General features: G+C 57.5%; 59 protein-coding genes (2 of these 59 running past the window's edge). 23 read left to right on the top strand and 36 right to left on the bottom strand.

Annotation, left to right across the window (positions count from 1 at the left end; translation table 11 throughout):
* Both ACFWW4_RS11470 and ACFWW4_RS11465 read right to left on the bottom strand, forming a co-directional pair.
* Positions 1-313, bottom strand: the 5' portion of a protein-coding gene (locus ACFWW4_RS11470; protein ID WP_411890965.1) for a glycosyltransferase family 2 protein. 668 nt of this gene lie to the left of the window's left edge; 313 of the gene's 981 nt are visible here — the first part of the coding sequence; the start codon lies at positions 311-313; its stop codon lies beyond the left edge, outside the window.
* Entirely contained in the window at positions 313-1,326 is a 1,014-nt protein-coding gene (locus tag ACFWW4_RS11465; protein WP_411890964.1) for a glycosyltransferase family 2 protein, read from the bottom strand. The genes ACFWW4_RS11470 and ACFWW4_RS11465 overlap by 1 nt, the downstream gene beginning before the upstream one ends.
* 183 nt (positions 1,327-1,509) lie before the next feature.
* On the opposite strand from ACFWW4_RS11465, the gene ACFWW4_RS11460 reads away from it, so the two are divergent.
* A complete protein-coding gene (locus ACFWW4_RS11460) occupies positions 1,510-2,316 on the top strand; it encodes a family 16 glycosylhydrolase (protein WP_411890963.1) in 807 nt (268 codons plus the stop codon).
* Positions 2,309-3,529 carry an O-antigen ligase family protein gene (locus ACFWW4_RS11455; protein WP_411890962.1) on the top strand — a complete coding sequence of 407 codons (1,221 nt, stop codon included), beginning with the start codon at positions 2,309-2,311 and terminating at the stop codon, positions 3,527-3,529. The genes ACFWW4_RS11460 and ACFWW4_RS11455 overlap by 8 nt, the downstream gene beginning before the upstream one ends.
* A 2-nt stretch (positions 3,530-3,531) precedes the next feature.
* On the opposite strand, the gene ACFWW4_RS11450 is transcribed toward ACFWW4_RS11455, so the two are convergent.
* Genes ACFWW4_RS11450 through ACFWW4_RS11435 form a run of 4 tightly spaced genes read right to left on the bottom strand, consistent with a single transcriptional unit; the run spans position 3,532 to position 7,906 of the window.
* Positions 3,532-4,434, bottom strand: a complete 903-nt coding sequence (locus ACFWW4_RS11450) for a polysaccharide pyruvyl transferase family protein (RefSeq protein ID WP_411890961.1) — start codon at positions 4,432-4,434, stop codon at positions 3,532-3,534.
* A complete protein-coding gene (locus ACFWW4_RS11445) occupies positions 4,434-5,933 on the bottom strand; it encodes an oligosaccharide flippase family protein (protein ID WP_411890960.1) in 1,500 nt (499 codons plus the stop codon). The genes ACFWW4_RS11450 and ACFWW4_RS11445 overlap by 1 nt, the downstream gene beginning before the upstream one ends.
* A gap of 10 nt (positions 5,934-5,943) precedes the next feature.
* The gene (locus ACFWW4_RS11440; protein ID WP_411890959.1) at positions 5,944-7,170 is read right to left on the bottom strand and encodes a polysaccharide biosynthesis/export family protein; all 1,227 of its coding nucleotides are present in this window, start codon (positions 7,168-7,170) and stop codon (positions 5,944-5,946) included.
* Between the two features lie 19 nt (positions 7,171-7,189).
* Entirely contained in the window at positions 7,190-7,906 is a 717-nt protein-coding gene (locus ACFWW4_RS11435) for a sugar transferase (RefSeq protein ID WP_411890958.1), read from the bottom strand.
* Positions 7,907-8,321: 415 nt separating this feature from the next.
* On the opposite strand from ACFWW4_RS11435, the gene ACFWW4_RS11430 reads away from it, so the two are divergent.
* On the top strand, positions 8,322-9,173 hold the full coding sequence (locus tag ACFWW4_RS11430) for a Stf0 family sulfotransferase (protein ID WP_411890957.1): 852 nt from the start codon (positions 8,322-8,324) through the stop codon (positions 9,171-9,173).
* On the opposite strand, the gene ACFWW4_RS11425 is transcribed toward ACFWW4_RS11430, so the two are convergent.
* From ACFWW4_RS11425 to ACFWW4_RS11395, 7 genes are all read right to left on the bottom strand, one after another.
* A complete protein-coding gene (locus ACFWW4_RS11425; RefSeq protein ID WP_411890956.1) occupies positions 9,170-10,303 on the bottom strand; it encodes a glycosyltransferase in 1,134 nt (377 codons plus the stop codon). The two genes, ACFWW4_RS11430 and ACFWW4_RS11425, sit on opposite strands and share 4 nt — an antisense overlap.
* A gap of 195 nt (positions 10,304-10,498) precedes the next feature.
* Positions 10,499-11,110, bottom strand: coding sequence for an ABC-type transport auxiliary lipoprotein family protein (locus tag ACFWW4_RS11420; protein WP_411890955.1), 612 nt, complete (start codon positions 11,108-11,110; stop codon positions 10,499-10,501).
* Between the two features lie 3 nt (positions 11,111-11,113).
* Positions 11,114-12,292, bottom strand: a complete 1,179-nt coding sequence (locus ACFWW4_RS11415; RefSeq protein ID WP_411890954.1) for an MlaD family protein — start codon at positions 12,290-12,292, stop codon at positions 11,114-11,116.
* Positions 12,292-13,068, bottom strand: coding sequence for an ABC transporter ATP-binding protein (locus tag ACFWW4_RS11410; RefSeq protein WP_411890953.1), 777 nt, complete (start codon positions 13,066-13,068; stop codon positions 12,292-12,294). The genes ACFWW4_RS11415 and ACFWW4_RS11410 overlap by 1 nt, the downstream gene beginning before the upstream one ends.
* Entirely contained in the window at positions 13,068-14,165 is a 1,098-nt protein-coding gene (locus ACFWW4_RS11405; RefSeq protein ID WP_411890952.1) for an MlaE family lipid ABC transporter permease subunit, read from the bottom strand. The genes ACFWW4_RS11410 and ACFWW4_RS11405 overlap by 1 nt, the downstream gene beginning before the upstream one ends.
* Positions 14,166-14,342: 177 nt before the next feature.
* A complete protein-coding gene (locus ACFWW4_RS11400) occupies positions 14,343-14,675 on the bottom strand; it encodes a TIGR01244 family sulfur transferase (RefSeq protein WP_411890951.1) in 333 nt (110 codons plus the stop codon).
* A 6-nt stretch (positions 14,676-14,681) separates the two neighbouring features.
* Positions 14,682-14,894, bottom strand: coding sequence for a DUF2892 domain-containing protein (locus ACFWW4_RS11395; RefSeq protein ID WP_393931277.1), 213 nt, complete (start codon positions 14,892-14,894; stop codon positions 14,682-14,684).
* Positions 14,895-15,024: 130 nt separating this feature from the next.
* Here ACFWW4_RS11395 and ACFWW4_RS11390 point away from each other — a divergent pair, with 130 nt between their 5' ends.
* Positions 15,025-15,552 carry a hypothetical protein gene (locus tag ACFWW4_RS11390; RefSeq protein ID WP_411890950.1) on the top strand — a complete coding sequence of 176 codons (528 nt, stop codon included), beginning with the start codon at positions 15,025-15,027 and terminating at the stop codon, positions 15,550-15,552.
* An 89-nt stretch (positions 15,553-15,641) separates the two neighbouring features.
* On the opposite strand, the gene ACFWW4_RS11385 is transcribed toward ACFWW4_RS11390, so the two are convergent.
* Positions 15,642-15,992 carry a phasin family protein gene (locus ACFWW4_RS11385; RefSeq protein WP_411890949.1) on the bottom strand — a complete coding sequence of 117 codons (351 nt, stop codon included), beginning with the start codon at positions 15,990-15,992 and terminating at the stop codon, positions 15,642-15,644.
* Between the two features lie 107 nt (positions 15,993-16,099).
* On the opposite strand from ACFWW4_RS11385, the gene ACFWW4_RS11380 reads away from it, so the two are divergent.
* Together ACFWW4_RS11380 and ACFWW4_RS11375 are read left to right on the top strand one after the other, a co-directional pair.
* Complete coding sequence (locus tag ACFWW4_RS11380) at positions 16,100-18,649, top strand: cation-translocating P-type ATPase (protein WP_411890948.1); 2,550 nt, start codon at positions 16,100-16,102, stop codon at positions 18,647-18,649.
* A gap of 67 nt (positions 18,650-18,716) precedes the next feature.
* The gene (locus ACFWW4_RS11375) at positions 18,717-20,240 is read left to right on the top strand and encodes a PAS domain S-box protein (RefSeq protein WP_411890947.1); all 1,524 of its coding nucleotides are present in this window, start codon (positions 18,717-18,719) and stop codon (positions 20,238-20,240) included.
* Here ACFWW4_RS11375 and ACFWW4_RS11370 read toward each other — a convergent pair.
* Positions 20,216-20,995, bottom strand: coding sequence for a response regulator (locus ACFWW4_RS11370; protein WP_411890946.1), 780 nt, complete (start codon positions 20,993-20,995; stop codon positions 20,216-20,218). The genes ACFWW4_RS11375 and ACFWW4_RS11370 overlap by 25 nt on opposite strands.
* Before the next feature lie 168 nt (positions 20,996-21,163).
* On the opposite strand from ACFWW4_RS11370, the gene ACFWW4_RS11365 reads away from it, so the two are divergent.
* Entirely contained in the window at positions 21,164-21,844 is a 681-nt protein-coding gene (locus ACFWW4_RS11365) for a helix-turn-helix domain-containing protein (RefSeq protein WP_411890945.1), read from the top strand.
* Here the strand turns inward: ACFWW4_RS11365 and ACFWW4_RS11360 are convergent.
* Together ACFWW4_RS11360 and ACFWW4_RS11355 are read right to left on the bottom strand one after the other, a co-directional pair.
* Positions 21,841-22,272, bottom strand: coding sequence for a DUF2267 domain-containing protein (locus ACFWW4_RS11360; RefSeq protein WP_411890944.1), 432 nt, complete (start codon positions 22,270-22,272; stop codon positions 21,841-21,843). The two genes, ACFWW4_RS11365 and ACFWW4_RS11360, sit on opposite strands and share 4 nt — an antisense overlap.
* A 9-nt stretch (positions 22,273-22,281) precedes the next feature.
* The gene (locus ACFWW4_RS11355) at positions 22,282-23,466 is read right to left on the bottom strand and encodes a hypothetical protein (RefSeq protein ID WP_411890943.1); all 1,185 of its coding nucleotides are present in this window, start codon (positions 23,464-23,466) and stop codon (positions 22,282-22,284) included.
* A gap of 72 nt (positions 23,467-23,538) precedes the next feature.
* On the opposite strand from ACFWW4_RS11355, the gene ACFWW4_RS11350 reads away from it, so the two are divergent.
* Positions 23,539-24,075 (top strand): Hsp20/alpha crystallin family protein, encoded by a 537-nt coding sequence (locus ACFWW4_RS11350; RefSeq protein ID WP_411890942.1) that lies wholly within the window; start codon positions 23,539-23,541, stop codon positions 24,073-24,075.
* A gap of 112 nt (positions 24,076-24,187) precedes the next feature.
* Here ACFWW4_RS11350 and ACFWW4_RS11345 read toward each other — a convergent pair whose 3' ends face one another.
* Positions 24,188-24,520 (bottom strand): chaperone modulator CbpM, encoded by a 333-nt coding sequence (locus tag ACFWW4_RS11345; RefSeq protein WP_411890941.1) that lies wholly within the window; start codon positions 24,518-24,520, stop codon positions 24,188-24,190.
* Complete coding sequence (locus ACFWW4_RS11340) at positions 24,495-25,367, bottom strand: DnaJ C-terminal domain-containing protein (protein WP_411890940.1); 873 nt, start codon at positions 25,365-25,367, stop codon at positions 24,495-24,497. The genes ACFWW4_RS11345 and ACFWW4_RS11340 overlap by 26 nt, the downstream gene beginning before the upstream one ends.
* 128 nt (positions 25,368-25,495) lie before the next feature.
* On the opposite strand from ACFWW4_RS11340, the gene ACFWW4_RS11335 reads away from it, so the two are divergent.
* Positions 25,496-26,350 (top strand): universal stress protein, encoded by an 855-nt coding sequence (locus ACFWW4_RS11335; RefSeq protein WP_393931254.1) that lies wholly within the window; start codon positions 25,496-25,498, stop codon positions 26,348-26,350.
* Positions 26,351-26,441: 91 nt separating this feature from the next.
* Here ACFWW4_RS11335 and ACFWW4_RS11330 read toward each other — a convergent pair whose 3' ends face one another.
* On the bottom strand, positions 26,442-27,530 hold the full coding sequence (locus ACFWW4_RS11330) for a Gfo/Idh/MocA family protein (protein ID WP_411890939.1): 1,089 nt from the start codon (positions 27,528-27,530) through the stop codon (positions 26,442-26,444).
* 6 nt (positions 27,531-27,536) lie between these two features.
* Positions 27,537-28,244 (bottom strand): GntR family transcriptional regulator, encoded by a 708-nt coding sequence (locus ACFWW4_RS11325; protein ID WP_411890938.1) that lies wholly within the window; start codon positions 28,242-28,244, stop codon positions 27,537-27,539.
* 103 nt (positions 28,245-28,347) lie between these two features.
* On the opposite strand from ACFWW4_RS11325, the gene ACFWW4_RS11320 reads away from it, so the two are divergent.
* The 4 genes from ACFWW4_RS11320 to ACFWW4_RS11305 all read left to right on the top strand — a co-directional run bounded on the left by ACFWW4_RS11320 (position 28,348) and on the right by ACFWW4_RS11305 (position 32,031).
* Positions 28,348-29,505, top strand: coding sequence for an LLM class flavin-dependent oxidoreductase (locus tag ACFWW4_RS11320; protein WP_411890937.1), 1,158 nt, complete (start codon positions 28,348-28,350; stop codon positions 29,503-29,505).
* Complete coding sequence (locus ACFWW4_RS11315) at positions 29,502-30,398, top strand: aldo/keto reductase family oxidoreductase (RefSeq protein ID WP_411890936.1); 897 nt, start codon at positions 29,502-29,504, stop codon at positions 30,396-30,398. Before ACFWW4_RS11320 ends, ACFWW4_RS11315 begins: the two co-directional genes overlap by 4 nt.
* On the top strand, positions 30,398-30,901 hold the full coding sequence (locus ACFWW4_RS11310; protein WP_411890977.1) for a flavin reductase family protein: 504 nt from the start codon (positions 30,398-30,400) through the stop codon (positions 30,899-30,901). Before ACFWW4_RS11315 ends, ACFWW4_RS11310 begins: the two co-directional genes overlap by 1 nt.
* 311 nt (positions 30,902-31,212) lie before the next feature.
* The gene (locus ACFWW4_RS11305; RefSeq protein WP_411890935.1) at positions 31,213-32,031 is read left to right on the top strand and encodes a class I SAM-dependent methyltransferase; all 819 of its coding nucleotides are present in this window, start codon (positions 31,213-31,215) and stop codon (positions 32,029-32,031) included.
* Positions 32,032-32,043: 12 nt separating this feature from the next.
* Here the strand turns inward: ACFWW4_RS11305 and ACFWW4_RS11300 are convergent, their stop codons facing one another.
* The 8 genes from ACFWW4_RS11300 to xylF all read right to left on the bottom strand — a co-directional run bounded on the left by ACFWW4_RS11300 (position 32,044) and on the right by xylF (position 41,441).
* The gene (locus ACFWW4_RS11300; RefSeq protein WP_411890934.1) at positions 32,044-33,243 is read right to left on the bottom strand and encodes a glycerate kinase; all 1,200 of its coding nucleotides are present in this window, start codon (positions 33,241-33,243) and stop codon (positions 32,044-32,046) included.
* Positions 33,206-34,465, bottom strand: a complete 1,260-nt coding sequence (locus ACFWW4_RS11295; protein WP_411890933.1) for a hypothetical protein — start codon at positions 34,463-34,465, stop codon at positions 33,206-33,208. The genes ACFWW4_RS11300 and ACFWW4_RS11295 overlap by 38 nt, the downstream gene beginning before the upstream one ends.
* Positions 34,462-35,415, bottom strand: coding sequence for a hypothetical protein (locus tag ACFWW4_RS11290; protein ID WP_411890932.1), 954 nt, complete (start codon positions 35,413-35,415; stop codon positions 34,462-34,464). The genes ACFWW4_RS11295 and ACFWW4_RS11290 overlap by 4 nt, the downstream gene beginning before the upstream one ends.
* A 75-nt stretch (positions 35,416-35,490) precedes the next feature.
* Positions 35,491-36,795, bottom strand: a complete 1,305-nt coding sequence (gene xylA / locus ACFWW4_RS11285; protein WP_411890931.1) for a xylose isomerase — start codon at positions 36,793-36,795, stop codon at positions 35,491-35,493.
* Entirely contained in the window at positions 36,792-38,231 is a 1,440-nt protein-coding gene (xylB, locus tag ACFWW4_RS11280; protein ID WP_411890930.1) for a xylulokinase, read from the bottom strand. Before xylB ends, xylA begins: the two co-directional genes overlap by 4 nt.
* On the bottom strand, positions 38,231-38,983 hold the full coding sequence (locus ACFWW4_RS11275; RefSeq protein ID WP_411890929.1) for an ATP-binding cassette domain-containing protein: 753 nt from the start codon (positions 38,981-38,983) through the stop codon (positions 38,231-38,233). Before ACFWW4_RS11275 ends, xylB begins: the two co-directional genes overlap by 1 nt.
* Positions 38,983-40,278 (bottom strand): sugar ABC transporter permease, encoded by a 1,296-nt coding sequence (locus ACFWW4_RS11270; protein WP_411890928.1) that lies wholly within the window; start codon positions 40,276-40,278, stop codon positions 38,983-38,985. The genes ACFWW4_RS11275 and ACFWW4_RS11270 overlap by 1 nt, the downstream gene beginning before the upstream one ends.
* A 131-nt stretch (positions 40,279-40,409) precedes the next feature.
* Entirely contained in the window at positions 40,410-41,441 is a 1,032-nt protein-coding gene (gene xylF, locus ACFWW4_RS11265) for a D-xylose ABC transporter substrate-binding protein (protein WP_411890927.1), read from the bottom strand.
* 210 nt (positions 41,442-41,651) lie between these two features.
* On the opposite strand from xylF, the gene ACFWW4_RS11260 reads away from it, so the two are divergent.
* Both ACFWW4_RS11260 and ACFWW4_RS11255 read left to right on the top strand, forming a co-directional pair.
* The gene (locus ACFWW4_RS11260; protein ID WP_411890926.1) at positions 41,652-42,917 is read left to right on the top strand and encodes an ROK family protein; all 1,266 of its coding nucleotides are present in this window, start codon (positions 41,652-41,654) and stop codon (positions 42,915-42,917) included.
* Entirely contained in the window at positions 42,914-44,377 is a 1,464-nt protein-coding gene (locus ACFWW4_RS11255) for a CRTAC1 family protein (RefSeq protein ID WP_411890925.1), read from the top strand. Before ACFWW4_RS11260 ends, ACFWW4_RS11255 begins: the two co-directional genes overlap by 4 nt.
* Here the strand turns inward: ACFWW4_RS11255 and ACFWW4_RS11250 are convergent.
* Together ACFWW4_RS11250 and ACFWW4_RS11245 are read right to left on the bottom strand one after the other, a co-directional pair.
* The gene (locus ACFWW4_RS11250; protein ID WP_411890924.1) at positions 44,374-45,693 is read right to left on the bottom strand and encodes a cytochrome-c peroxidase; all 1,320 of its coding nucleotides are present in this window, start codon (positions 45,691-45,693) and stop codon (positions 44,374-44,376) included. The two genes, ACFWW4_RS11255 and ACFWW4_RS11250, sit on opposite strands and share 4 nt — an antisense overlap.
* A 74-nt stretch (positions 45,694-45,767) precedes the next feature.
* Positions 45,768-47,423, bottom strand: coding sequence for an ABC transporter permease (locus tag ACFWW4_RS11245; protein WP_411890923.1), 1,656 nt, complete (start codon positions 47,421-47,423; stop codon positions 45,768-45,770).
* A 90-nt stretch (positions 47,424-47,513) separates the two neighbouring features.
* Between ACFWW4_RS11245 and ACFWW4_RS11240 the strand changes: the two genes are divergently transcribed.
* Complete coding sequence (locus tag ACFWW4_RS11240) at positions 47,514-48,395, top strand: hypothetical protein (RefSeq protein ID WP_411890922.1); 882 nt, start codon at positions 47,514-47,516, stop codon at positions 48,393-48,395.
* 3 nt (positions 48,396-48,398) lie between these two features.
* Here the strand turns inward: ACFWW4_RS11240 and ACFWW4_RS11235 are convergent, their stop codons facing one another.
* Positions 48,399-48,656 (bottom strand): DUF2312 domain-containing protein, encoded by a 258-nt coding sequence (locus ACFWW4_RS11235; RefSeq protein WP_393931214.1) that lies wholly within the window; start codon positions 48,654-48,656, stop codon positions 48,399-48,401.
* A gap of 110 nt (positions 48,657-48,766) precedes the next feature.
* On the opposite strand from ACFWW4_RS11235, the gene ACFWW4_RS11230 reads away from it, so the two are divergent.
* Positions 48,767-48,982: a hypothetical protein gene (locus ACFWW4_RS11230; protein WP_393931212.1), complete on the top strand. Its 216-nt coding sequence runs from the start codon at positions 48,767-48,769 to the stop codon at positions 48,980-48,982.
* On the opposite strand, the gene ACFWW4_RS11225 is transcribed toward ACFWW4_RS11230, so the two are convergent.
* On the bottom strand, positions 48,979-50,022 hold the full coding sequence (locus ACFWW4_RS11225) for a phosphotransferase (protein ID WP_411890921.1): 1,044 nt from the start codon (positions 50,020-50,022) through the stop codon (positions 48,979-48,981). The genes ACFWW4_RS11230 and ACFWW4_RS11225 overlap by 4 nt on opposite strands.
* Before the next feature lie 97 nt (positions 50,023-50,119).
* Here ACFWW4_RS11225 and ACFWW4_RS11220 point away from each other — a divergent pair, with 97 nt between their 5' ends.
* Positions 50,120-51,349 (top strand): acyl-CoA dehydrogenase family protein, encoded by a 1,230-nt coding sequence (locus tag ACFWW4_RS11220; RefSeq protein ID WP_411890920.1) that lies wholly within the window; start codon positions 50,120-50,122, stop codon positions 51,347-51,349.
* Here ACFWW4_RS11220 and ACFWW4_RS11215 read toward each other — a convergent pair.
* Positions 51,322-51,639 (bottom strand): ArsR/SmtB family transcription factor, encoded by a 318-nt coding sequence (locus ACFWW4_RS11215; protein WP_393931206.1) that lies wholly within the window; start codon positions 51,637-51,639, stop codon positions 51,322-51,324. The two genes, ACFWW4_RS11220 and ACFWW4_RS11215, sit on opposite strands and share 28 nt — an antisense overlap.
* Before the next feature lie 81 nt (positions 51,640-51,720).
* Between ACFWW4_RS11215 and ACFWW4_RS11210 the strand changes: the two genes are divergently transcribed.
* Genes ACFWW4_RS11210 through ACFWW4_RS11195 form a run of 4 tightly spaced genes read left to right on the top strand, consistent with a single transcriptional unit; the run spans position 51,721 to position 53,908 of the window.
* Positions 51,721-52,584: an MBL fold metallo-hydrolase gene (locus ACFWW4_RS11210; RefSeq protein WP_411890919.1), complete on the top strand. Its 864-nt coding sequence runs from the start codon at positions 51,721-51,723 to the stop codon at positions 52,582-52,584.
* On the top strand, positions 52,494-53,033 hold the full coding sequence (locus ACFWW4_RS11205; protein WP_411890976.1) for a YeeE/YedE family protein: 540 nt from the start codon (positions 52,494-52,496) through the stop codon (positions 53,031-53,033). The genes ACFWW4_RS11210 and ACFWW4_RS11205 overlap by 91 nt, the downstream gene beginning before the upstream one ends.
* On the top strand, positions 53,033-53,464 hold the full coding sequence (locus ACFWW4_RS11200; RefSeq protein ID WP_411890918.1) for a DUF6691 family protein: 432 nt from the start codon (positions 53,033-53,035) through the stop codon (positions 53,462-53,464). Before ACFWW4_RS11205 ends, ACFWW4_RS11200 begins: the two co-directional genes overlap by 1 nt.
* 9 nt (positions 53,465-53,473) lie before the next feature.
* Entirely contained in the window at positions 53,474-53,908 is a 435-nt protein-coding gene (locus ACFWW4_RS11195; RefSeq protein WP_411890917.1) for a TIGR01244 family sulfur transferase, read from the top strand.
* A gap of 28 nt (positions 53,909-53,936) precedes the next feature.
* Here the strand turns inward: ACFWW4_RS11195 and ACFWW4_RS11190 are convergent, their stop codons facing one another.
* Together ACFWW4_RS11190 and ACFWW4_RS11185 are read right to left on the bottom strand one after the other, a co-directional pair.
* On the bottom strand, positions 53,937-54,224 hold the full coding sequence (locus ACFWW4_RS11190) for a DUF1330 domain-containing protein (RefSeq protein ID WP_411890916.1): 288 nt from the start codon (positions 54,222-54,224) through the stop codon (positions 53,937-53,939).
* 35 nt (positions 54,225-54,259) lie between these two features.
* Positions 54,260-55,261, bottom strand: a complete 1,002-nt coding sequence (locus ACFWW4_RS11185; protein WP_411890915.1) for an HWE histidine kinase domain-containing protein — start codon at positions 55,259-55,261, stop codon at positions 54,260-54,262.
* 121 nt (positions 55,262-55,382) lie between these two features.
* Between ACFWW4_RS11185 and ACFWW4_RS11180 the strand changes: the two genes are divergently transcribed.
* On the top strand, positions 55,383-55,860 hold the 5' end (the start) of the coding sequence (locus ACFWW4_RS11180; protein WP_411890914.1) for a hypothetical protein. It continues 506 nt past the right edge of the window; 478 of the gene's 984 nt are visible here — the first part of the coding sequence; it begins with the start codon at positions 55,383-55,385; its stop codon lies off the right edge, out of view.

The following is a 55,860-nucleotide window of genomic DNA, read 5'->3' as shown; positions in this document are numbered from 1 at the left end:
TGAAATCAGGCAGAACGTAATTGTCATCCTCCAGCACGAAAAAGTAATCCGCATCGTGTGGATTGTCCCGACGAAAGCATTGGTCGATATTTTTTGATGCAAACCGCTGCGGTTGATTGTGATGATAGCGGATGCGCGAGTCATCCATCGCGGCGATAACGGCCCGACCGGATGCTGCGGGACAATCATCATATACATCGCAGACCCATCGGGCGGCGGTCTGCGCCTGCAGGCTTTCCAGACAACGCCGCAGCGCCGTGGGCCGTTGATAGGTCGGCGTCCTGACATGAACGAGAGGTTGGGCTTCGGCCATCATGACACCTTCTGCCCCGATAATCTGGCCCAGTCCTGCGGTGACCACTGGCTCGGATCACCGAAAATGGCACCGGGCTGGTCAGAAGCATCGCTTTTGCGCCACGCACGCGAAAGGGCAACTCGGCCCAGCTTTTTCAGTAACCCGGGCCTGCGGATGACGTCGTGCATAGCATGGGCAAACCGTCGATTCTTGATATGCTGCACAAGGGTTTCGAACGCGAGTGGCGCGTGAAGTGCCGCCCGCCGCGCTGCAAACGACGTCCTCAGATCATTCGGCAAATCAGGATAATGGGCCAGCAGGTCATCCTGCACCGCAATCATCGCGCGCACATCGTCCGGATGCAGCCGGTGGGACAGCGAATGCGCATGCCTGCGATAAAGGTAGTAGGACTGCGGCAACAAATACATGCGGCCTCCGTTCAACAAAAAGCGCATATAGAAATCGTGATCTTCACCAATACGAATATCTTCGCGGTAACGTAGGCCTTTCAGCGCGTCCCGCCGGATCATTGGTTTGAGATATCCCAGTTGCGGTGCGTCTGGTGCCGCTGAAACAAAGCTTGTCGCCGTCAGCCGTTGCGGCGTTTCGGGGCGGTCTGTCCCAAGCAATGTGCTCTTCGGACAAACGCTGCCCTCGGTCAGATAAGTCAGATCATCGCAGACGGCATCGGTTTGTAGGTTTTCGGCTTCGTCCAGCATCAGCGCGAACCGCTCCGGGTGGATAATGTCGTCGCTGTCCACAATCGCGACCCATTCACCGGTTGCCATTTCCAACGCGCGATTGCGGGCAGCGGCGGGACCGGCATTGGTGAAAGCTTCGATAATTCTCAACCGCGGATCGCCTGATGCGGCCTGGCGGGCCACCGACAGGCTCGCATCGCGCGAGGCATCGTCGGCCAGCAGGATTTCGATCTCCGAAACGCTCTGCGTCCTCACGGAATTCAGCGCCGCGCCGAGGTAATCGGCGGCATTGTAGTTTGCCATAATGACCGAAACGCGCGGACGTGCCAAAGTAGCCCCTTTTTCGAGTGTTTATGCAACTGCAGCATAGCATTTTCAGGACAAAATCTCATGCCATTGATGGCAGTCAGGTATGTTTCGGCGGCGATGCGCCGACATGGGCGCGGGTACTTTGTGTTTAGGGCTAAATATATGATAAGAAATATATAAAACAGGCCAGAGGGTGATGACCCAATGACGTTTTCGAGCCCGAATATCCACCAACTGAAAAAGACGCTGCGCGACATCATCATTGGCGTCGCTTGTCTGACGCCAATGCCTCTTGTCGCGCAGGATCTGCCCGCCGGATCCAGCTTTTTCGACGATTTTGATACACTGAATGAGGAGATCTGGGGTGTCTCAAGTGGCTGGGTCAATGGGGATTGGCAGAACTGTATGTGGTCTGCCGGTAATGTCGCGATCCGCCGCGGCGTTCTGACCCTGGGTTTCACGAAACAAGCTAATGCAAAGCGTGATTATACCTGTGGGGAAATCCAATCGCGGCATGTCTACGGGCATGGCACCTATGAGGCACGATTTCGCACCAGCACCGGCTCTGGTCTGAATGCAGCCTTCTTTACCTATATTGGTCCGCATCACGGCCAACCACATGATGAGATTGATTTTGAGGTCCTGACCCGCGACACCACAGCGGTCAGCCTGAACACCTATGTGAATGGCGAACCCAAAAACGGCAAACGGGTGCCGCTGCCGCAACCCGCTGATGACGGTTTTATCACCTACTCCTTTGTCTGGGATGCGACCGGCATTCGTTGGTATGTGAACGGAAAGATGCTGCATCAGACCCCGGCAGGTGCAGAACAGCCGATAAACGATCAGAAAATATATGCGAGTTTCTGGGGCAGTGATAGCTTTCCCAACTGGATGGGCCGGTTTGTTGAGCCGGACGAAGATTTGCTGATGGAAGTAGACTGGATTGCCTATACCGCCTTGGGTGAGCCATGCCAGTTCCCGGCATCGGTCGTCTGCAAGAATGAGTAGTGTCAGCCTCCATCCGCCGCGCCCCCAGCTTGATGTGATCACCATCAAACCCGACATGATCCTCGCGGTTGTAGCGCTCGGTGGGTTGCTGTTCGTCCCGGTCCTACGCTCCGCCGGGGCGCTGATCTTTCTGGCCTGCGGATCTGCGCTGGTGGCGCGGCGTCTGCAATTTCATATCCAGCTGAGCCTGAAATACTGGTACATCCTCGCCCTGCCGATCTTTTGCCTGTTATCGTCGGTCTGGTCGGAATATCCCGCATTGACGTTCCGGTTCAGCCTTCAATTGATGGCAACGGTTGGAATAGCGATATCAATCGCATCGGCGGTCTCGGCACGGGTGTTTTGCCAGACACTATTTGCCCTCTTCTCACTGGCGATGCTGGCCAGCATTTTATTCGGGGATGTCCGCAATGATACCGGCGCGTGGCTGGGTATTTACGGCAGCAAAAATGCACTTGCGGGGGCTGCAGCAACCTATGTCATCATCTGTGCCGCGCAGGTTCTGGATGGGTCGGCATCCTCGCGCTATCGGCTGCTGGCAGGCGCGGGGTTGATGGTTGGTATAGTCCTGTTGCTTTTGGCCCAGTCGTTAAGCGCGCTGCTGATCGTGCCGCCATCCTTGCTGATCCTGTTCCTTCTTCTTGCGCTCTATCGTTTATCACCGCTCCAGCAGGTCACGGTGATGATCTTTGCGGCTTTGGCATCCATCTTCATGATGTTGCTTATCGTGATTTTTTCCGACGCCCTGTTTGCGATGATGCTGGAAACAACCGGCAAGGATGTCACCTTGACGGGTCGGACCGAACTCTGGCGGATTGCCGTTGATCTGATCGCCGAACGACCGTTTTTCGGCATGGGCTATCAAGCCTTTTGGGTCAAGGGGCACGGCGCTGCCGAGGTGTTGTGGTACACGTTCGGCATTGAAAGCCGCAGCGGGTTCAACTTTCACAACACATATCTGTCGAATGCCGTGGAAATCGGCCTGGCCGGCGTGGCACTGCAGATTATCATCCTTTACGGCGCCGCGATTGCCGCTCTCATATGGGCGTTGCGGACAAGATCGGCAGAGGCATCATTGCTCTTCATTCTGGTCATGATGGTCGTGATGGTCAGCTTCGTCGAAGTGCCAATTTTCTTTCAGTTTTCACTCCGCAGCGTGATCGTCATCTGCGCCTTTGTCTTTGCTCTGCGCGGGCTCTCTAACGCACGCTAGGCTTAGGCAAACGCCTGTCTGCGTCCGTATTTTGCAATCAACCCATCGATAGCCGTCATCGCCCGATCCGTCGCCCTTTCCATAGCGGCGTCAGATGACAGGTTGGGCGCGGCGCGGGCGAGTTTCTGCAGGCTGCGGGCGGCCATATGCTGGCAGGCTGTGTTGAACGGTTGCGCCGGCCGACTTGCGCATACGGCCATGGCACGGGGGCCCGAACCGGCGCGCCCGGTGCCCAAGGCCCAGGCTTCGCGCAGGTTCGATGGAAACAGGAATGCCGGGTTATAGTCGATCTCCAGCGCCTTTGCCCAATCATGCCATTTGAAACGATGCACATGATGCATGGTCCGCACCCCAATCCATGGGGTGCGCAACGCGTCGGACACGATGGCGCCATGCATGGCTTCGGCAATGACAAGGTCCGCACCAAGGATCTGCGCGATAACTTCAGCAGGCGGGCGTGACGGATCAATGAACGTGATCCCGGCCAGATCGCACACGACTTTCCAATTGCCCCGCTCGATGCTTTCGTAATGCGGGATGAACCCAATTTTGATGTTCGGCGCCGCGTCCGGCAGCGGTGTTTCACGCAGCAAGATGGCAGCATCAGCCACCGCAAAATCGGGGTGCAACCCCAGCGCTTCGGTCGTTTGCGGACCGCGGACAAAATGAAACTCCCAGGTGCCATCATGCACGTCCGGTTTACGCGTGTAGCCGCCGTAACCTGACCCTACCACAATCTTTCTGGCGTCCTTGGGGTAGTTGTGCTGAATCACCGACCCGATCCCGACAAAGAGTTCTGAGGGGTCGTCGTCAAAGAAATCAACAGGCAGTAGGTCGGACCACATGGTCGCGTTCAGTTCATCGCCAAAATTGGGCGGATCGCCCTGAAAATATGTCAGTTTCATCAGATGGGCTTCTCTTTTCGGGGGAAATACTGGTGGATCTCAGCGATACGCTGACGTGACAAAAGCAGGATCGTTGGAACATAGATCAGGGCGGCCACCAGAAGTTGCAGCACCACCAGTGCCGTCTGGCTGGCTTCGGCTAACAGATATGGAACCGACAATACGCTGCCTGCCATAATCAGCGTCGCCGCAACCGGACGCAGAAAGCCCGCCAGATAATCCAAAGGGCCGCATCCCAGCAGTCTGGTGGTCATGATGACAGATATGGGCCAAAGCAACACACTCTTGCCGACCAACACCATCATCAGGGTCGGCAAGCCGTAGCGATAGGTCAGCATGATGACAAGCACAGACGTACCTTGCTGGGCCAGTTGATAATAGAACCACCATTGCGCCTTGCCCTGGCTCTTGATCAGTGACGCCTGCACGACGCCAACCCCGGCCAGAACCCCGGCAATACAGAATAGCTGAACCGGAAATGCGGCGTGCCCCCATCTGTCATCCAGCAGAACATCCAGCAGATCTGGCACTGTGATCGCGACAATGCAAAACATCGGCATACTGACAGCGGCGGCGACAAAGCTCGCCATGCCAAAGGCTCTGACCGCCTTGTCCTGATCATCCTGCAGGGTCGACAACAGCGATAGCGTGACCGATGACAGCGCCCCGCCGACAAGTTGGGTCAGCATGGCGTAGAACCGCTGCGCGAACATGAAAACGCCGAGCATCGCCGTGCCGCCCAAGATACCGAGCACAAGGTGATCCAGCTTAATCATCGACAACATGCGATCACCGGATGCAAACAGGCCATAGCCTGAGATATCCTTCAGCGCCGACAAGCCAAAGGAACGACCAGGGCGCCAACGTGACACCCAGAATGCCATGGCGCAGGACACCAGGCTTGCCGCGACCTGGCTTACGACAAGGGCCCAGTAACCATAGCCCGACAACAGCATCGCAACACAGATGATCACGCTGACAAGTGTCGCGACCGCAGTGCGCACGGCGATCAGCTTGAACTTCATCGACCTGATGATCATCGCGTTGGGAACGGCCGCCGCCATCTCAAGCGGGATCTTGAACGCAAGAACAGGCAGGATCGCCGCGATATCCGCATGGCCCAGCGCCCCGGCAATCACCGGGGCGGCCACAACCAAGGGGGCAAAACAAAGCAGGCCGAATCCGATAGTCAGCCAAAACACCGTATCTGCATGGTTCTGTGTCAACACCTTGCGCTGTACCAGCGCCTCACCAAATGCCACAGGCGAAAAGGCGATGATGGAAATCACCAGACCGCTCGCCAATCCGACCAGGCCGAAATCGGCGGGTGACAGAAACAATGCGCTGACAAAGAACACGGCAGCAGCGCTGATTGTCGGGATCAGTGTCTGCAGCGACGACCACATCACGCCAAACACGGCAAGGGCGGACCGCCCTGATGTCAGATGAGGGTGATAGCCATTGAAATCTGACTTTGCGATGGCGCTGGAGGAACGCATCGGCGATGCGTCAGTTTGACGGCGCGTCGGTGGCGACGTCCGCAAACATCACCTCGACCACGTCGCCGGGCATTAGGATAGTCGCAACGTCACCTGCGAATGTGCTGCCACCATCGCGGGCGCGGGTCACGGTATAACTGACCTCTGCCGTTGCGGGATCCATTTCTGGCATCAGGCTGGCATGCCGCCCCGCCGCAGCGGCAAGCAGGTCATACTGACCGGCAAGCTGCGCTTCGGTTTCGGCAATATTGGTGTTGACCTCTTGCAGTGTGGCGGCATTTTCCTCGTTGCGCAGGGCAAGCAATAAGCCCTCGCTGCGTTCCAGCGCCTGCATTTCCTGCCGCGCAAGCAGGATGGATCGCTCGATATCCAGCAGACGGCTTTCCAGATCGTTGACATAGCTCAGCCGCTCAAACACCCGGATCGGTGTGGTCAGGCCACGTTCGACCAGGTCCTCGCTGCGCCCCAGTTCCGCCTTCCCGGCCTCAAGCTGGGCACGGTTTGTCGCCAGCTTATCTTCCAGCACACCCATCGCTTCATTGAGCGAGGCGCGGGCTCGCGCGAGCGAGGTCAGTTCATGATCGTAACGGGCATTGCGCGCAGTCAGAATAGCCTCCTCTGCCGCCCACGCGGCTGGATCGAGGGTGCCATCGGGGTTTTCAACCGTCTCGGCGCCACCAAGTTCAGCCGTCAGGCGGGCGCGTTTCGCTGTCAGATACATCAACTCATTTTGCAGAACGCTGATCGTGCCGCGGGCGCTGAGAAAGTTACGCTCCTCCCCGGCAACTGGTTTGATCCCCACAAGGCCACCGGCCAATGCCGTGGCCTGCAAGACGGTCAGGGCCGGTTTGTAGTCATAAGCGCCAGGGCTTTGCACCTGACCGGAGACATAGATCGGCGCATAGCTTTCCACGCTGACCGCGACCCGGGCGCTCTGACCGATCCCAACATAAGGCGTCATGGCGGCCTCGACCGCGCTTGCAATTTCTGCCGTGGTCAGTTCCGCGGCGGCCAAGGCACCTGCCAAAGGCAATGCGATGTTGCCATCGGCGTCAACCGGGTAACTGCCTGACATGTTCGGAACATCCGCGACAACCGTATTGATCTCATCCCAGATCGCCACCTGCACATTCAGGTGGTCATTGACGCCCACGCGGTATCCATCGGCCACAGCAATCGTGGCCACGACCAAAGCGTAAACACCCAAAAGGCATCCAATGAAGCGTCTTAACGGCATCATGCATCCAGAACTGGGATTAATACGATCCCTTAGAGAGCAAAACGGCGGGAACCGTACGGGCGATAATCAGCAGGTCCTGCGAAAACGACCAACGCTGCACATAGCTGGTGTCGAACGCGATCCGTTCGTCGTAGGTGGTATCGCTGCGGCCACTGATCTGCCAAAGGCCGGTTAGTCCGGGGCGACTGCGCAGATAGTGGGGCGCCGCGCTGCCATAGATATCAAGTTCGTCCTGCACGACCGGACGCGGCCCCACAAGGCTCATATCGCCGCGTATCACGTTGATCAGTTGTGGCAGTTCATCAACGCTATAGGAGCGCAGTACGGCACCAATGCGGGTCACCCGGGGATCGTTGCGCAGTTTTCGGTTCTGCTCCCACTCCGCCTTCTCATCGGGATGGTTAGCAAGGTAGCTTTCAAGGACCGCGTCGCCGTTGGTCACCATGGTCCGGAACTTCCAGCAACGAAAGCTTCTGCCACCATTACCGACCCGGATGTGACCATACAGGACGGGGCCCGTGGACGACACTTTGACCGCCAGCGCCACCAAAGCAAACAGCGGCAACAGCCCGACCAGTCCACAGGTTGCCAGACACAAATCAAATATACGTTTTGTCCAGCCACCTGTGACAGAGGCCTTTGAAATCGCAATTGTTGCAGTCCGCTTACCCCCAAATCCCTGCAAGCGTTTTTCGTCGAGAGCGGTAAAACCCACACTTTCCAAAGTCGGCATCGGCACACTCCTGAGTTTCGCGATTACGATGATCTTACTCAGTGTTATCGTCAAATGTGCAATTGCAGCATTTCATCCACACGTTGAAAGAAAACGGCGAGAAACCGCCATTGCATCTGCCGGCGCCATGCAGTGAATGCCTATTGTTTCTACATTGAGATCAATATGATGCATCTGTTTCCATTTTTTTATTACATAATATCAGTATGTTATGTGGTATTGCCGGATTTCCGCGCGTTTGGTGTCAAAAATACGCCGATGGCAAAGGTGAGGACCAGACAATCCACGCCAATTCGCGCTCGAAACTGCACTGCAGCATAAACGCCCTCATGACGTGCAGTTTGATCCGCTAGACTCGTCCGCGAATCCTGCGCGAATCCCGCCAGAGACGAGACCCAGACAAGGGGCCAGACCAATGTCAGATTTCACTCAAAAACCGGACATTCCGGATGGCTTGTGGCAGCGCCAGTTTGATCCGGCCCATGACTTTCCCAAAACCGACCCTGCGATAAAAGTGGCCCTTTGCACGACACCGCGATGTGGCAGCCATTTTCTGGGTCATCAGTTACACGCCACTCGCGCGTTCGGCTATCCGCTGGAATATCTCAACCCCGGTAACTGGGATGTCTGGACACAGCGGGCAGGCAACATGAACACGCTTGATTTCATCAAGTCGGTGCGGACAGGTCCCAATGGCGTATTTGCCATCAAACTCCATCACGAACACCTGTCCGATTTTCTCAGAGAAGAGCCGGAGCCGCTGACATACAAGTTCATTCACTTGTGTCGACGCGACCTGATCAAACAGGCGATTTCCTTTGCCCGCGCCCAACAGACCGGTGCCTGGATTTCAGATATGCCCGAAACTGCACCGGCCCGGTATGACCGGGCGCTGATCGTAGCCAAAGTAGATGCAATTTCGCGCGGCAATGCCGATTGGCAAAGCTTCCTACGCAGCGTGGGGATCAACCCGCTGCAACTCTATTACGAGGATATCGTCGCAGACGCGCCAGCAGCCATTGCCCAAATCGCGGATTATCTGGATGTGGATATCAGCCAAGTAGACGCCGCCCCACCATCATTCTCTCCCCAAAAGCAAAAGAAGACCTATCAGGAAGACTGGGGTGCAAAGTTCGCCGCAGATAACAGGGCGGCACTGGCATCCGGGCGTGCAGTTCCTGGTGTTGTACAGGGCGGTAGGCCAGCGGCGGTGTCACCGCGTCTCAAAAAGATGGCAAAACGCCTGATGGGAAAGGCTACGACCTAATCCCCTGCCTGCATCACCGGGGTCAACGCATCCTGAATATCTGCGGGGCGCAGCATAAAACGGGCGTCATCCATCGCCAAAAGGCGTTGGGATATCTCCTCAATCCGATCGCGATCCAGATCTTCCAGCAGATCAATCAAAGCGGCCGCTGTCGGCTGATCGATGGTAAAGCCAAGGCCATCCGCCGCGACCTTGCGCCCTGTTTCGGTGTCAGCGACCGCAATGGACGGGCAGCCAAAACAGCTTGCTTCATAGATCCGATTGGGCAGCAACCAGTCCGAATTTGCCCCCCGTTGCCAAAGATCTTGCGCCCAGACCAGATCACAACTGGCGTATACATCGGCCAGCCCGGTGGGATAGTCATAGGTGCCGAAATAGGTGACATTGTCACGCTTGGCGATTTCATCGTCGAAATCCGGCACGGCATGCCGATGCACATTCCCATGAATACGCAAGGTGATCCTGTCGCCAAAATGATCGGCCGCTTGCATCAACACACTCAGGCTCGGCGCGCAGCGGATCGAACCGACCCAGCCAAGCGCAAGCACCGCGCCGGGCGTGCGTCTCTTCGGTCGGGGGACCGGGGGTCCGTCAAACCACAGCTTGTTTTCGATGATACTGTGTGGTCCGCGATAGTTCTGGATGGCCGCGAAGTAGTGCGTGACAAACCCGGGCGAGGATACGATCAGCAACTGGGTACGCGCCAATAACCGCCTTTCGCACCAGCGCATGACCGTGCCGACCGGACCAGATTTCGTGAACAACCCGTGGATATCAAGACACTCATAAACCAACGGGACATCGCGCATGCCGCACAGGCTTTTAGCCGCCCACGCGACCACCAGCAGATCAAAGTTGCGCGCGATAAGCAGGTCAACACTCTTCAGCGCATCGCGCTTCCGCACGACAATTCGGATTGCGCGCAAAATGCCGATGATCCGTTTGCCATAGCTTTCATTTGCCACAAAGCCGAGATCGATATTGGCCCAGTCAGGGGTGAATTGCGCATTCATGTTGCCGCGCCGAAACGCAGCAGAGATCACATCATGCCCCAGCATTTTCAGGCTCCGGATACGCCGGATTTGCGATGCTTCGGTCAGATCAAATGCAAAAACAAGGATACGGGCCACGCGTGATATTCCTTGCTGGCCCGCTTCCGGGCGGTCTACGCCGTGTTCGTCAGACAGCAGCGTTGACCGACCCCCAACCTGATGTCAAACGCCCGCGGATGGGTGGCAATGAACCTCGGCGCAAGGCCGCCGACAACGGCATCACAGATCGGCTACATGCGGTAAGATCGAAAACCGAACGATCGTCAAGAATGTTCAGGCCCGCGCCCCGATCCACCGCACGGCGTCTGGTAGCAGTGCGTCCAGGATCTGCTGAAATGCCTGGACGACCGGGACTGCCAGATCGTTGCTGGGCAATGCAGAGCCTTCGAAACGGCGTGTTCCAATCACACGCTGATCCCTATCGCGTAAAACGGTGATGTTCATTTGGACCACTGCTTTGAAGCTGCCATCTGGAAGCGCGTCCACGCCAAACTGGTCGATCCGGGTCAGAACAACGAAATCAGGAACGGGGCCTGCCGCTTGTGGCCCGACGAAGCCGAACTGTCCACTGAAGGACAGTGACCTTATCAGCAACGACTGGACCAGCAGCGGAACTTCATCCGCCCAGCGGACATCGGGCAGGTAGGCCACTGAGATTGGCGTTGGTTTGATCAGTATCCGGTCTGTTACGATTGTCGCCGGGGCGGTGGGTACGAGAACCAGCAAGCTTCGGGTGCCACGCTGTCCGCCCTCAAGTTCGACGGGGTTCAAATCGTAGGTATCCCGTGGTTGGGCGGCCTGATTGAGTGTGTTAAGCGCCGTGCAACCGGGCAATGAAATAGCACCTAATACAAAGAATCGGCGCGTCAGGAGCTGTCTGTTCATTATCTATCTCCGATAGTCGGGAACGCGGTCATCCAGCAGAAAGCGGGCCGGATCACGATTTATGCGGCGTACCAGATCGCTGATATTCTGGACCAGCGCGCGCGCTTCACCACCAAGCCGGCCAAAATCGCGCAGCCCCGGGCTTGCCGCAGCGATCCCTGCCCTTGCTTCACTCACGACGGCACGCAGATCTGCGACAATGGCAGGTATCTCGGGTGTAATCGTAGCGAGTGAATCGTTAAACGCCGTCATCGCCTCTCGCGCATCAGACAAAGCGGGACCAAGATCGGTCTCCATCAGACCATCGGCCCGCAGAAACGCCTGATCCGCGCTGGTAAGGGTCTGATCAAGCGTGTCCGATAACGGCGACAGGTCATCCTTGATCAACACGTCCATGGCTGAAAACGCCGCCTCTGCATTTGCGATTGCTGGTGCCAAGGCATCAAGTTGCTCACTTGCAAGATCAAAGGTTTCCGTAATTGTGGCCAATGTGTCGTCGGCCTGTTCGAGCGTGGATTGCGCCGTGTCCCCAATTTCATCGAGCTTATCGGTAAAGACTCTGATCTGCGACGTTGCTTCTTCTATCGTCCGCGAGACTTCCGAGAAGTCTTGGAGGGCGGCGTCCAGGTTGGCTGTGGCTGCATCGACGTTTTGCAAAATGTTTTGCACATATTCTTGATTTTCCGGCCCTGTGATGGACTGCAACTGTTCCATCAACAAAGCCGCATCCTCGAGAATATCGGGTGCGCTGCTTACCAGTGACTGGAAAGACGACCGGCGTGACGGAATGATTGGCGGCCCATCGGCCGATGCAGTCAAAAGTGCGGCACCGGGTGCGCCGCCTGATAAGGCGATGTAGGCGACGCCGGTTACACCAGACGATTCAAGCTGTGCCATCGTATCGACGGCCACGGGCGTATCGGCGTCGATTTCGATGCCGACATAAACGAGACTGGGGTCGTTTTCCCAGATACGAATGCCCACGACCCGTCCAACGCCAACGCCGTTGAACAGGACGTCGGCAGATTGATCGAGCCCGGCAACATTTTCGAAAAGGACCCCATATTGTGTAAGTTGACGATCAATCTGGACACTGGCCAGCCAGATGAAAAAGCCCAGGCCGCCAAGTATCCCCAGCAGCGTGAAAAGCCCGATCAGGACAAAATGTGCCCGCGTTTCCATCAAGCAGTATCCTTTTGCACAAGGGCGGCGCGTGCGCGCGGACCTTTGAAATAGGCCTGCACCCAAGGGTGATCTATCTCCTGCATATCCTTCATCGTGCCGGTTGCAAGAACCCTACGCTCGGCAAGCACCGCAACACGGTCACAGATGGCATGCAAACTGTCGAGGTCATGGGTCACCAGAAAGACGGTCAACCCAAGCGCGGATTGGAGCTGCGCGATCAGCGCGTCGAATGCGGCAGCCCCGATCGGGTCCAATCCCGCCGTCGGTTCGTCGAGGAATACAATTTCTGGATCAAGAGCGATCGCACGGGCAAAGCCCGCCCGTTTGCGCATGCCGCCTGACAACTCCGAAGGCATCTGGGACAGCGCGTTCTCGGGCAACCCCACCATCTTAACCTTGATCGCAGCCAGTGCGGCGCGGGTTTCGGGCGACAGGTCAAGTTGCTCACGCATCGGCGCCTCGACATTTTGCTGGACATTGAGGGACGAAAATAAGGCACCTCCTTGGAACATCACGCCCCAACGGCGACGCAAACGACGGTAGTCCGCGACTGACGTATTCCTGACATCCTCACCAAATACAGTGATCTTGCCCGCTGCAGGTTTCAACAGGCCGACAATGGCGCGCAGCAATACCGATTTCCCGGTGCCTGATCCGCCCACGACCCCGATGATTTCACCCCGCCGGACATCAAGGTCCAGCCCATCGTGCACCGTGTTCTTCCCAAATCGGGTCACCAGCCCTCGGACACTGATAATCGGCGCTGCTGTCATCAGACCCCCACGATCGAAAAGAAGATCGAAAACAAGGCGTCCGCCGCGATGACCAGAAAGATCGACAGCACTACCGAGGCCGATGTCAGGCTTCCCAAAGACTCCACATTGCCCTTGACCTGCATCCCTTGAAAACACCCGACGATGCCGATGATCAGGGCAAAGAAAGGGGCTTTGATCATACCAACGCCAAAGTGCCAGACGCCGGTATTGCTGGCCAAGCGAGACTGGAATACGCCGGGCGACACGCCAAGTTCGATCCAGGACATCAGCGCGCCGCCGATCAGCCCAGCCATATTCGCGATGACACCAAGAACCGGCAACATGAGGATCAGCGCCAAAACCCTTGGTACAACAAGAATTTCTACAGGATCGAGGCCAAGCGCGCGCAGCGCGTCGATCTCTTCACGCATTTTCATAGAACCGATAGCGGCCGTGAAGGCCGAGCCGGACCTGCCAGCGACAATGATAGCAGTCAACAAAATCCCGAGTTCACGCAAGATCGAGATCGCAATGAGGTCTACGACAAAGACTTCTGCCCCGAACTGTCGCAACTGCGTCGCGCCCTGGAAAGCCAGCACCACACCAATAAGAAACGACATCAGAAAGACGATAGGAACCGCGTTCAATCCGACCTGCTGCATGTGATGGACCAGCGATGTCCATCTTATGCGCGCCGGATGTAGAATCAGGCTCGCCAGTGTGGCGACCACCTGTCCCATGAAACCAATAATGCTAATTGTGGCGCCAAAAGCCGATGTTGCGCGGCGGCCTACCGCCTCAAGCTCATCTATGATGCCGGTTTGACCAGCGCCCGGATGTGCCGGGCCTGGCATATGGTCGCGAACAGTACGAAGAAGCCCATCCTGGGGTTCAGACGCACCTATGGTTTGCCCGGTCAGTCCGAGTTTTCTTTCCAGCGAAACCACCGCCCAGGCGCCCGCCGTATCCAGTCGACCCACGGCGCCTAGATCAATCACCTTCGCGTCATGGCTTTTGGGCGTGGACCAGTTGACTGCTTCGATGGTGCTGATCAACAGATCACCCTGCAACCGGAGGATTCCGTCGGTAAGGGTGATCTTGGGAGCCGTCGTCATCAATGCTCCACCATGATGCAGGTGCCGGACACTTCGGCTGGAACTCTCGAAGTATCCTCTATCATCCCAACAGTGACAAGCGCACGCCACACGAATTTAGTGTCGTCTTTCGCCCGGAGCGCGCAAGGCAGGTGATACATTACGAACAGAGGTGATCGGGTGGAGAAGCACAAAAAACTACTCAGCAAAGGCTTGTTCAAACACCGCCTTGCTTCGGCCACCTTTATAGCAATAGGCCAGAACCGGTTTCGGCAATTCATCATATGCCTTCATAAAGGCCTGCACATCATCCTGCGACGGACCGACTGGCGCAATAGGGACATAACGCGCGCTTAGCCCTGTGGCATCCGCCGCCGCAGCAATCGCCTCGAACAGCGGTTGGCTGATGTCTTCACCGTCTGGCCGATTGCAGATGATGCTTCTAAAGCCAAGACTGTGAGCCTGGGTTACCTTCGCCGCGTTCAATTGCCCGGTCACAGCATAGGCGTCAGTGATGCGCGTGATCTCCACCCTGGATTACGCCTTTTTCGTCCTGATGTTCAGCACCCGGTAGAGTGGGCAGAACGAAAAAAGGCCGGTGAGGATCAGGATGGCCCCGATTGCCATCAGGATGTATGCGACGACAGCGCTCGCCCCAAGTCCCAAGAAGTTCAGCAACGGTGCGACAATCAGCGCGATACCGAGGATCACCCGCAGGCCACGGTCAACCGTTCCCACATTCGCGGTCATGGTCGTCTCCTTTCAAGAATTGAGCATGTACTGTACCCCTAACACCAGCGTCCCGCAGCGCATTGACATATCTCAATCACGGCCACGACCACATCGCCAAAATTCAGGTATTCAGTCGTGGCAGGTACAGATGCGCAAACCCGACACCAAAATCGCCATTGTTTGCTATTCAAAGAGCGGCCATTCGCGACGTGCTGCAGAATTGCTGGCGGGTTTGCTGGATGCTGATCTGCATCAGTTGAAAACGAGCCGGTATCGCACGCCCTTTCTGGGCTATCTACGGGCCGGGCTGGATAGTCTGCGACTGGCAAAGCCAAGTCTGGCGCACCCCCTGCCCGATCTGAAATGCTATGATGCGCTGGTGATTTGCGGCCCGATATGGACATCGTACCCGGCGGCACCATTGCGAAGCTACTTTCAGCAGGTTCAGCACTTGCCAGCAACTCTTGGTCTTTTGCTGACATGCGGTGACCATTCACCACCGGAAAAGGCGTATGCCTTGGCGGAACAGGAGCTGGGCCGCCCGCTGACCGCCAAAGCCGCCATCGCGAATGACCGCGAAATGACAACAGAAGAACGACGGATTTTGGGCGATTTCGCTGACAAACTACGCAAAGTCACAGAGCAAAAAATGATGTCACCTTTGATCAGTCAGTAAAACTCGGCAAAAGCAATAACAGCTTTCCCAGGGGAGGCAGGCAACCCTCGCCAAACATGGCGCATCACAACGCGACGGGCTTAGGTCGATTAGACCGGTGTGTGCTTGGTCTGCTGTGACAAATTTGGAAACAGCGATGTGCTTTTCTCAATCAGCTTGCCGGTTTCAACCGTGTATTGCACATACGCACGCTCCATAAACGCAGCTTGGATGGCCTGCATTTCTGCCACTGATTTGCAATGTAGAATTTCATGCTGCGTCTTCACATCCTCCCGGATACGTTCGGCAACAAAACTCGCCAGTTCACTGCCCAGATCAGACATCGCCTCAATCCATGCGGTGCCCATCCATGACAATGGGTCAAGTCCAGTATTCTGACCAGATGGGGCAGACATTTCTTTCGGCTGTTCGTTTTTGGCACTTTCCGCTTTCTTGGGCATAGCTCTCTCCTCTCGCGTCATGCGACCCACCAACTCTAGTGGTCTTCAACCGGCACCGTATTGATCTTGATCAACGCACTATCCTGCCCAAACGCCCAAATGGCGACATGCAGATAACGCGCAGCCAACAACAGGGTCTTACGTCAGAACAGGCAGCGGCAGCGCGCCAACAACACGGTTGGAACGAACTGCCCAAACCGGACCAGATATCACCGCTACGCATTCTGTTACGGCAGTTTAGCAGCTTTCTGGTTCTGATCCTAATGGCCGCCGGTGGCATCGCGTTCTTCCTGGGCGAGGTTGTGGACACCATCGCGATCGGCCTTGTCGTGATTCTGAACGCCGCCCTGGGGTTTGTGCAGGAATGGCGTGCGGAAACCGCGCTTGAGACTTTGCGAAGTATGCTATCACCGCAGGCTCTTGTGATCCGCGACGGACGCGAAATGCGTATACCCGCCCGCGATCTGGTGCCGGACGATCTGATCGTACTGAATCCGGGCGATCGTGTGCCCGCAGATGCCAAAACCATCGATGCGGTCGCGTTGCGCATGGATGAAAGCATTCTGACCGGTGAGTCTGCGCCAGTTGATAAAGCCAAGAGCGATGATCTGATGACTGGGACATCAGTGGTGGCGGGCCGCGCACGGGCGCGGGTTTTTGCAACCGGCACCCATACGGCTTTCGGCGAAATCGCCGAACTGACCGGATCATTGGGGCAAAAGCAAACCCATCTGCAGAAGCAATTGGGAACACTGGCAACACAACTTGGTATAGCGGCAATCGGGGTCGCAGCGGCGATCCTTTCAATTGGTCTGGTCGTTGGGCGCGACACGGTAGAGATGTTGATGACCGCCTTGTCGCTTTCGGTTGCAATGGTGCCCGAAGGCTTGCCAGCTGTCGTCACTATCACGCTGGCCCTTGGTGCTGCAGCAATGGTGCGTCAACAGGCATTGACCCGTCGCCTGCAGGCCATTGAAACCCTTGGCGCTGCATCAGTGATTTGCACGGACAAAACCGGCACTCTGACCGAAAACAAGATGACCGCGACAGAAATCTGGACACCAGTGGCGCAGTACACGGTCACGGGAACGGGCTACGATCCCTCAGGCCATATCACCCGAAATGGCGTGAAAGCGCGCGCGGCTGACGATACCGTTCTCATGACGCTCTTGCGCACTGGAATGGTGTGCTCTCATGCCCAGCTCAGGCGCGATGGCCATGAGTGGGTGATGACAGGCGACCCCACAGAAGGCGCGCTTCTCACGCTTGGCTACAAGGGCTGGTGTGATCCAGGCGCTGAGATAACAGACGAAATCCCGTTCAGTAGTGACCGCAAGCGCATGAGCGTCATGGCAGATGGTGTTATCTACACCAAAGGCGCGCCAGAGCAGGTGCTGGCGATCTGTTCCGAGATTATCAGCGAAAACGGTGTTGTGGCTTTGGACGAAACGCGGAGCGGCGAAGTCATTCGCGCATATGAAGCGATGGCAGCCAAAGGGTTTCGCGTTATCGCACTGGCCAACCGCAAAAACCAAAGTAGCAGCCTCGTCGAAAAAAACCTTACATTTCTAGGGCTCGTTGGCATCATTGATCCCCCTCGACCTGAAGTGGTGGCTGCCGTCGCTGCCGCAAAATCGGCTGGCATCAGGATCATCATGATCACGGGCGACAGCCCGGTCACGGCGAAAGCGATCGCGTCGCAGCTGAACCTGAACGTGGAGCAGGCCATAACCGGCGACGCACTTGCGGCATTATCGGATGAGGAGTTGCGCACGACGCTTTCCCAACCCATCCTTTTTGCGCGGACCCGCCCGGCTGACAAGATGCGGATCGTGGCAGCCTTGCAGGCCGATGGGCAGGTCATCGCCATGACCGGCGATGGCGTGAATGATGCCCCGGCGCTGAAACAAGCCGATATTGGCGTCGCCATGGGTATACGCGGCACCGATGTCGCCCGGGACGCGGCGGATCTTGTCCTATTGGATGATAATTTTGCTACTATTGTGGCCGCTGTCCGCGAAGGGCGTCGCCAATTTGATAATATTCGGAAATTCGTACGCTACCTTCTGTCATCCAATGCTGGCGAAGTTGTCGCCATCTTTGCAAACATTGTCATTGGCGGTCCTTTGATCTTTTTGGCGACACAAATCCTGTGGATGAACCTCGTCACCGATGGTGTCACTGCGGTGGCACTCGGGCTGGAAAAATCGGAACCGGGCCAGATGAAAGAACCACCGCGTCCCATGAACAGCCCCATCCTGGGCTGGGGCGGCATCGCACTTATCATAACCTTTGGATGCTATACCGGTGGGGCCGCGTTGTGGGTGTTCTGGCAATTGGTGGCCGTGGATGTCGATCTGGCGCGCACGGCCGCTTTCACCGCAATGGTCATTTTTGAGAAGGCCAGCGTCTTTGCCTTTCGGTCGCTGCGATCACCTTGCTGGCAGATAGGCTGGCTGTCCAACCGGACCTTGATCGCGGCGCTGTTCGTCACCATCGGCGCGCAGGTTGTGGCGGTTTACTGGGCACCATTGCAGGTTCTCCTTCATACGGTTCCGTTGGACGCCGCACACTGGATAATGATCGCTCTGCTTGCCTTGCCGCTGATCATCGTGCCCGAGTTGGTCAAGACGCTTTGGCGCCAAAGATTGGAGTGACAAAGATCAATACTATCGCGGCTACGGGATGCCATACTATGGTTAGGGAATGACCCATGGTGAGTACATGAGTGGAAGCGCCCTAGAAGACGCCGCAGTACTTGGCGCGATCTTTGAGGCGACGGTAGACGCGATAATCGTGTCTGACAAAGCCGGTCGCATATTGCGCGCGAACAAAGCGGCCTACGACTTGTTCGGGCACGAACCCGACAGTCTGGTTGACCGGAGTGTCTCAATTCTGATGCCTGACATCGTTGCAGACGCGCATGATGGTTTCATGGCCCGCCACCTGAAGACCGGGATGAAACGTATCATCGATATTGGTCGGGAGGTGGAAGGGCAACGAAGAGACGGTACGGTCTTTCCGCTGCATTTGTCGGTCGGGCGCACGAATGCAAAGGGGCAGCCAATCTTCGTCGCGATCCTGCACGATCTGACCCAGCGGGTTGCAACAGAAAGGGCATTATCGCGGTCGCAGAGGCTGGATGCCTTGGGCCAGATGACTGGCGGTATTTCTCATGACTTCAACAATCTGCTGACCATCATCATCGGCAACCTGGAACTGTTGCAGCCGAAAATCGCGGATGCAACTGCCGCAGCCATGCTGACAGATGCGCTGGAAGCGGCCGAGCTGGGCGCTGATCTGACCGAGAGACTGACCATGTTTGCCAGACGTGGCGATCTGAAGGCAGAACCGTTCGATCTGAACCACGGCTGCGAGATGGCGCTCGGTATCCTGAGGCATACCTTAGGCGATGAATATCGCATTGAGGCCGATTTTGACCGTGATCTACCACCCGTCATGGTCGATCCGACCCAACTGCAGACGGCCATCGTCAATCTTGCTCTAAATGCCAAAGACGCGATGCCCGATGGTGGAAAGATCACAATCAATACCGAATTGGCACGGATCGACGACACCTATGTGGCACAGGAAATCGACGTGGTTGAGGGCACGTATATACGCCTTTCGGTGACAGACACCGGCACGGGGATGTCACCCAATGCCACACGGCGCGCCTTTGAACCGTTTTTCACGACCAAGCCATTGGGCCGCGGCACCGGGCTTGGGCTGGCGATGGTTCACGGCTTCATGCGACAGACGGGTGGACATGTCACGGTGTATAGCGAACTGGATCATGGAAGCACATTTGCGCTCTATTTTCCGGTCGAGGATGGCGAGGCCGCGATCCATAACCACAATTCGGCGAAGCAGGCCGGCCTGCGCGGCAACGGACAGCTTGTATTGGTTGTCGATGACAACCCACAGATACTGGACCTGTCTGTCGAGCGTATTGCCGCACTTGGCTATCGCACCGCGCAGGCCAGCGATGGCGATACCGCTTACAAGATGCTGACATCCGGTTTGACCCCAGATCTGTTATTCAGCGATGTGGTGATGCCCGGCACATTGGACGGATGCAGGCTTGCCCAAAAGGTGCGCAAAGAGTTCCCAGATATCAGAATTCTGCTGACCTCCGGCTATGCGGAGGATGCGCAAAAGCTGCGACAAAGCTTTGAAATCCTGCAAAAACCGTATCGGCAGGTTGTGCTGGCTGAAAAACTTCAGACCATGCTGGGCAATGAGTGATCTGTCACGCGACCAACCTGTCCGGTGAATGAATAGCCAACACCCCGGATCGTCGTAATCAGTTTGGGATGCGCAGGGTCGCGTTCAATCTTTCTGCGCAATCTGGACACCTGATTATCGATGGTCCGATCCAGCGGTGCCCAAGCACAGCCACCCAATAGATCCATCAATCGTTCACGGGACAATGCCCGCTGTGGGTGCTGAAGAAAGATCCGCAGCAGCCTGAAATCGCCGCTCGTCAGGCCGATGGGTCTGCCATCGCGTCCGATGATCTCGAACTGGTCCAGATTCACCTGCAGACCATCAAACGACAGCGTATCAGTTTGCTGGGTATCAGAGGCAGCAGTCCGCCGGCCTTCATCGCTGGTTTCAGCCGGCGCGGCTGCGATCTGGGACCGACGTAAGACAGATTTGACCCGCGCAATGACCTCGCGCACATGAAACGGCTTAGTGATATAGTCGTCGGCGCCCACCTCCAACCCGACAACACGGTCAATTACGTCATCCTTACCAGTCACCATGATGATCGGAACCGATGAAATCGCCCTGATTTTTCGGGCCACCTCAATCCCGTCATCTTCGCCCAGCTGCAGATCCAGCGTTATCAGCGCTGGCCTGGCAGAGTTCAAAATCTTCAGGGTCGATGCACGGTCGTGGGCTTCACGTACCTGATAGCCCTCACCCTCAAGGCAACGCCTGAGAAGGGTGCGAATCTTGGGTTCATCATCAACGATCAGGATGCGCGGTTGGGTCATTTGGTCACCGATGGCAGAACTTGCCGTAAGCGTAAGATAGCGGACGCATCGCCGTTTTGTAAGCTTTGCGATTCTTGGGATACAAATTGATACAATCCGTTACTTGCCCATCAGAACACTTGCGACAGTGACCGATCATACCATCCTTGAAACTGAACGGGGGTTCTCATGTACGTAACGCGACTGAATGAACATGTTTCGCCGCAACTTATCCCACAGCCTGTCAAAACCTCAACGGTTACCCGGCTGCACCGCGTGGCCGAAGGCAAACATCTGTTTTTCGAAGGCGAAGAGGCTGGCAATATCTACCGGGTTGTCTCAGGCGTACTACGCCTGACCCGGCTGATGGAGGATGGACGCAGACAAGTCATCGCCTTTGGGTATCCGGGAGATGTCGTCGGTTTTCCAAGTGACGGCCAATACCACACCGATTGCGAGGCGCTTCGGCCAACCACAGTCGTGGTACATAACCGGGCCGCTTTGGAAAGTAGCACTGGGGATGCTGCGCTCCATGCCAGTTTGCTTCAGGCGGCCTTGCGCGAAATCAGCGCGATGCAGGATCACTTTCTGATGCTGGGACGGAAATCAGCCTGTGAAAGAGTAGCGTCATTTCTTTGCGTCTTGGCGGATCGGGTCGGAACACCGCTTGGCGAATTCACACAGTTCGACTTGCCGATGAGCAGGTCTGACATTGCCGATTTCCTTGGTTTGACGACCGAAACGGTCTGTCGAACCTTTACACAATTGCGCAAACGCAACGTGATCGCCCTGGATCGCATTTACACGGTCATCGTGTTGAAACCCAAGGATCTTTTTGCCTTGGCCGAAGGCGAAGCTTCTTGCAGCTAGGGCGCGGGCCACATGTCTCTCAGCTCAGTGGGGAGGTTGGCACGAACATCGTCAACCTCACCGCGTGAGATGCGCGCGTTCAGCAGCTCGAACACCACCCTAATGTCTTCTGGACCACGATAATCCAGAACTTCACCGACCTGTTTTTCGATCGCGGCAACGAACTCATCTTGGTGCCGCTCTCTTACTGGCGTCAATTTCGGTTGCCAGCCTTCATAATACATCCCACGGAGCATGATCGGAAGCTGGGCGGACAATTGTGCCATCTCATTGATCTGCAAATGGTCACGGACCCTACAAATAACAGCGCGGAGCAGGCGCAACACATCGCGTTCGCTTGACCAACCCAAACGACCTGACAGGTCATTCACCCATTCATGGGCTTCGTGGGTCGTTCTCTCAAAGACATGGATTTGACCAGTCGTCATCAGCGCCTCCTAATTTTCAATTGGTTTCATATCTACATCATAGGCGTAGCCGGGATTACCGATCAGCCAGTTGAACAAGGCACTCGCCATCGCCCCAATGCCCAAAAGAACCAACGTATAATTGACGACCCAACCTACAAACGGAATGAAGTTCAGCAATGTGACAAGACATACTGCGACGGCGAGTACCGATAACCGGACCAGAATTGACGGGTCCGAGGGACCACCCAAGGCCAGCGTTGCACGCATCGCAATAGCATAAGCCGCCAGAACGTAACCCAAGGTCCATGCGACGATAATCAGCAGTAGGGCGAAGGGCACAAATGGGATTCCAATAATTGTAAGCGCGGTAATCGGCACCAGACCAAACAGCATGGACAAACCGAGAATGCCAAGCAGAAAGATGTGACCCGGACGCTCAGCGATTTCGCGACGCATGCTGGCGACATGTTTGGGTGTGAAGGTCAGGAAAATGCCGCCGATCAATATGAAGAATGCCAGCGTCACAATGAACGCCGAGAGAAGCGTTACAAAGGTGGGGAGGATGGGCATCTCCACATCATCCCAAGTCTCGCGCATTTCTTGCCACATGGGGCGGTTGATCAGTACCTCGAATTGGACACGATCTGCCGAGATCACCCGTTCGGGAATGCTGATCGGCCGTTCGGCAGAGTATGTCAGCACGCCATCAATCCGGGCATCCGGGCCAAAACTGATGTTTTCGGCGGCAAGCCGTACATCACCGCCAATTGGCGCATTTAGCGTCACTTCCGCACTTGCAACCGACAAGGCACCCGCGACCGTCCCATCGATGATGACGGATCGCCCCAGAAAACGGGCATTTCGGTTAACCACCGCCGCGGATGTTAAACGAACGCTATATCCCATAGCGGTCACATCTTCCGCGACATTGGAACCGATCGTAACTGTCGCACCCATCGCGTAAAGGTCAGATTCTGTATCTGTGTCGACATTCACATCCATGCCAGCGACATGCACGTCGCCGTCGGCAACGCCCGCGATCGACACAATCTCACCAGCTGCGAACACATCGCCTGCGGCACCGTAGGTTTCGGTAATTGTTGTTCCAGCGGCAAAGCTATCACCGCCGTTCGAGGCCGACATGGTCTGGGCCTCACTGGCAGTGGCCAACGCGAAAGCGGCGACAACGGTGATGATCTTGAGGCTCCACATGACACATCCTCAGCTATTGCGGTGTGCCATCGTTTTAGCGCTGTCGGGAATACGACCCATTGACGAAAATCAATGCCGGGCGCAGCGCTTCATCTTATGAAAGAACCCTCGATTGAGATGAAAGGAAGTGCAATGGATAACCAAATCACACCGCGCCCCACTGATCCGCAGCCTTTTTTTGAGACGCTGCAGGAAGAGATGGAGCGAATGATTGATCGTATGCGTTTCAGTCCGACGATCCGCGGAACAGCATCTCGTCTCGGACTATCCGGCCAGATGATGCCCGCAATTGATATGAGCGAAAGCGACGACATGGTGGAAACTACCGTTGAGGTGCCTGGCGTGGACAAGGACAACATCGATGTGATCATCAATGGCGATGTTCTGACAGTCAAAGGTGAAAAGTCCAACGATCGCGAAGAAAGCAACAAGAGCTATCATCTGATCGAACGCAGCTATGGCCATTTCGAACGACGGGTTCCTTTGGGTTTTGTGCCAGACGATGATGCCGTAACTGCAGCATTCGATGCCGGGGTGCTGAAACTGCAAATCCGTAAACCGGCAGAGGTGAAAGCCGCGGTGCGTAGGGTCAAAATCTCTGGCACCTGAACTTTTGTTGGCCGACCGCGCGTCGGCCAATGAGACAGACGAGGGTTTGCAAAAATCCAACACACTCGCTCTCTATTGGCAAAACTCAGACAAGTGTGACAGCTTTTCCCGATCAACGACCGATCTGCGCCAATTTACGTGACAGCGCATCGCGCTCTTCGATCAGGTCGAGAACCAGAGCAACCCCGGCAAGATTGAGACCCAGATCATGAGTCAAACGACGCGCCTTGCGCGCTCGAAGTACATTCGGCGGTGAAAAACGCCAGTCAGAGGCATCGCGCCCTAATGGATCAAGCACACCATAGTCGACTAAGGCGACAACCCAATCGACCTTTACATGACAGAATTGACTGAGTTCGGTAAGCGTCAGCGCCTCGATAACCTCAACTGAACTTGGACTAGCGCGTCTCATATGATGATCACTCCCTCGCTCGGCGCGGATCAAAACGGAACTCCCGCGCCATGTTCTCATATAGTTCCTTGGCTTCCGCAGATTTCACGGGCGGATTGACGATCAACAGCGTCGCAAAAAGATCACCGGCCACAGCACCAGGCAGCCCCCTGCCCTTTAAGCGTAGTTTCTGACCGCTCCGCGCATTCGGCGGCACCTTGATCTCCACCTTACCGCTGGGCGTCGGCATTGCGACACGCGCGCCCAACGCCGCCTCCCAAGGCGTGACTGGCAGATCCACCGAGATATCGCGACCATCCAAGCGAAAAATTGGATGGGGTTTCACCGCCACCTCCGCAATCAGCTCAGTTCCATCGGCTTGCAGGCGCAGATGTTGACCCTCTGATAGGCCTTTGGGAATATCGATATCCAACGTTTCGGTGCGCCAAACGACGCGACCCTGCTGATCCAATTGCGGCAGGCGAAGTTCCACCCGCTTGCGGGCACCGGCAAAGACATCCTCCAGATCAACTTCCAACCGGACATGCTGCACCGCACGCTCTGCAAACCCGCCGCTGCCAAAAGCTTTGAAGATATCATCAAAATCAGCCGCACCTGCCCGGCCCATATCGTCCGGTGCAAATCCAAAGCCGCCATCCCAGCTCGCCTGAGGTCTGGGGTTCTGCCAATCTGCCCCGTATTGATCATAGGCGGCGCGCTTTTCAGGATCGCGCAGCACATCATAGGCCTCGCTCACCGTCTGGAACATCTGCGCCGCGTCAGCGCCAGTATTTACATCAGGATGATATTTGCGAGCCAGCTTGCGATAGGCCCGCTTGATGGCATCATCTGATGCGTGTCGGGAAACACCCAATACCTTGTAATAGTCGTCTGCCGACATCCTGAATGCTCTGATTTCTGTTTCAGACAAAGTAGCGTGAAGGTCCGCAAGGCGATTGATCAATCTCAATTCGGGACCGGGCTGGAGGCTCTAGAAATAACGCAGCATCCAAAAAAACGGAGAGCCTCATGCAAAACCAGACCATCCTTGTCCTTCAGGGCCCCAACGGCACCGATCAGGACCTTGCGCACCTTTCCGAAACCGCGCGCGCGCAAAACGCGTATCTGTCGGTTCTGCATATCGGACCGGTCCAGCCAATTCCCGTCTATGCCTACGGCGGCATGCCCTACGGCGCCGTCGAAGTACCGCATAAATGGGTGCAGGAGCGTCAGGCACTCGCCGCGGTAATGGAAGAAAAACGTCAACGCAGCAACGCCTTCTTTGAGAAGGAAGGCATATCGGGAGAAGCAGGCGTGATCTGTTCATTTCCCGCGTCGCTGGATGATGATGTGGCGCCGCGTGCCATGCTTTGCGACGTTGCCGTTCTCCAACACGATCTGCGGGAAGATGAAGAAGCATATCGCAAACTGCTTTTTGGCCTCCTGTTCAACTCTCCGGTTGGTGTCGTCATCAATTCACACCAGACAGCCGCGCCGCTTGCTCCCAAAAAGGTTTTTGTAGCATGGAACACAAGCGCCCCTGCAGCCCGCGCGGTGCATGAGGCGCTGCCGATGCTCAAGAAGGCCGAACATGTAACAATCGGCACTTTCGACGCAATCAAGAAGGAAACAGCAGATGGTGAAGAGCCGGGCGCCGATCTTGCCAAATGGCTCAGTCATCACGGCTGCACAATTACAGTAGAGCAATATCAGACGAACGGCGCTGAGGTCGGCGAAGCGATCATGGCGCACGCCAAAGAGGTGGATGCCGATCTGATCGTCATGGGTGCCTATGGCCAGTCGCGCCTTCGCCAGGCGGTCTTTGGTGGCACGACGCGGACAATGATCGAACAACAGGACGCTGCCGTGATGCTTGCGCATTGATGTCACTGTTTGGCGACGTACTTGCGGAGATGCTGACTTGAGAGGGGGCAGTTGCCCCTCTTTCGCTTCCCTTACGCTGAGCGAGCCGCTGTTACAGGGTAACAGCTTGCCCTGTCCGCGCGCTCTCCTGCGCCGCCAGACCGATCTGAATCGCCTTTGCACCATCTGCAAGCGTCACTTCGACCTCGCCTTCGCCACGCAAAACCGCATTGAAACGCTGGTGCTGATAGAAGGTGGAGCCGTTGTGATCCCCGGCATCCAGCAGTGCGGGATCAACGGGAATTTCTGACACATACGGCCCCTTTGGCGCGCGCGGGCTGATGATCATTTGCGGCACAGGCGGATCACCCAACAGCTTCGGCCAAAACCGTCCCGGCCCCGGCACAAGCGCCTCGATCTTGCCCTTGGGGCCGACCGCGCTGATCTCTTCCTGCCACTTTGACCCTTCGGCGAACATGCACAATTCCAGCATCGCGCGCGCCCCTTTGGCGAAATCAAGGATCACGTAGCCATTATCCCAGATATCCGGAACCTGCCCATCGTATCGTTCATCAATGTGGTTCAACGACTGGCCCGCGCTTGCCATCACCCGCACCGGCTCATCATCCAGAATAAGCCGCATCAGATCAAAGAAGTGGCAACATTTCTCGACCAGCGTGCCGCCCGTTTTGGCGTTGAATCGGTTCCAATCGCCAATCTTTGGCAAAAACGGAAAGCGATGCTCGCGGATGGTCAGCATCTTGATCCCGCCGGTCGCCTGCTCGGCCTGTGCAATCAGGGCTGCGACGGGGGGCATATACCGATACTCCATCGCCACCCAGACAGGATGCGGATAATCCTTGAATAACATCTCCAGCACCGGCGCGTCTGCGGGATCGGTGTAAAGCGGCTTTTCACACAAAATCGGCATGGGCCTTGTCGCCACAATCTGCTTGAGCTGCGGCACATGCAGATAATTCGGGCTGACAATTACCACCGCGTCCAGCGCCTCAAACGCCAGCAACTCTTCCAGCGATTCCGCCACATGCGCATCCTGCGCCAATGTCGCGGCGGACTCAGCCAGTTCGAGCACCGGGTCATAGACCACCGACACCCGCCCTTGTGGCAGCAGATTGATATTCAGAATATGTTCGCGGCCCATCATGCCGCAGCCGATCAGGCCGTAGTTCACCGTTTCCACGTCGCGTTAACCTTTTCCCATGCGAGAGACGTAAGTGGCGCGCCCGGCATCATACCAGGTGCGCGAAAATTCTGCCGGTTCCTTGGCGGCGGTCCGGCTGACCCGCTCAATATAGCCAGCGGTCTGCCCGGCGTTCAGATGAAACGCCGCCGGCACCCAGTCCGGCACCACATCCACGCCAATGCGATCCTCGACAGCGGCAATCACCAGACCCAGCTCATGGCGGTAAAAGTGGTAAAGCGATTCCGACAGATCATCCTGCGCGATCACATCGCGCTGCGCCCCGTCCAACCAGATCTCTTCCAGCGCCACCAAGACACCATCCAGCGATCGTAGCCTGCGGATACGATGCCCCTCCGGATGCCCGCCCAGGCGCGCAAAGCCCTCAGGCTTGGGCAATCGATTTACTGACAACACCTCTGCCGTTGGCAACCCGCCACCCTTCAACAATTCCAGCCGGAAAAACGCATAAACGGATTCCACAACAGGCCGGTGCCGCACATAATTCCCCGACCCTTGCACCCGGTCCAAAAGCCCCTTGGCTTCCACATCCGCCAATGCCTTGCGCAAGGTCCCTACGGCGACACCCAGATCTTCCGCCATTTCCCGCTCTGGCGGCAGGCGTGATCCATCTGCCAGATGCCCGGCGGCAATCTCGCGGATCAGCATTTCGCTCAACTGGATGAATTTCGGCAGGGCTGAGGTCTTTGCCATATCGACCCCTCCCTGGGTGGCAAAAGAAGATTGATACACTATTGTTGCACATAAATTCGCGTGCTACGCAAGAGGCAACAACACATCTCGGGGAGGAGAATCGATGACCATTGTCCCGATCACCAGCGCAGATCTTGACGCCGCCGAAGTCAGCTGGTTTTCCGCCCTGTGTTCCGACGATTATCAATTCCTCGGTGTCCCCGACGGCGACCTGCGCTCAAGCTGGGAACACTGCCGCGACATTGCCCTTACGGCAGAGGAACAGGGCTTCCGCAACATCCTTGCTCCGTCGTCCTATCAGGTCGGACAAGACACTTTATCCTTCGTCGCAGGCATGGCCCCGCTGACGACGAAAGTAAACTTCCTCGCCGCCATCCGTTGCGGCGAAGTCCAGCCCATCATGCTCGCCCGCACCATCGCGACCCTCGACCACATGCTCAAGGGGCGGCTAACGCTTAACGTAATCAGCAGCGATTTCCCGGGCGAGGTTGCCGAAAGCGCCTACCGCTACAAGCGCTCCCACGAAGTCGTCGAAATCCTGCGCAAATGCTGGACGCAGGACGAGGTCAGCTATGACGGCGACATCTACCAGATTTCGAAACTCACCACTGAACCCGCCAAACCCTACCAGCAAAATGGCGGACCACTCCTCTATTTCGGCGGCTATTCCCCCGCTGCGCTCGAACTCTGCGGTGCGCAATGCGACGTCTACCTGATGTGGCCCGAAACGACCGACATGCTGGAACAGCGCATGAAGGACGTGAACGAACGGGCCGCCGCCCATGGCCGCACACTCGACTATGGCCTGCGCGTCCACATGATCGTCCGCGATACTGAACAAGAGGCGAAAGAATACGCCGACTACATCGCCAGCAGACTTGACGACGAATACGGCAAACTGATCCGCGACCGCGCCCATGACAGCATATCACTTGGCGTCGCCCATCAGGCCCGCGCACGCGAACTGGCTGACAAATACGGCTATACCGAACCGGGCCTCTGGACAGGCGTTGGTCGCGCCCGCTCCGGCTGCGGCGCGGCCCTTGTCGGCTCCACCGACCAGATCATGACGAAAATCGAGGCCTATCAAAAGATGGGCATCCGTGCTTTCATCTTCTCAGGCTACCCGCATATCGACGAGGCCAAGCATTTTGGCAAACGCGTTATGCCCCAGTTGAAAACCTGCTCGCTGCCGCATGAATACGGGCGCGTGCCATCCGAAACACCAGCGACCCCCTTGGGCACAGGACCACGCCGTTGAACCGCATTAAAATCACCGAAGACCTGTCGTTCAGCCGCATCATCTATGGCATGTGGCGCTTGAGCGACGACAGCGACGCCTCGCCCGCCCATGTGCAGGCCAAGATCGAGGCCTGCCTTGAACAGGGCATCACCACGATGGATCAGGCCGACATCTATGGCGGTTATGAGGCGGAGGAGGTGCTGGGCAACGCGCTCAAAGCAACACCCGCGCTGAAGGACCAGATCGAGATCGTGACCAAATGCGATATCGTGGCCCCCATGGGCCGCTACAGCGACGCCCGGGTGAAATACTATGACACCAGCCGCGACCACATCCTCGCTTCCGTCGATCATTCCCTGCGGTTGATGAATGTCGACAGGATCGACACCCTGCTGATACACCGCCCCGACCCAATGATGGACCACCATGAAACGGGCGCCGCACTGGATGAGCTCGTCGCCTCCGGCAAGGTCCGTTCCGTTGGCGTCTCGAATTTCAAACTACATGACTGGCTGCTGCTTCAGTCGGCGATGAAAACCAAGCTCATCACCAACCAGATCGAACTCTCGCTCAGCGCCCATCAGGGCTTCACCAATGGCGATGTCGCCTATCTGCAGCAACGCAGCATCCCCATCATGGCGTGGTCGCCACTGGGCGGCGGTACGCTCGTCTCCGGCGAAGGCAACGCAGAACTGCGCACCGCCATGACCAGAATTGCGCAAGCCAACGATACCGATATCGGCGCTGTTGCCGTGGCCTGGCTGCTGGCGCACCCAGCCAATATCATGCCCGTTATGGGCACCAACAATCTGAACCGGATCAGAGCTTTATCAGACGCATTGAAGGTTGGGATGGACCGGCAAACCTGGTTCGAACTCTACACAGCCGCCCTCGGCCAAGAGGTGCCATGATGGACGCAGGGACCATAGCAACCTTCGACCCCAGCACGGATGCGGACAGCTTTCGCGGCGCGCTCGGCACATTTGTGACCGGTGTGACAGTAGTGACAACCGACAGCTCGGAAGGTCCCGTCGCCATCGTCGCGAACAGCTTCGCCTCCGTCTCGCTCGACCCACCTCTTGTTCTTTGGTCCCCGGCAAAGTCCTCCAAAAGATTCGAGCACTTTGCTGGCTCTCGCCGCTTTGCAATTCATGTGCTCAGTGCAGACCAGCGTGACATTTGCGCTGCCATCATAAAGTCCAAAACGGCAATCAAGGATGTTCCGACACATCTGTCCCACTGTGGCATGCCAATTATCGAGGGGGCGCTTGCCACCTTCGAATGCAACCTCGAAACAACGCATGATGCCGGCGATCATGTGATCGTCGTCGGTCGCGTGACCAAGGCCCACCACAGTGGTGGCGCTCCCCTCGTTTTCCATGCCGGCAAGTACGGAGCTTTCAAGGAAAGCTAGGTGCCAAACGGCCACTCGACCGAAAACTGGTGCAAATACTCAATTTGAGGTATGGTGCTTGCAGGTTCGGCAACGATTTCGCCGGTGTCCTGTCATTGAGCGACCGCCTTTGGGCAAGATTTATCCGTCCTTTTCAAGGCGTAACGCATTGGAACGGAAAGGGATTATTGATGCTTGACGCACGTCAAGGTTGCAATCATGCAGCAGCAAAACCATGGACCAATATCACATTTGATGTAAAATCCGGTAAGGATACGCCTTTTGGGAACCTGGTTTGGTGTCCGGATTGTCATCGCGGGTTTACAACCCGCATGCCCACTGACGCCGAGATCGCGCAACACTACGACCTGGAAAGCTATTACACGCAAGGCAACAGCTCGCATATGCCGGATGTCAAACCAACATTGGCAGACCGCATTCTGACCAAGCTGGCCTGGACGTTTGATGATCCCCCGGCACCGCTACCGGACACGATAGCGGAAAAATGTCCCAATAAAGGGCGACTCCTTGATATCGGCTGCGGCAAGGGCGCCCTGATGGCCGATGCCAAGGCCCGCGGCTTTGAGGTCGCGGGGGTAGAGCCTGATCCTGCTGCGCGTCAGGCCGCAGCCAAGGACGGGATGATCGCGAGCAATGGGACTGCAGAGCATCTGCCGCCCGAAATCACAGGCGAGACCTTCGATGTCGTCACAACTACCCATGTTCTCGAACACTGTATTTCGCCACGCAAGGCATTGGAAAATGCACGCAAATGCCTGCGGCGGGACGGTACGCTCTATTGTGAGGTGCCGAACTGTGGCGCGCTGTATTTCCAGCGAAACGTGCAGATTGCCGAGATGCTTGATGTGCCACGGCATCTTCACTTCTTTACCAAAGACTCTCTTCAAATGCTCTGCGATGCGGTTGGCCTCAAGATTACTGACTGGCGCTATCACGGATACACCCGGCATTACAAAGCGGCGTGGCGGGCATGGGAAAATAGCATCCATCAGCGGATCAAAGCGCGCGGCGAAACGCCTGAAGGACCAAATCGCAGCTTTGCCCGGTCGCTCAAATTGATCCTTGATACGGCGAAGGCCGCGCCGGACAAGAAATTCGATTGCATTGGTTTCTTTGCGACGCCCGCCTAAGTGGACATAGGCTCAGCCTGACCTGATCAGCACACCAAGGTCAGCAACATTGGTGCCTGTTGCGCCGGTGATCAGCAGATCGTCGGCCATTTTCAGCGCCTGGTAGCTGTCATTGTTGTTCAGGAACGCCTCAACATCGCCGCCAGCCTTGGCAATTCGTTGCAACGTACCCTGATCGACGATGCCACCTGCCGCATCGGTCGGACCATCGCGCCCATCGCTGCCCCCTTGCAGGCACGTCCATTTTGTCCATCCACGAAGCGAGGCCTCAATCGCAATGCGCAACGCCAGTTCCTGATTGCGACCACCCTGCCCCGTCCCTTTCAAGACCACCGTGGTTTCACCGCCCCAAAGGGTCGTGCCAAGACCGGCCTGATCACAAATGAACGCCGCTGCATCTGCAACGTCGCCTTCAACCGGTGCTGGGATGACAAAGGCACCTCTGGTCGCAGCCGCCATCGCCGCCACGCTTTGACTATTCGATCCGACAAGGATGTTTCGCGAAGATGGCAACACTGCTGGTGCCGGCGCGCCCATCAGATGGTCTCGCACAGATTGGGGCACGCGATCCCACAGTCCGGCCTGATGCAGCAGCGCCATGGCATCGGCGGCCGTCCCAAGAGGGGCAACCGTCGGCCCGCTTGCGATGGCCGACAGGTCGTCACCTACAACATCGGACAGGATCAGCGCCGTCACCGGATGCGGTGCAGCGAGGCTCAAAAACCCGCCGCCCTTGAGGTCGGACAGCTGTTGCCTGATCAAATTCATCCGATCAATCGCAAGCCCGGAACCCAGCAGCAACTCATTAACCGAGGCTTTGTCAGCAAGGGTAAGTTGCCCTGCCGGGGCAGGTAAAAGCGCTGACCCTCCGCCCGAGATTAAGGCCAGCACGGGTCCACCAGCAGATCGCAACGCGGCAATAACAGCGCGCGCGGCAAGTGTTCCGTTTTCATCTGGTATGGGATGACCAGCCGCAAAGACATCGGCGCCCTTCAACGCCTTTGCGTTTTCATAGTTTGTGACCACGATCGTGTTGGTCTTTGGGAAACGCTCCAATGCAGCCTGAGCCATAAGGCGCGCCGCCTTGCCCACCGCAATGATAGTCGCTGATGCCTCCAAATCTCCGATCACGTTGGCGACAGCTGCGTAAGGATCGGCCGCTTTTACCCCGGCATCAAAGATGCGCAGCGCGCGCGCTCTGGGTCTGTTCATCAACCTTGTCCTCCTCCCACTTGGGACGCCCCCTTTGCTCAGATATCAGCGCCGCCATCCGCTGTACTACCTGCAACTCCACTTCAGCATTGGGTGACGTGCTCAGAGCTGGCATGGAAAGTGCAATCAGAACACGCGGTTGCACGCAGGCAAGCATGATATGCGTTGCGCTATATGTTTCAAAAAGGTGGGCGATATGGTCATCCGCCAACGCACCCAGACTTGGCGGGGCCATACGGCGCAAGACGGGGGCAGCCTCAAAGATCGCCCGCAGTGTATCGTCCTGCAAACCGCGCACGTTCTCCTCTTTGATAACGACCGCCCCTTGCACAAGCGGATGCGATTGCAAATCGCGCAGGAACGCTATCGGATCATCGGTTGACGCGGTCGCCATATGGCGTAGCAGCCCCCAGCTTTGCTCCTCAACCCGCAGAGTCCGGGCATCGTTAAAGATCGCGACCAGAAACATAGCCGTCATGATCGACGCAATGGTCAAAAGTGTGCCATCCCGACCCAATTCACCAAAAAAACCAATCATCACACCGACTCCAACCGAGGCCAGAACCATGACCACAAGGTTCATAAGCGTCGCCCGATGCCCAAGATGAGTGCGACCAAGTCCAATCGCCAGCCAGCACAGGATCAGAACGCTGAGCGCCGAGAACTGGATCGGTAGCCCGATATACAGCAACATGAAATCGCCAAAGGCCATGGGAATGAACAGGATCAGCGACCAGCCCAATCGCGTTACCATCGTGTTCTCGCTCAAGCCCAGTGATGCCCTGTCGCGGGTCAAGATCAACCATCCCGCCAGACAGAACGCAATCATCTGAAAAGTCAGAAGTGCGATTAGCCGAGGTGGATCAAGGCTCTCTGCGTACCAAAAAGCGCTCAAACCAAAAACCACCGTCCCACCTGCCACAAAGGTTTTTACCAAAGGGGGCGAGTGACGGCGCAACAACCCCTCCGTCAACAGCAGTACAGCAAGCGGTATCAGACCTGCAGCCAGCAACTCCAGAATACGAAAAACCGGCGCACCAGGCACGATTTGCAGAATACGGCCTCCAAACAGCATCATCGTCACCCTGATGCCGAACAAGAACCGGCGGTTGATCGGATCCCATCCATCCCGTCGGATCAAAGCATTCTGCAAGCTCAGAAGGCCCAGCAAGGCACCGCTGGACAGAAACAATTCGGTCAGCACCGTCGCCGCAGCGATCATTTGCCCTGAACCTTCCACGGTCTCAAAACAGAAAACTGGGTCCGGCTGTCGGCCCAGTAAATGACCGGAAGGATAAATCTGCGCAACGCAACCAGACTGCCGGCGACCAGCAGACCAAAAACGGCGGATTTTGGCACTTCGCGCGCCAGATATGTCCGCATCGCTGACAGGTCCATCTGGCCCAGCTGGATTACATCATCGCCACGCTCATAATCCAACTGATCAGCGCAAAATGTGTTGTAGTGATCGTCGCGATGCTTTGGGGCCTCTTCCCAAGTCTTCTTCAGATTATCGGACCCGCCGGTATAGGCATTGGTGATGACAAACCTGTCCTCGTCGAAGCCTGCATCATCGCCGACGCCAAACACCTCGCGATGATCGTCCAGTATGTGGCGCGCCAGCAAAAGATGGTTCAGCGTCCGCCGCCCGCCTTGCGGCTTGGGCCAAACATTCGAAAACATCTCTGACACCATACCGACAACCGAAGGGACCTGCGTGACATTCGAAACCCAGACAGGCCGAAATTGGCGTCGGAAAAATATCAGAAAACAGGTCAGTCCATAAAGCACCCATGACAGGTTCTTGGACCTTTCGTCGGGGTCGACCATAACCAGACCCAGATGCAGAACTTCGGTCGGTTGCGGGGCGGTTTCCAGCGTCATCACCGCCAGTGCGTTAAACGCAATCGGCGTACCGTCACGTTTGCTAACGAGTGTGATGATCACGTCCTCCAGACGCGACCTATCACCGGAAAACACACCGTAAGTCAGGCTGCCTGCGTCCAATGTACGTCCGGCAATTCTGCGCAAGTCACCTGAAAGTGCCGCAATCTCAGCCGGGTCCATCCATGCACCGGGCCGCTCGACAATCCGTACGACATAGTCGGACCCCGACCGCAAGGTCACGTCCATATGCTTGCGGCCGAGTGTTTTAATGACTGTGCCGATCACTGCGCAATCCCTGTCCCTTTGAAGGGAAGGTTAGGCAGCGCGCGCGAAAGGCACAAGGTCAGGTTTTCCGGGGCCTTACAGGTAGCGGTTCACCAGATTTTCCAGCCGCTCCTGACGGCCAGAGCGTGGCTCTGGATTGATGTTGTCGCGGATAACACAATCATAACACTGATCCAGCGTCGCTTGCGTCAGCAGCCCCTGCGCATCCGGCGTATCCCAGCCTGCGTAGCGTTCATCGCGGGCCGCCTCCAGCTTGCCGTCTTCCAGAATCGCAGCGGCGGCTTTCAACCCCGCGGCACAGGCATCCATCCCGCCAACATGCGCAAGGACCAGGTCTTCTGGATCAAGGCTTTGCCGTCGTAGCTTCGCATCAAAATTTGTGCCTCCGGTGGTGAAGCCACCGGCCCGCAGCACCTCGTAAAAGGCCAGCGCCATCTCGGGCACATTGTTCGGGAACTGATCGGTGTCCCAGCCGGACTGGTAATCATTCCGGTTCATATCGATAGACCCGAAAATCCCCAACTCGCGGGCCAGCGCCAGTTCATGCTCAAACGAATGGCCCGCCAGAATGGCATGGCCCTGTTCGATATTCACCTTCACTTCGCCCTCAAGCCCAAAGTCCTTGAGGAACCCGTACACCGTCGCCACGTCATAATCATACTGATGCTTCGTCGGCTCTTGCGGCTTGGGTTCGATCAGGATCGCGCCTTTGAAGCCCATTTTGTGCTTGTAATCGACCACCATCTGTAACATTCGCCCCGCCTGCTGACGTTCACGGCCCATATCGGTGTTCAGCAAGGTCTCATACCCCTCGCGGCCACCCCAAAGAACGTAATTCTCGCCCCCCAGCTTGATCGTCGCATCCATGCAGGTCTTTATCGTGGCGGCGGCATAGGCAAACACATCCGGGTCAGGGTTGGTCGCTGCCCCCGCCATGAACCGCCGGTGCGAAAACAAATTGGCCGTGCCCCACAGCAGCTTGACCCCCGTCGAATCCATCTTTTCTGCAAAGTAATCAACGATCTGTTCGAGGTTCTTCGTGCTCTCGGCAAACGTCGCCCCTTCGGGCCGCACATCCGCATCATGAAAACAGAAATAAGGCACGCCCAGTAGCTGGAACATCTCAAAGGCCACATCGGCTTTCAGCCGGGCGGCATCCATCGTATCGCCAAACCACGGGCGATCAAACGTCTGGCCACCAAACGGATCGCCACCGGGCCACGCAAAGGAATGCCAGTAAGCACAGGCAAAGCGCAGATGCTCGTTCATCGGCTTGCCCATCACCACCTGATCAGGATCGTAATGGCGAAAGGCAAAATCATTGTCGCTGTCAGGCCCTTCATAGGTGATTGCCGGAATACCCTTGAAGAAATCGGTCATGTTAGTCCTTTCAATGCGTGATAGCTGGCGCGATAGCGCGCATGTGCCGCGGCAAAATCGTCTGTCAGCGCGGTATCGGGTTCAATCACCCGCGCGATCTTGGGCACCGTGGCAATCTCCACCCCCGCCCCCGTGGCGGCCATCATGCCCAGGCGGGCCGCGCCAAATGCACCACCAAAATCGCCGTCGGCAGGCAATTCGATAGGCAGGTTGAGCGAGGTCGCAATCGCCTTGACCCAGTAATCGGATTTCGACCCGCCACCGACCGCAATCAACCGCTCGATCCGCGTGCCCGTGGCCGACAATGCATCATAGCAATCGCGAAACGCATGCGTCACACCTTCCAGCACCGCCCGTGTCAACGCCCCGCGATCCGTCGCATGATCCAGATGCAGGAATGATCCCCGGATAGACGCATCATTATGCGGCGTCCGCTCTCCCCCCAGATAGGGCAGGAACAATACGCGCCCCGGTGCCTGCAGCGCCCCAAGATCACCGGTCAGCCGCGCCGCTGGTGCACCAGCCACACCGGCAAACCAGTTCAGCGCATCCGCTGCGGCAAGGATAACCCCCATCTGGTGCCACATATCCGGCAGCGCGTGGCAGAACGTGTGCACGGCCGTCCCGGCATCAGGCTGATAGGCGTCGCTGGCGGCAAACAGCACACCCGACGTGCCCAGCGACACAAACGCATCGCCCGCCTTCACCACGCCAACACCCACGGCACTAGCAGCATTGTCGCCGCCACCACCGGCGACAACGACACCCTTGGGCAAACCCCAGCGGCTGGCCAGTTCATCCCGGACCTGCCCTGATACCTCCGACCCTTCCACCAGCCGGGGCATCTGCGCGCGGGTCATGCCTGTCGCCGCCAACAGATCATCCGACCAATCACGCCTGCCCACATCCAGCCAGCTTGTGCCGGCCGCATCCGACATCTCCGCCACAGCCTCGCCCGTCAGCCACAGGCGCAGGTAATCCTTGGGCAGCAGGACACGGGCGACACGGGCGAAAACCTCCGGCTGATGCCGGGCGACCCACACCAGCTTGGGCGCTGTAAATCCGGGGAAAACAATATTGCCGGTCAGCGCTCGAAAGCGCGGATCGGCATCCAGTTCAGCGGCCTCCGCCGCCGACCGCGTATCATTCCACAGAATACAAGGGCGCAACACTTCATCATCGGCATCCAGCAAGGTCGCACCATGCATCTGCCCTGACAAACCGATACCGCGCACCCCGTCTAGGGGCCTCTGCGCCGCCAGTTCACGCATCGCGGCATCGGCAGCGTCCAGCCAGGTGGCAGGTGCCTGCTCTGACCATCCCGGCGCGGGGCGCACCGCCTCCAGCGGCGCTGTCGCCTCTGCCAGAATTGTCTGGGCGTCATCAATCAATACGGCCTTGAGACCCGAGGTCCCCAGATCAAGGCCGATATACATCAAGCCGCCAGGTGTTCGGGCTTCTTACCCGCAATGATCATCGCCAGCAGATCATCGGTCGACACATCGTCAACCTTGACGACACCGACCAGCTGACCGTTTTTCATCACGGCCGCCCGGTCGCACAGCGCCTTGACCTGATGCACGTCGTGATCGATCAGGAAAATGCCCAGCCCCTGACGCTTCAACTCCTGGATCAGCTCTGCCACCATCTGCGTTTCCTGCGGACCGAGCGCCGCTGTCGGCTCATCCATGATCAGGATCTTGGCATTGAAATACACCGCCCGGGCAATCGCGACTGATTGGCGCTGACCGCCCGACAGGGCCGATACGGGCGCATGGAATTTCTGGAAGTTCGGGTTCAGCCGGCCCATGATCTTGCGCGTTTCCGCTTCCATGCTGGCATCGTCGACTGTACCCAGCGCGGTTGTCAGCTCGCGCCCCAGAAACAGGTTGGCTGCCGCATCCAGATTATCGGCCAGCGCCAGCGTCTGATAGATCGTCTCGATATGATAGCGGCGGGCGTCGCGCGGATTGTTGATCTCGGCATGTTCGCCATTGATCAGGATTTCGCCCGCATCCTTGCGATACGCCCCGGACAGACACTTGATCAGGGTCGATTTCCCAGCTCCGTTATGGCCCAACAGGCCCACTACTTCACCGGGATAAAGATCGACACTCACATGATCGACGGCTTTGACCCCGCCAAAGGCGATCGAGATATCGCGCATTTCAACAAGAGGTGCCGCCATTAGTGTGCTCCCAGTTTCTTACGATAAATGATGTCGATCAGAACCGCGACGACAAGAACGAAACCCACAACGATGTTCTGGAACGGGGCATCCACGCCCACCATTGCCATGCCCGACTGCAGCGACTGCATGATCAGGGCACCCAGGATCGCGCCATAGATCGTGCCGATCCCGCCGGACAGGGCCGTCCCGCCAATGACCGCCGCTGCAATGACACGCAACTCGTCCAGAATGCCGATGTCATTGGAATGGAACGACAGGCGTGCAGACGCAACAACAGCAGACAACGCGCATAGGAACCCCATCAGCGCGAAAATCTTGACCGTCAACAGACGCGTATTGATCCCCGACAGTTCCGCCGCATCCGGATTGCCGCCGGTGGCAAAGATATAGCGGCCAAACCTGGTCTTGGACGCGATGATCGTCATCGCCACAGCAACGCCAATGAGTAACAACACCGAAATCGGCAGACCGTAGGCGGCGGAATAGCCTTCCGGCACCTCCAGCCCTTGGGCCGCAAAATCCCGCGCCAGGACACGCTCCGGGATTTCATAACTGTTCAAAACCCAGATAAAGCCCATGATGCCCGCAACGACGATCCCCGCAACTGCGGCCTCGGCCCAGGCTGGCTTGACCGGAAAGTCATGGCTGATCTTGGTGCGGCGGGCGTTATACAAACCGATCACCGCGACAACCGAGGCGATCACCCCGAATATCCACGACCAGGTTTCCCCCAGCGTCCCGGAGATACCACCGAAAGCCTGAAACGTCTCATCTAGCGGGCCGATCGTTTGACCATTGGTCAGATACCAACCGACATTGCGCCAGACCAGCAAACCGCCCAGCGTCACGATAAAGGCCGGGATGGTCAAATAGCCGATCAGCCAGCCATTGAAGGCACCAATCAATGTCCCCGCAATCAGACCACCGGCAATCGCCAGCCACGGCAAGGCCGGATTGCCCAGCTCAAGACCGAATGTCGACAACAGCCAGTTGGTCTGCAGCATCGCCATGATTGCCGAACAGGTGGCCAGCAGCGATCCGACCGACAGATCGATATGGCGGGTGACAATCACGAACACCATGCCGGTGGCCATGATCGCCACAGATACGGTTTGGATCGTCAGATTGAATATGTTGCGCGGGGTCAGGAAACGCCCGTCAGTCAGGACATTAAAGACCAGACAGACCAGAACGAAGGCGCCAATCATACCCAAAAGCCGCGTATCGACCTCAAGCGTTGACAAAAGCGACCGGCGCGGTGGATTGGCCGGGGATACGGTTTGATCGGACATAGCGTGATACTCCATCGCGGAGAAGTGGGGCAGATCGCGCAGCACCTCCCCATCATGCGGGGCAGCTGGCGGTCTCTGCAAGAATTGGTGTGGGGATGCCCCGGCCAGCGACCAGCCGGGGCAAAGCCGTCTTAGTTACAAGGTGCGGGGCCGTTGCTGACACCCTGGCACAGCGCCTCGACAGTGATCCAGCCAGCGTCGGTCACAACTGACAGATTGTCTGCGGTGATCGGCACAGGTGCCAGGAACAGCGATGTCATGGCTGTGCCACCGGGCGATGTCCACTCTTCGGACCCGATCACGGTCGACATCGGTGCGCCGCTTGCCATGGCCACGGCCACCTGACCGGCGGCGTAACCCAAATCGCGGGCGTCCTTCCAGACAGACACGGTCTGTGTGCCAGACGCAACGCGGTTCAGCGCAGCATGGTCACCGTCCTGTCCGGACACTGGAATACCTTCCATACCCTGCGCAGTCAGCGCGGCAACAACACCACCGGCGGTGCCGTCATTGGATGCCACAACCGCGTCGACATTGTTGTCGTTGGCGGTCAGGATCTGCTCCATGTTGCGCTGTGCGTTCGCTGGCAGCCAGCCATCGGTATAGGCTTCGTCAACAATGGTGATCGCACCGCTATCAATCGCCGCCTGCAGCACTTCCTGCTGACCACCACGCAGGAAATCCGCGTTCGGGTCGGTGGGCGAGCCCTTGATCATCACATAGTTGCCTTCTGGCTGGGCGGCCAGAACCGCACGGGCCTGCATACGGCCTACCTCGACGTTGTCGAATGTCAGGTAAAACGCACGGCTGTCCTCGATCAGACGGTCATAGGCGACAACGGGGATACCCTCGTTGGCCGCAGCTTCCACTGCCGGCCCGATGGCCGATGCGTCCTGGGCCAGAATGATCAGGGCGTCAGCACCCTGCGCAATCAGGCTTTCCACATCCGACAGCTGCTTTGCGGATGACGACTGCGCATCAGCAGACACATAAGTCGCGCCAGCGGCTTCCAAAGCGGCCTTGATGGCGGCTTCGTCTGTCTTCCAGCGCTCTTCCTGAAAGTTCGACCAACTGACGCCAACCGTGACACCGTGCGCATCTGCAAGAGCGGCTGAATTGAAACCAACCACAGCAATGGCAGCGGCAATAATAGATTTATGCATGTGTTCCTCCCAGAAAACCGGCCCCCATGCATCGGGGGCGTGGGCCTCGTGACCCTACGTCGCAAGGATGACAAATTAATTTCAGTTGTCAAAATAAAAATTGCCCCATTTCTGAAAAAAGTGCTTTGAGAGTGCCGAAATATTCGGCACACTCCAATTTACCCCGAGATATCGGGGTTCGCGCAGCTTTAATAATTCAAGCCATGAAGTATGTATGACATAGACAGCGCCACAGGTGACGAATCATCGGCCAGTTTGGGCTGCGGTCCAATTTTGCCGACGGCGAGCGAAAACGCCAAACCTTTGCGCCAGCAGATCTTTGAACATGTCCGCGCCGCTGGCCGTGCCGCACGAACTGACGTGACCCGCGCGCTGGGGATTAGTGCAGGTTCTGCCACCACACTGACAGCTGACCTGATCGCAGCCGGCCATCTGCGCGAGGTCGAAGGCCTGCCGCGCGAATCGGGGCGCGGCCGCCCCCCTGTCGCATTGGAAGTCGTCCCAGAAGGGCGCCACGTCATTGGCATTAAGCTGTCTGACGAAACCCATTCTGCTGTTCTCACCGACTTTGCGGGCCGGATGCTGGCCGATGCGTCGCTGCCAACGCCGCCTACCCGCAAGACACTTGATGAGTTGCTGGTCGAGATGGGCACCTTGATGGATTTGGTGCTTCAGGCCGCAAACAAAACGATGGCCGACGTCTCGGCCGTGGGCGTCGGCATGTCAGGTATCGTCGATCACAAGACCGGGACCGTTCCATGGTCACCACTGATGGCCAGTCGCGACATCGATATGGCCTGCAGTTTCCAGACCCGTTTTGGCGTGCCGCTTCATGTGGATAATGACGCCAACGTACTGACACTTGCCGAATTATGGTTTGGGGCCGGTCGATCCATGTCCGATTTTGCGGTAGTCACTATCGAACACGGCGTCGGGATGGGCGTGGTCCTTGATAATCGCCTGTTCCGGGGCGCACGCGGCATGGGTCTGGAACTCGGCCACACCAAGGTCCAACTTGATGGCGCGCTGTGTCGCTGTGGTCAGCGTGGCTGTCTCGAAGCCTACCTCGCAGATTACGCCCTCGCCCGCGAAGCCGCCACTGCGTTGCACCGCAATCCGCGCAACCTGCAAAGCCCCAATGCCATGCTGGATGCCCTCTTCGCACAAGCAAAATCCGGCAACAGTGCTGCCCGCACGATATTTCGCCGGGCCGGGCGCTACCTGTCTGTGGGCCTCTCAAACGTCATCCAGCTTTTTGACCCTGAACTGATCATTCTGTCGGGTGAACGGATGCAGTACGATTACCTCTACGCCGACGAGGTCCTTGCCGAGATGCATGAACTCACCCTCAGCGACGGGCGCACGCCATGTCGGATCGAAATGCACGCCTGGGGTGATCTGGTTTGGGCGCGTGGCGCCTCGGCACTCGCTCTGGCGGCGGTCACTGACACCGCATTGGGTGAAACCCGCACATGATCCGCGCCCTGCCCGCACTGCTGCTGGCCACTACCGCCAGCGCCGACCCGTTGTTTGAGGACCGATCCGGCGGTTTGCCAGAACACATCTATGGCGGCGGCTGGGAACATTTTGTGGGCGGTGGCGTCGCGGTTTTTGATTGCAATGGCGACAGGCTGCCCGACATCTTTGCTGCAGGCGGCGAAAATCCGGCCAGCCTGTTCATCAATCAGGGTGACTTCACATTCGCGCGCGCAGATTTCCCCGAAATCGTCGGCGTCACCGGTGCCTATCCGCTGGATGTTAACGCGGATGGTGCGCTTGACCTTTTCATCATGCGGGTTGGACAGAACGAACTACAGATGGGCACAGGCGATTGCCGCTTTGCACGCGGCAGCGAACTGCCCCCACGCGATGACTGGACCACAGCCTTCAGCGCGTGGTGGGACGGTAACGCCCTGACCATGGCCATCGGCAACTATGTCGACCGCTCAAACCCCGACGGTCCATTCGAGGCCTGCGACGACAACTACTTTTTGCGCCCCGGCTTGGGCGACTATTCCGTCTCCGCCCTCACACCTGGCTTCTGCCCTCTGTCTATGCTCGCGGCCAATGACGCGCGTGGACGACCCACTTTGCGCATCTCTAATGATCGTCACTATTACGTGCGCGGCGGGTATGAGCAGATGTGGGACATCACCGAAGAACGTTTTCTCGGCGCAGACGATGGGTGGCAGAACGTGTCGCTCTGGGGCATGGGCATTGCCAGTCGGGACTTGACCGGTGATGGCAGGGACGAGGTGATGCTGACCTCAATGGGGGACCAGTTGATTCAAATCGCACAATCCGATGGAACCTATCAGGCCGCCCCCTTCAGCATCGGAACCTATGCGCAACGCCCCCATACTGGCGGGGATGGACGGCCATCGACAGGCTGGCATGCGGAGTTCGGTGACATCGACAATGACAGCAGGCCCGATCTTTTCATCGCCAAAGGCAATGTCGATCAGATGCCAGGGCTTGCGATGAAAGACCCCAATAACCTCTTGATGCAAAACGACGATGGCACCTTTGTTGAAGCAGCAGAATCCGCCGACATCGCCACAACCGACAGGTCACGCGGCGCGGCCCTGGCCGACTTTGACAACGACGGACGGCTTGATCTGGTCGTTGTTAATCGACGCGCGCCGATGGAGTTGTATCGCAACATCAGCCCTGACACCGGGAATTGGCTGACCATCGCATTGGAGCAATCCGGCGGTAACCGTAACGCAGTTGGGACCACAGTGACCGTTCGCGCGGGCATGATCACACAAACGCAACAGGTCACCGTGGGTGGCGGGCATGCCGGTGGCAAAGCCCAGCCTCTGCATTTCGGCATCGGTGATGCGCCCAGCGTCGCAATCCAGATCAGGTGGCCCGATGGGTCCAAAGACACTTATCAGGGTATGGCCAACACGGCCCTAACCTTCAGCCGTTAGCGGGGGCGATCCACTGGCAACCCGCTTGGTACTGTATCAGGCACACCCAGACGCCCCTCCAGTGCGGCCGGATCGGTGAGCGCATCCAGAAACGCGATCAAGGCAGTGACCTCTTCATCCGTCAACCGCAATGGCCCCACTGAAACAGCCGCTGCAATGGCATCACTGTCAGCCAGCCCGCGCGCATCATCGACAGGCATCCGGGGCAAAACCGCCAACCTCAAGTCGTAGCTCTGCAATCCGGCCACCGGGTCAAGATGCGCCTCAACAAAGGCGCGCAGTTCCGAATGGGCACCAGCGTGACCATAGGGTCCTGTCAACGCAACATTCCGCAGGGATGGCGTGCGAAATGCATAAAGATCCGCCGGATCACCCGTCACCCGAAAGCGGCCCTCATCGCGGGAATGATCCTCGAACCGGGCCGCTTTACCCGGCCCAATCTGTGGTGTTCCCATGGCGTGAAACTGATGATCGGTTAAAAACGGGCCGCTGTGACAGGTCGCACAACCTGCCTTTCCATAAAACAGGTCCATGCCCATAGCAGCTGGTTCCGGCAGGGGCCCCTCCCCCCTCAAAACAGCATCAAACGGTGCATTGTCTGATCGCCATTCAAACGCCATGAAAGCCGCAATAGCGTTCGAGATATCGGTAAACGCAATATCATCAGGCGCTCCTATGTGACCATAGACGGTGACAAACTCATCCGCGTAGGCCGGAATCCCCGCGACCCTTCTGGATATAATATCCCAGGCACCACCCTCGCCAGTGATAACACCACGGCGCACGGCCTGTGCCACATCATTTTCGCTATAATGGCCTGCCATTTCATCGGCGCTCAGGACGGGGAACATGGTCTGCGCCGACAAAAGCGAGGCAAAGCCGGGGACCATATCGGCATCAAGCGGGGTCCGCAGACCACCGGGCAGATCCGGATCAACCTCGATCCGGCCGTCATGAAACAACACAGTGAATTCCTTGGCCCCCAGATTGAACAAGGCGGGGGCGTTGCGCGGGATCCGCTGCTCAGGCGGATTTTCGGAGTTCACCACCCGGTCCGGCCCCAGGCCAAGACCCCCGTCACCAATACCCAGTGATAAGCCATCGCTGGTGCCAAAGGCAGGATGATGGCAGGTCGCACATGACACCTCGCGATTGCCTGACAAGATCGGGTCGTAGAACAGCAACTGGCCCAGACGGGCCTCCTCCGCGCGGATGGGAACGAAATCATCGTCAGTCACCGGCGCAGGGATTGCATCTGCAATCACCCGTGTCCCAAGGATCAGGGCCGCACCAGTGATTAATAGGCGATGTATCATGAAATACTTCCCGGTTTTCGCGCAGGATGGCCTATCCATTTGGCAGGCGCAAACGATTGGGGTCGCTATCAATCCTACCTGCTCGTCCGTGCCAAAAGCGCCACGGCACACAGCCCGACCAGTACAATCGCAATCGCGGCAGGCGCCGCCTCTGCAATGTTTTCCAACGACGCTTTGGCATGAACGCGGGTGGCCAAGGTATCATAGTTGAACGGTCGCAACAGAAGTGTCGCAGGCAGTTCTTTCACACAATCAACAAATACCAGCAGCAGTGCGGACCCGACAGAGGCGCGGACCAGCGGTAAATGAACCGCGCGCAATGTACCTCCTGCGGAGCGCCCCAATGACCGCGCGGCCATTGGCAGGCTTGGCGCAACACGGCCCAGGGCGGCATCGGCAGTGCCTTGCGCAATAGCAAAGAAACGAACGATGTAGGCGAGGATCAACGCAGCGGCGCTGCCGGTCATGATCAACCCCGGATCGGAAAACCCGAGCCGGACGATGCCGTCAGCGACAAAATTGTCCGTTGCCGCAAGGGGTACAAGAATACCAAGCCCCAGCACCGCTCCTGGCGCGGCATAACCGATGGCCGTCACCGGCATCAGCAAGCGGGGCAATCTGCGTCGCGACAAACGCACACCATACACCATAAAAACACCACCGAGCACCGTCAGCACTGCGGCGACCCCACCAACAAAAACCGTGTTCCACACTGCGCGGCGCAATCCGGGCGCGATCCACTGTGCTGCATCAAAGGCATGCGTCATCAGCACACCAATTGGCAGCAGAAACCCTACAATCACCGGAACGGCGCAAAGCACCATCGCGACCAGCCCCCATTTACGCGGCAATGTGGTTGGCTCTACCGGGCGTTGGCCCCGGGCCGATCCGAAAAATCGGCTCTTACGGCGGCTCAGTTTTTCCAAGGTCACCAAAAAGACAATCAGCGCCAAAACACATGTGGCCAGTTGGGCCGCACCCCCCAGATTGCCCCCCTGCAACCAGACCGAAAAGATACCCGTGGTCAGCGTTTGCACCGCGAAATAGTCGACGGTACCGAAGTCATTGACTGTCTCCATCATGACAACAGCAACACCTGCTGCAATCGCCGGGCGCGCAAGGGGCAATCCGACACGCCAGAAACGGGCAAACGGTCCAGCGCCCAACGCTCGAGCAACCTCATAGGCAGCCCCGGATTGCTCGCGAAACGCTGCACGGGCAAGAATATAGACATATGGATAAAGCGCGGCAGTCAGCACAATAACCGCCGCCTCGCGGGTCCGGATCGCCGGAAACCAGTAATCACGAGAGGTCTGCCAACCGGTCAGATCACGCAGCGCCGTCTGCACAGGACCAGCGAACTCCAGAAAATCGACCAGAGCGTATGCGCCGACATAGGCCGGAACCGCCAGCGGCATCAACAACGCCCATTGCAGCAGGTTGCGACCGGGAAAGCGGTACATCACGACCAACCATGCCGCACCAGTACCCACCATGGCGGTCAGTAAACCCACCCACAGCATCAAAAACACGGTATTTCCCAGATAACGCGGCAAGGTGGTGCGCATCAGATGCGGCCAGATATTCTCGGTCGGCGTCAACGCAAACCAAATCACCGCAATGATTGGTATCAGAACCAGCACTGCAATCATCAACGCGCCCACTGACCACGGGTCAAAACGCACTCTTTTTGCATTGGCTGCAAATATCTGACTAGTTTGCTCGGACATCTTAAATCCCGGTTATCCGAAAGCAGTTTAACTGTCCAGAAATCCAACTATGATGATGTGACGCGGATCGAACAGGGGCAGCATCACGCAATGCAGATTGCATTTCACATCGGCGCAAACTGCACAGACGAAGACCGGCTTATCAAATCACTTCTCAAAAACGCCGATGTTTTTCTGAAAGAACAAATCGCCGTGCCCGGCCCGGGTAGATATCGCAAGCTGATCCGTGAAACCATTGCGGCGCTCAAAGGGGCAAAACCTGCCGACGACACGCGCAACATCCTGCTTGATACAATTGTTGAAAACGACAATATCGGCCGGGTTGTTCTGAGCAACGGCAACTTCATCTGCATCCCGCCACGCATCTTCGATCATGGATTGCTTTACAGCCAGGCTGGGCCCAAGGCGCGGGCGTTGCGGCAATTGTTCCCCAAGGACGACATCACCCTGTTTATGGGCATTCGAAATCCCGCGACCTTTCTGCAAGAAACATTTCTGCGATCCAACGCCAAGACAATCGACGAATATCTGGGCATCATGCGCGCCACGGAGATTCAGTGGTCCGACATGATCCGCCGGATCAGAGAGGACGCGCCGGATGTGGCGCTGACCGTCTGGTGCAACGAAGACGCGCCGCTCTTGTGGGAACAGATCATGCGAGAGATATCAGGCGTGAACCCTGACACACCGATCGTAGGCGGCCTCGATATGCTGGCAACCATCATCTCGCGCGATGGCATGCAGCTTTTGCACACCAAACTGCAGTCTCAGCCGCCGCAATCCGCTGCGGATATGCATGAAATGATTGCAGAAATCTGGGAAACCCACGCGCTGGACGATCAGGTTGAGGATGAAATCAACCAGCCCGAATTGGATCCGGCGCTCTTGGAACAAATGACCGAAATGTATGACGCCGACGTGGCAAAGATCGCCAGCATGCACGGGGTGAAACTGCTGCTGCCCTTTGACTAAGGGCTACATGCCCAGCGCCGATTTATACATGTCCAGCACAGCCTCTTCCTCTGCCAGATCATTGGCGTCTCGCTTGCGGATCGCAATGACCTTGCGCAGGACCTTGGTGTCGTAACCGCGCCCCTTGGCTTCTGCCATAACTTCCTTCTGTGCGTCCGCAATATCTTTCTTTTCGGCATCAAGCCGTTCAAAACGCTCAATAAACTGACGCAGCTCCTGCGCGGCGACAGTGGATGTAGTGTCAGTGACTGAATCGTTCATCAATGCTCTCCTCGCAGACGCCCCTTCCCTAGCCGCAGCACCGGATACCTGCAACCCTTGCGAAGCCATCCATGGCACGATAACGCTGCGCAAAAGGCCGGAGGGTGATTATGGAATATGTCGTATGGGGCGGCACGGCGTTAACTGTGCTCGGTTTTTTCGGCATCATCTACACGATGATCGCGGTACGGCGCGCCAAGAATGCGGGGCTGAGTGATGAGGAATTGCGCGCGCAGATCGGGCGCATCCTTCCGATTAATCTCGGAGCGCTTTTCGCCTCGACCATTGGGCTGATGGCTGTTGTCATCGGCGTTTGGCTCAGCTAGCGGCCTTCGCGCATCACACCTGTCGCCATCGCGGCAAGCGCTGGAACGGCTGCACCATACTTGCGCGCCATTTCCGGGTTCGATGCATTGCCCGCAGCGGCCCGCGCCGCAACCCCGGCCAAAATCGATGCCAGCCGGAAAAAGGCAAAGACCAGATAAAATGGCCAGTCTTTCACGTCACCCAACCCGCGCCTGCGGGCATAATCAGCGACATAATCCGCCTCTGACGGAATCCCCAAGGCCGCGCGATCAACGCCAGCAAGCCCGCGCATATCCCCCTGATTGGGCAACCGCCACTGCATGCACTGATAGGCGAGATCGGCCATCGGATGCCCCAATGTCGATAATTCCCAATCCAAAACCCCCGCAATAACAGGGCTCTCTGCCGCAAACATGATGTTGTCCAGCCGCCAGTCGCCATGCACCAGCGACACCTGCCCGTCATCCGCTGGCATCTCCGCGGCCAGCCAATCCATGATCGCAACCATCATCGGATCAGGCGTATCAACCGACGCCAGATACTGCTTGCTCCACCGATCAAGCTGCCGGGCAAAATAATTGCCGGGCTTGCCATAATCCGACAGACCCACCGCACCCACATCCACATCATGCAAGGCAGCTAATGCCGCATTCATCGCGTCGTAAATCGCAGTCCGATCAGCCTGACCCGCCTCAGGCAATGCCGGATCCCAGAAAATACGCCCCGGTAGAAAACGCATCACAAAAAAGGCGCGACCGCTGGGGGATACCGCCTCATCCGCCAGATGCAGCATCTCGGGAACCGGCACATCGGTGCCCGCCAGCGCCTTCATCACACGATATTCGCGGTCAACCGCATGGGCCGACGGCAACAGCTTGCCCGGCGGCTTGCTGCGCAACACATAGGTCCCGCTTTCGGCCTCCAGCTTGTAGGTCGGGTTCGATTGACCAGTGCCAAACTTGGTCACGGCCCCCAGTGCCGCAAACCCCGCAACGGCATCTTCCAGATACGCACCAAGCGCACCATGCGACATGCCCAGACCAATTGCTGCTTCTTCCATGACGGCATTTGGAACGACGCACCCGAATAACACAACCCTTCGATTGACACTCGGGCGCACCAATGCACGATGACCCCACATCAAGAGGGAGCAGAGTATGGATCTGGGGCAAACCGAACGGCTGAAACCGGTACTGGCCGCCGTCAAGACAATGGTCAGCGATGAAATCGCCCCCTTGGACGCGGAATTCCTGGCCGAAGTCGAAATCGGCGACCGTTGGACCTATACACCCCGGCAGACCGAAATCCTCGAAGGATTGAAACAAAAGGCCCGTGATCGGGGCCTCTGGAACTTCTGGGACACATTCCAGGACGGCCCCCAACTCAACACCGTCGAATACGCCTATCTGGCCGAGGAAATGGGCAAATGCCATCTCGGGGCAGAGGTATTCAATTGCAACGCCCCCGACACCGGCAACATGGAGGTGTTCGCCCGCTACGGCACCGACGCCATGAAAGAACAATGGCTGAAACCGCTGATGGACGGCACAATCCGGTCCGCCTACCTGATGACCGAACCCGATGTCGCCAGTTCCGACGCCACCAATATCGCCATGCGCTGCGAACGCGACGACGACCATTACGTGCTCAACGGCGAAAAATGGTGGGCCACCGGCGCAGGCGACCCGCGCTGCGCCGTCCATATCGTCATGGTGCGCACCGCCCATGACGGCCCCAAACACCGGCAGCATTCCATGATCGTGGTGCCCGCTGATACACCCGGCATCCAGAAAGTCCGCGCGATGGAGGTGTACGGCCACGATGACGCACCCCACGGGCACATGCATTTCCGCTATGACAACGTGCGCGTGCCAGCCGAAAACCTGCTGGTCGGCGAAGGGGCGGGTTTCGAAATCGCACAAGGACGCCTTGGGCCCGGCCGGATTCACCACTGCATGCGCGCCATCGGCCAGGCCGAAAGCGCGCTCGCGGCGATGTGCCGCCGGTCAATTGCGCGGCAGGCCTTTGGTAAACCACTGGCACAGCTTGGGGAAAACTTCGATCTGATCGCAGAGGCACGGATGGACATCGAACAGGCCCGTCTCCTCTGTCTCAAAGCGGCGTGGATGATGGATCAGGGGGATAAAAGGGCAGCGGCGCCATGGATCAGCCAGATCAAGGTAATCGCGCCACGCGTCGCGCTTAACGTCACCGACATGGCCATTCAGATGCACGGGGCTGCAGGGGTCTCACAAGACACGACACTGGCGCGGCAATGGACCCACCTGCGGACGTTGCGGTTGGCCGACGGTCCCGACGCAGTACATCGCAGGCAAGTCGCCCGGAACGAACTTGCGCCTTACATCTCGGGGCAGAATATCTCGTAAATCCGTTCAAGGATCGGGCGAACACGCGGATCGGCAAGGCTGTAGCGCATACTGCGGCCCTGGCGTTCGCAACTCACCAAACCTTCGCTGCGCAAGCGCAACAATTGACCTGACACATATGACTGGCTGGCACCAAGAGCCTTCTCCAACTCGCCTACCGACAAATCACCGGGCACTAACGCGCAGAGAATGCGCAGCCGGCCAGCATTTGAAAGGGCCTTGAGCATATCTGCCGCTTCTGCGGCGGCGGCGTCCATTGGATCGGCCAATGTCTCCAGTTGTTCAGTCATCACTATCTTTCTGACGCTTTAAACATTCCAATATTGAAATGTATAATTCATACGCTATCTTTGTATCAAAGGAGATTCGCAATGACACCCCATGTAAGAGCGTTCTTTGATAATGCAACCAACACCGTGTCCTATGTGGTACGCGAACCCGAGGGGCGCGCATGTGCCATTATAGACAGCGTGTTGGACTATGATCAGGCGTCGGGGCGCACCGATACCAGCTCCGCTGACGAGGTTATTGCTTGGGTCAAGGCAGAGAACCTGCAGGTCGCATGGATCCTGGAAAGCCATGTGCACGCGGACCATCTGTCAGCTGCGCCCTACCTGCAGGAACATCTAGGCGGCAAGATCGGGATTGGGGCCAATATCACTATCGTGCAGGACACGTTTGGCAAAGTCTTCAACGAAGGGACCGAATTTCAGCGTGACGGGTCACAATTTGATGCCTTGTTCAAGGAAGGCGACAGCTTTCACATCGGACAAATGCGTGCCGACGTTCTGCACACACCGGGCCATACTCCGGCCTGCCTGACCTACGTGATCGGCGACGCGGCATTTGTGGGCGACACGCTCTTCATGCCTGACTTTGGGACGGCGCGGTGCGATTTCCCCGGCGGCTCGGCCGAGGATCTCTATGCCTCAATCCAAAAGATTCTGGCGCTGCCGGATGAGACAAGGGTCTTTGTCGGTCACGACTACAAGGCGCCGGGGCGCGATAAATTCGCTTGGGAAACGACCGTTGGTGAGCAGAAGGCGCTCAACGTCCATATCGGCGCAGGCCGCCCGATGGAAGAATTCGTCGCAATGCGTAACGAACGTGATGCGGGGCTAGGCATGCCGCGGCTGATCCTGCCATCGCTGCAAACCAACATGCGTGCGGGGCAATTGCCGCCACCCGAAGACAATGGCCAAAGTTACTTCAAGGTGCCAATCAACAGGCTCTAGGCCTCAGAAAAACAAGGGAAAACATGCAAACGGAATGGATACTGGGCCTCGCCGGTGGCGTGCTCATCGGAATAGCTGCGTCCATCTTTCTGCTGGTGAACGGCAGGATCATGGGTGCATCCGGCATTATCGGCGGCCTTGTTGATGGGTCCGGTCGCGCCGATTGGGTCGAACGGGCGGCATTGATTGCGGGCCTCATTGCGGCGCCTGCTGCAATCATCCTGTTTACCGGCGAAGGGGAAACACACCTCACCGGAAATTGGGTTGTTATCATCGCCGCCGGTCTGCTTGTGGGCGTTGGAACCAGACTGGCCAATGGCTGCACATCCGGGCATGGCGTCTGCGGCATCTCGCGTCTTTCGCTACGGGGGATTGTTGCGACCGCCTTCTATATCGGCGCTGGCGGTCTGACCATGGTGCTGTTCAAACATGTCTGGGGGATCATCTGATGCGCGTACTGATTTCATTTATCGTCGGCGCAACCTTCGGCGCCGGCCTGCTGATATCGGGCATGACAGACACAACCAAAGTGCAAGGTTGGCTGGATGTCTTCGGCAATTGGGATCCCACACTGGCCTTTGTGATGGGCGGCGCAATCATTCCGATGGCAATCGCATGGCGTTTCACCAACGGACGCAAGCCCGTCCTCGCGGAAAGCTTTCCAGCACCGCCGGAACCGCGGTTGGGACGCAATCTGGTACTCGGCTCGGCCCTTTTCGGCATGGGCTGGGGACTTGCAGGGCTGTGCCCTGGCCCAGCTATCGCATCGCTGAGCTATGGCGGGATTGGCGGGATCTTGTTCCTGCTTGCGATGCTGGCAGGCATGGCGATGGCCCCTGCCATACGAACCCGGCTGGACCAGCAGCCCGTGGCGGTCTAGAACGCCGCCATGGAAATCAGACCGCTCAGCCCGACCTACGCCGTGTCACCCCAGATCGAGGTGGATGATGTGCCTGCGATTGCCGATGCAGGATATCGAACCATCATCTGCAACCGACCCGATGCCGAGGTTCCGCCAAGCCATCAGGCCGTCGCGATTGAGGCTGCGGCCAAATCAGCGGGATTGGCGTTTGTATGCATCCCGGTGACGCACCAGACCCTGAATATGGATATGGTGAGCGCACAGAAGGCGGCGATGGCCAAATCCGATGGGCCGGTGCTGGCCTATTGTGCCTCCGGCACAAGGAGTTCGATTGTCTGGTCGCTTGGTGTCGCGGATCAAATGTCAGCCGATCAGATTCTGGCCGCTACCGCCGCTGCCGGCTACAACCTCGACGGGTTGCGGCCACAACTCGACGCGGTCGCCAACCAGGCCAAGACGTGAGCACCTAGTCAGCTGTCATAGTGATGCCCTAAACCCCTTCGACCAGCACGATCATACTGGTCGCATTCTCGCGCCTGATCTTGGCAACCTCCTGATATTCCGGCGAATAATAAAGAGCCTTGGCGCTTTCGTAGTCCGGAAACTCGAACACCACATGCCGGGCAAAATCCGGCCCTTCCGCCACTTCGCCTGTGCCGCCACGGACGATGGGCCGGCCGCCATAGGCCGCGATCATTGGCGTATCGCGGCGGATATACTCTTGATAAGCTTCCGGATTTTCCACCGTTATATGACCGATAACATAGCCCTTTGGCATAACTCTCCCCCCATTTATGCAGCCGAAACCGCGCCTTACTGGCCCACCGGAACGATGACATCCTCCGGCACCACCAGCATGTAGTGAAATCCCGTCGGCGTGAAGGCGCAGACAGCCTTGCCGCCCAACTGCCCGGGCAAAAGCTTGGTCAGCATCTGCATCCCAAAACCTGTTTCATCAGGTGCGACCAAACCTGAAACACCGCTCTCTTTCCAGACAAAATTGTGGCTGCCATCCTGCGGACGGTCCCATGTGATCTCGACCTTGCCCGTCGCGGTGGCAAGCGCGCCATGTTCCATCGCGTTCGAAATCAGTTCATGGACCGCCATGGCAAAGGTCTGGGCATGCAGAACTGACATGCGCCAGTCCGGTCCGCTGATCTGGATCGCATCGACGCGGTCAATCAGTTCGGATTGTATTTGCTGCTCAAGCACTTGGCGCACGGTCATCCCGTCCCAATTGGTGCCAGACAAAAAGGCATGGGTCTTGCCCAATGCCCTGATCCGGCTTTCGTAAGTCGCACGAAAAGCGTTCAGATCTTCGGAGGATTGGGCCGTCTTGCGGGCGATAATCTGCACGAGCGTCAGGACATTGCCGATCCGGTGCTGCAGTTCCGAGGCGAATAGATCGCGCTTGCCGCGTGCTTGTACCTCTTCGGTGACATTTTCGACCCTGACCAGAAAAACCGGCCCATGGGTCGGGTGGGGCGGCATGGGTATACAATCCAGCGTCCACCACATGTCCTGTTTCGGGGCGGCAGGATCCGTTGGGTCGCTGATGGCATAGTGCAACTCTTTGAGCGAGGCGACCTGCCCTGACAGGGCCGTCAGAAAGGCATTTGAAACAAGCGCTTGACGCTCTTCATCTCCTGGAAACAGCTCTAGCAGATGGGCGCCGATCAGGGTCTCGCGCCCCACCCCGACGCTGGCGCAATAAGCGTCATTCACCAGCAGAATCCGAAAATCCGCATCCAGCACAGCGTGTGGTGCCGTTGTCAGCTGAAAAATCCGCTGAAAATCAAAATCTGCATCTGTCATTTGCCCGCGCGCCCTGTCCCCGCTTTGTGACGCAACGCGGCACAGTGTCAGCCTGATCAGCGGTTGTCACGCAACCGGGCCAACGCTACAGCAGGATAAGTTAACACGAGACAAAGGCAATATGGCAGAACCGTTCAACATTCTGATCGTCGGTCAGGGCGGTCGGGTGCAATATGAAGCCGTGCTTTTTGCGGCATCGCTGCGGGCCAATAGTCCGGATTTCGCGGGCCAGCTTTTTGTTGCCGAACCGCAGCCGGGGCCGAAATGGGCGCGCGATCCGCGCATGTCGGATAACATCAAATCGGTGCTGTCCGATCTGGGGGCAACGGTTGTGCCGTTTGCCTCAGACCATTTCGGCGACAGCTATCCCCATGGCAACAAGATCGAAGCGCTCAAGGCCCTGCCCGCCGGCCAACCCTTTGTTTTCTTTGATACAGATACCATTGTGACAGGCGATCTGAGCCGCCTGCAATGCGACTTTTCGCGGCCAACCGCGTCGATGAAACGCGAAGGCACATGGCCGGTGGAGGAGCTTTATTGGCCGGGATATACCGCGATCTGGAAGTCGCTGTACGACCGGTTTGCCTTGGATTTCGATA

The sequence above is a fragment of the Yoonia sp. SDW83-1 genome, from assembly GCF_046762885.1.
Lineage (GTDB): Bacteria > Pseudomonadota > Alphaproteobacteria > Rhodobacterales > Rhodobacteraceae > Yoonia.
The sequence above is the reverse complement of the archived record's forward strand: the minus strand, read 5'-3'. Positions and strand labels throughout refer to the sequence as shown.

Coding starts and splice junctions, on each gene's coding strand:
- ACFWW4_RS11310 (WP_411890977.1), top strand. CDS start 30,398: ATGGACGCAGGGACCATAGCAACCTTCGACCCCAGCACGGATGCGGAC.
- ACFWW4_RS11320 (WP_411890937.1), top strand. CDS start 28,348: ATGACCATTGTCCCGATCACCAGCGCAGATCTTGACGCCGCCGAAGTC.
- ACFWW4_RS11440 (WP_411890959.1), bottom strand. CDS start 7,170: ATGCCGTTAAGACGCTTCATTGGATGCCTTTTGGGTGTTTACGCTTTG.
- ACFWW4_RS11240 (WP_411890922.1), top strand. CDS start 47,514: ATGCAGATTGCATTTCACATCGGCGCAAACTGCACAGACGAAGACCGG.
- ACFWW4_RS11420 (WP_411890955.1), bottom strand. CDS start 11,110: ATGAACAGACAGCTCCTGACGCGCCGATTCTTTGTATTAGGTGCTATT.
- ACFWW4_RS11365 (WP_411890945.1), top strand. CDS start 21,164: ATGTACGTAACGCGACTGAATGAACATGTTTCGCCGCAACTTATCCCA.
- ACFWW4_RS11185 (WP_411890915.1), bottom strand. CDS start 55,261: ATGACAGATGCAGATTTTGATTTTCAGCGGATTTTTCAGCTGACAACG.
- ACFWW4_RS11300 (WP_411890934.1), bottom strand. CDS start 33,243: ATGAACAGACCCAGAGCGCGCGCGCTGCGCATCTTTGATGCCGGGGTA.
- ACFWW4_RS11405 (WP_411890952.1), bottom strand. CDS start 14,165: ATGACGACGGCTCCCAAGATCACCCTTACCGACGGAATCCTCCGGTTG.
- ACFWW4_RS11305 (WP_411890935.1), top strand. CDS start 31,213: ATGCCCACTGACGCCGAGATCGCGCAACACTACGACCTGGAAAGCTAT.
- ACFWW4_RS11375 (WP_411890947.1), top strand. CDS start 18,717: ATGAGTGGAAGCGCCCTAGAAGACGCCGCAGTACTTGGCGCGATCTTT.
- ACFWW4_RS11355 (WP_411890943.1), bottom strand. CDS start 23,466: ATGTGGAGCCTCAAGATCATCACCGTTGTCGCCGCTTTCGCGTTGGCC.
- ACFWW4_RS11250 (WP_411890924.1), bottom strand. CDS start 45,693: ATGATACATCGCCTATTAATCACTGGTGCGGCCCTGATCCTTGGGACA.
- xylB (WP_411890930.1), bottom strand. CDS start 38,231: ATGTATATCGGCCTTGATCTGGGGACCTCGGGTCTCAAGGCCGTATTG.
- ACFWW4_RS11415 (WP_411890954.1), bottom strand. CDS start 12,292: ATGGAAACGCGGGCACATTTTGTCCTGATCGGGCTTTTCACGCTGCTG.
- ACFWW4_RS11445 (WP_411890960.1), bottom strand. CDS start 5,933: ATGCGTTCCTCCAGCGCCATCGCAAAGTCAGATTTCAATGGCTATCAC.
- ACFWW4_RS11385 (WP_411890949.1), bottom strand. CDS start 15,992: ATGCCCAAGAAAGCGGAAAGTGCCAAAAACGAACAGCCGAAAGAAATG.
- ACFWW4_RS11215 (WP_393931206.1), bottom strand. CDS start 51,639: ATGACTGAACAACTGGAGACATTGGCCGATCCAATGGACGCCGCCGCC.
- ACFWW4_RS11210 (WP_411890919.1), top strand. CDS start 51,721: ATGACACCCCATGTAAGAGCGTTCTTTGATAATGCAACCAACACCGTG.
- ACFWW4_RS11260 (WP_411890926.1), top strand. CDS start 41,652: ATGTATGACATAGACAGCGCCACAGGTGACGAATCATCGGCCAGTTTG.
- ACFWW4_RS11395 (WP_393931277.1), bottom strand. CDS start 14,894: ATGACCGCGAATGTGGGAACGGTTGACCGTGGCCTGCGGGTGATCCTC.
- ACFWW4_RS11370 (WP_411890946.1), bottom strand. CDS start 20,995: ATGACCCAACCGCGCATCCTGATCGTTGATGATGAACCCAAGATTCGC.
- ACFWW4_RS11335 (WP_393931254.1), top strand. CDS start 25,496: ATGCAAAACCAGACCATCCTTGTCCTTCAGGGCCCCAACGGCACCGAT.
- ACFWW4_RS11275 (WP_411890929.1), bottom strand. CDS start 38,983: ATGGCGGCACCTCTTGTTGAAATGCGCGATATCTCGATCGCCTTTGGC.
- ACFWW4_RS11455 (WP_411890962.1), top strand. CDS start 2,309: ATGAGTAGTGTCAGCCTCCATCCGCCGCGCCCCCAGCTTGATGTGATC.
- ACFWW4_RS11360 (WP_411890944.1), bottom strand. CDS start 22,272: ATGACGACTGGTCAAATCCATGTCTTTGAGAGAACGACCCACGAAGCC.
- ACFWW4_RS11230 (WP_393931212.1), top strand. CDS start 48,767: ATGGAATATGTCGTATGGGGCGGCACGGCGTTAACTGTGCTCGGTTTT.
- ACFWW4_RS11255 (WP_411890925.1), top strand. CDS start 42,914: ATGATCCGCGCCCTGCCCGCACTGCTGCTGGCCACTACCGCCAGCGCC.
- ACFWW4_RS11410 (WP_411890953.1), bottom strand. CDS start 13,068: ATGACAGCAGCGCCGATTATCAGTGTCCGAGGGCTGGTGACCCGATTT.
- ACFWW4_RS11295 (WP_411890933.1), bottom strand. CDS start 34,465: ATGATCGCTGCGGCGACGGTGCTGACCGAATTGTTTCTGTCCAGCGGT.
- ACFWW4_RS11460 (WP_411890963.1), top strand. CDS start 1,510: ATGACGTTTTCGAGCCCGAATATCCACCAACTGAAAAAGACGCTGCGC.
- ACFWW4_RS11235 (WP_393931214.1), bottom strand. CDS start 48,656: ATGAACGATTCAGTCACTGACACTACATCCACTGTCGCCGCGCAGGAG.
- ACFWW4_RS11325 (WP_411890938.1), bottom strand. CDS start 28,244: ATGGCAAAGACCTCAGCCCTGCCGAAATTCATCCAGTTGAGCGAAATG.
- xylA (WP_411890931.1), bottom strand. CDS start 36,795: ATGACCGATTTCTTCAAGGGTATTCCGGCAATCACCTATGAAGGGCCT.
- ACFWW4_RS11350 (WP_411890942.1), top strand. CDS start 23,539: ATGCCGGGCGCAGCGCTTCATCTTATGAAAGAACCCTCGATTGAGATG.
- ACFWW4_RS11340 (WP_411890940.1), bottom strand. CDS start 25,367: ATGTCGGCAGACGACTATTACAAGGTATTGGGTGTTTCCCGACACGCA.
- ACFWW4_RS11450 (WP_411890961.1), bottom strand. CDS start 4,434: ATGAAACTGACATATTTTCAGGGCGATCCGCCCAATTTTGGCGATGAA.
- ACFWW4_RS11195 (WP_411890917.1), top strand. CDS start 53,474: ATGGAAATCAGACCGCTCAGCCCGACCTACGCCGTGTCACCCCAGATC.
- ACFWW4_RS11245 (WP_411890923.1), bottom strand. CDS start 47,423: ATGTCCGAGCAAACTAGTCAGATATTTGCAGCCAATGCAAAAAGAGTG.
- ACFWW4_RS11430 (WP_411890957.1), top strand. CDS start 8,322: ATGTCAGATTTCACTCAAAAACCGGACATTCCGGATGGCTTGTGGCAG.
- ACFWW4_RS11190 (WP_411890916.1), bottom strand. CDS start 54,224: ATGCCAAAGGGCTATGTTATCGGTCATATAACGGTGGAAAATCCGGAA.
- ACFWW4_RS11390 (WP_411890950.1), top strand. CDS start 15,025: ATGCGCAAACCCGACACCAAAATCGCCATTGTTTGCTATTCAAAGAGC.
- ACFWW4_RS11225 (WP_411890921.1), bottom strand. CDS start 50,022: ATGGAAGAAGCAGCAATTGGTCTGGGCATGTCGCATGGTGCGCTTGGT.
- xylF (WP_411890927.1), bottom strand. CDS start 41,441: ATGCATAAATCTATTATTGCCGCTGCCATTGCTGTGGTTGGTTTCAAT.
- ACFWW4_RS11435 (WP_411890958.1), bottom strand. CDS start 7,906: ATGCCGACTTTGGAAAGTGTGGGTTTTACCGCTCTCGACGAAAAACGC.
- ACFWW4_RS11380 (WP_411890948.1), top strand. CDS start 16,100: ATGCAGATAACGCGCAGCCAACAACAGGGTCTTACGTCAGAACAGGCA.
- ACFWW4_RS11270 (WP_411890928.1), bottom strand. CDS start 40,278: ATGTCCGATCAAACCGTATCCCCGGCCAATCCACCGCGCCGGTCGCTT.
- ACFWW4_RS11200 (WP_411890918.1), top strand. CDS start 53,033: ATGCGCGTACTGATTTCATTTATCGTCGGCGCAACCTTCGGCGCCGGC.
- ACFWW4_RS11220 (WP_411890920.1), top strand. CDS start 50,120: ATGGATCTGGGGCAAACCGAACGGCTGAAACCGGTACTGGCCGCCGTC.